Below are 53,177 nucleotides of genomic sequence, written 5' to 3' on the forward strand. Positions count from 1 at the left end.
CTCCACCGCTTTGCGGTCCCCCTCCCCCGTCCTCTGCGGGCCGGGTGAGGATCTGACTCCAGACGTCATGGCGCCACCGCCGGAGCGACGGTCGTCGTCGCCTGAGCCGCGCGGGCCTTCTCCAGCGCGCGCCACTTGGCGACGTTGCGGGTATGCTCCTCGTAGGTCTTGGCGAACACGTGGCCGCCGGTGCCGTCGGCGACGAAGAACAGCTCGTCGGTCTTGGGCGGATCCAGCACCGCGGCCAGGGACGCGCGGCCCGGGTTGGCGATCGGCGTCGGCGGCAGGCCGTCGACGAGGTAGGTGTTGTACGGCGTCGCCGTGGCCAGCTCCGAGGCGCGGATGCCGCGGCCCAGCGGCCGACCCCGGGTGAGGCCGTAGATGATGGTCGGATCGCTCTCCAGCCGCATGCCGCGGCGCAGGCGGTTGACGAAGACGGCGGCGACGCGCGGCCGCTCGCTGGCGACGCCGGTCTCCTTCTCGACGACGGAGGCCAGGGTCACAGCCTCCTCCGGCGTGTCGAACGGCAGGCCCGGCTGACGCTTGGCCCACAGTTGGGCGAGCAGCGCCTCCTGGGCGTCCATCATCCGTTTGAGGACCACCGCCCGGTCGTCGCCCCGCTCGATCTGGTAGGTCTCGGGCAGCACCGAGCCTTCCGGCGGGGCGGAGACGACGCCCTCCAGCACCGGGTTGGCGTTGAGGATGGCGACCACGGTCTCGCTGGTCACGCCTTCCGGGATGGTGACGAAGCGGCGGACGACACGGCCGTTGCGGATGTCGTCCAGCACCCGGCGCAGCGAGGCTCTGGAGGCCACGCGGTATTCGCCGGCCTTCAGCTCGCCGGCCGCGCCGGTCACCTGGGCGGCGGCGGTGAAGATGGCCGAGGAGCCGATCACGCCGGAGGTCTCGAGGGTGTTGGCGATCTCGCGCACGCCCGCCCCGCGGCGCAGGATGACGATGGTCTCGTCCCCCTGCCGCGCCCCGGGGCCGGGGCCATAGTAGGTCCAGAGCCCCCAGGCGAGCACCAGCCCGAGCACCGCCGCGGCGGTCACCGCGGCGCTCGTCCCCACGATCGCCAGTCGCCGGAAGGGGGTCAGCCCCGCCTTTCGCTTGTAGAACCGGCGGCGGCTCACGATACGCGTCGGAAGACCACCGAGGCGTTGGTCCCCCCGAAGCCGAAGCTGTTGGAGAGGGCCACCTCGATCGCCATCGGCTTGGCCTTGTGCGGAACCAGGTCCAGCGGCGTCTCGACGGACGGATTGTCGAGGTTGATGGTCGGCGGGGCGATCTGGTCGCGGATGGCCAGCGCCGTGAAGGCCGCCTCGATGGCCCCGGCGGCGCCCAGCAGGTGGCCGGTGGCCGACTTGGTGGAGCTCATCGAGGCCTTGCCGGCCGCCTGGCCGAGCAGCCGCTCGACGGCGCCCAGCTCGATCTCGTCGCCGAGCGGCGTCGAGGTGCCGTGGGCGTTGATGTAGTCGATGTCGGCCGGATCGATCTTGGCGTCGGCGATCGCCGCCTTCATGGCCCGGAAGCCGCCGTCGCCGTTCTCGGCCGGCGCGGTGATGTGGTAGGCGTCGCCGGCCAGGCCGTAGCCGACCACTTCGCAGTAGATCTTGGCCCCGCGCGCCTTGGCGTGCTCCAGCTCCTCGAGCACCAGAACGCCGGCGCCCTCGCCCATCACGAAGCCGTCGCGGTCCTTGTCGTAGGGGCGCGAGGCCTTGGTCGGGTCGTCGTTGAAGTTGGTGCTCATCGCCCGGCAGGCGATGAAGCCGGCGATGCCGACCGGGCAGATGGCCGCCTCGGCCCCGCCGGCGATCATCACGTCGGCGTCGCCGTACTTGATCAGGCGGGCGGCGTCGCCGACCGCATGGGCGCCGGTGGCGCAGGCGGTGACGACGGAATGGTTCGGCCCCTTGAAGCCGTAGCGGATCGAGACCTGGCCGCTGGCCAGGTTGATCAGCGCCGAGGGGATGAAGAAGGGCGACACCCGGCGGGGGCCCTTCTCGTGCAGTTCGACGCTGGTCGCCTCGATGGTGGCCAGCCCGCCGATGCCGGAGCCCAGCATGACGCCGGTGCGCTCGCGCTCGGTCTCGTCCTCGGGCGTCCACTCGGCGTCGCGGACGGCTTCGTCGGCGGCGGCCATGGCGTAGAGGATGAAATCGTCGACCCGCCGGCGGTCCTTGGCCGACAGGGTCTGGTCGGGATCGAAGCTGCCGGCCACGTCCGGCCCGCCGCCGCCCCGGCCGTCCACCCTGGGCACCTCGCCGGCCACGCGGCAGGCGTAATCGGTCGCATCGAAGGTGGTGATGTTCCCGATGCCGGACTTGCCGGCCAGGAGCTCTTTCCAGACGTGCTCGCGGCCCTGGCCCAGGGGCGTGATCAGGCCGATCCCGGTGACGACGACGCGACGCATCCTACCTCCATACGAGAACCGCCGCGGCTCAAGGTTGCTCGAGCGACGCGGCGGCCCTTTAGATCGGCATATCGCCTAAGGTGTTTCGCCTCAGGCGCCCAGGCGTTCCTGGATGAACTTCACGGCATCGCCAACCGTCTGGATGTGCTCGGCCGCATCGTCCGGAATCTCGATGTCGAATTCTTCCTCGAACGCCATCACGAGTTCCACATTGTCCAGGGAGTCGGCGCCCAGGTCGTCGATGAACGAAGCCTTCTCCGTGACCTTTTCAGGATCGGCGTCAAGGTGTTCGATGACGATCTTGCGAACGCGCTCGAGGATGTCGGACATCAGGTTCAGTCCCTCTTGGTTCAGTCGTTTGCATCCGCGACCCGAAGCGTAAAGTCAACTGTCGGCGGACAAAGCCAAAAATGGTCGGGCGCGGCCCTACCACGTTCCTCAGATCATCGCCATGCCGCCGTTTACGTGCAGGGTCTGGCCCGTCACGTAGGCGGCCTGGTCGCTGGCGAGATAGACGCAGGCGGCGGCGATCTCCTCGCCGGTTCCTAGCCGCCCGGCCGGCACTTTGGCCAGCACGGTCGACCTCTGCTGTTCGTTCAACGCGTCGGTCATCGGGCTCTCGATGAAGCCTGGGGCGACGCAGTTGACGGTGATGTTGCGGCTGGCGACCTCCTGGGCGAGCGCCTTGGAGAAGCCGATCATGCCGGCCTTAGAGGCGGCGTAATTGGTCTGGCCGGGGTTGCCCATCACGCCCACCACCGAGGTGATGCCGATGATCCGGCCGCTCCGGCGGCGCATCATCCCCTTCACGGCCGCGCGGGCGAGGCGGAAGTAGCTCTCCAGGTTCACCCGGATGACGGCGTCCCAGTCCTCGTCCTTCATCCGCAGGATCAGGCCGTCGCGGGTGATGCCGGCGTTGGCCACCAGGATGTCCAGCGGATTGCCGGCGGCGGCCTCGGCGGCGTCCACCAGGCCGTCGACGGCCGCGGCGTCCGAAAGGTTCGCGGTCACGGTGGAGACCCGCTCCCCGAGCTTGCCGGCCACCTCGGCCAGCACCGCCTCGCGGGTGCCGGAGAGGACGACGTGGGCGCCCCGGGCGTGCAGGCCGGCGGCGATCGCGCCGCCGATCCCGCCGGTGGCGCCGGTGACCAGCGCGGTCTTGCCGGAAAGGTCGAACATGCCGGGCCCTCCTAGAGGCTCTTGGCGAAGGCTTCGAGGTCGGCGGGCGTGTTCAGCGGGCTCGCCTCGGCGTCCGGGGCGATCCGCTTGGCCATGCCGGAGAGCACCTTGCCGGCGCCCGCCTCGGCGAAACGGCTGACGCCGCCGTCGGTCGCAAGCCAGGTGACGCTCTCGCGCCAGCGGACGCGGCCGGTCACCTGCTCGACCAGCAGGCGGCGGATCTCTTCGGGATCCAGCGTCGGGCGGGCGGTGACGTTGGCCACCACCGGCGCCTTGGGCTGGACGATGCGGGCCTCGGCCAGGGCGGCGGCCATCTCGTCGGCGGCCGGCTGCATCAGCGGACAGTGGAAGGGCGCCGAGACGTTCAGCGGGATGGCCCGGGCGCCCAGCGCCTTGGCCTCCTCGATCGCCTTGTCCACGGCCGCCTTGGCGCCGGAGATGACGACGTTGCCCTGGTTGTTGTCGTTGGCGACGACGCAGACGCCCAGCGCAGAGCCGGCGGCGGCGGCCTTCTCGGCCAGCTCCACGTCGGTCTTGGGCCCGATCAGCGAGGCCATGGCCCCCTCGCCGACCGGCACGGCCCGCTGCATCGCCTGGCCGCGCAGCTTCAGGAGCCGGGCGGTGTCGGAGAGGCTGAGCGCGCCGGCGGCGGCCAGCGCCGAGTATTCGCCGAGGCTGTGGCCGGCCACGAAGGCGGCCTTCTCGACCCCGATGCCGAACTCCCGCTCCAGCGTCCGCATGACCGCCAGGCTGACGGCCATCAGGGCCGGCTGGGCGTTCTCGGTCAGGGTCAGCTGGTCCTCGGGCCCCTCGCGCATCAGCTTGGAGAGCTTCTGGCCGAGCGCGTCGTCGACTTCCTCGAACACCTCGCGGGCGGGCGCGAAGGCTTCGACCAGCTCGGCGCCCATGCCGACGGCCTGGCTGCCCTGGCCGGGGAAGAGGAAGGCGAGGCTCATGCGGGGGCCCTTTCCGTCAAGCGCTGGCGGTGATTCCGCGGCGGCGAGGGTTAGGGGATATGGCCGCCCCCCGCAAGCCGACGGGAGACTGGCGCACCCGACCCGCCTGCGCCTAAACTGGGCCGAACCTTGAGGAAACGACCATGAAGAACGCCCTGATCGCCGGCCTCGTCGCCTCGGCCCTGGCGCTTCCCGCCGCCGCCGCCCTCAAGCCGGGCGAGAAGGCCCCCGACTTCACCGCCCAGGCCTATCAGGCCGGCAAGCCCGTCAGCTTCTCGCTGGCCGAGGCGCGCAAGAAGGGCCCGGTGGTGGTCTACTTCTTCCCCGCCGCCGAGACCGCCGGCTGCAACCTGGAGGCCCGGCTGTTCGCCGAGGCCACGGACGAGTTCAAGGCCAACGGCGCGACCGTCATCGGCGTGACCGCCGGCAACATCGACAAGCTGGCCGCCTTCTCCGCCGACACCGAGAAGTGCTCGGGCAAGTTCCCGGTCGCCGCCGACCCTGAGGCCAAGATCGCCAAGCAGTACGACGCGACCCTGGCCGTGCGCCCGGGTTGGTCCAGCCGCACCTCTTACGTGATCTCCCCCGCCGGCGAAGTCCTACTGGCCTACGACAACCTCTCCCCCAACGACCACGTCACCCAGACGATGTCGGCGGTGAAGGCGTACAAGGCGAAGAAGTGAGCTTCGAGACGCTCCCGCACGGGAGCTTTCCACACGAAGACCACGAAGGGCACGAAGGGCGCGAAGAGACGGCGTAGCCGTGACCAAGCCGGCCACGTTCGCCATCTTGATCAAGACGACAGAACTCCCTGGGCGCCCTTGTGGTCTTCGTGCCCTTCGTGCCCTTCGTGTTGAAAATGCCCCTTCGGGGCTTCAGCCCAGCCGCCTTCTGAACAGCGCGAACAGCCGCTCCCAGTGCCGTTCGGCCGAGGCCTTCTCGTAGACGGGACGCTGGGGGAAGGCGAAGCCGTGTTCGGTCTTCGGGTAGACCTCGACCTCGGCGTGGATCGGCAGGGCGGCGAGCGCGGTCTTCAGCGCCTCCACCGTCTCCATGGGCGCCCAACGGTCGGTCTCGGCGCAGGCGAAATAGAGCTCGGCCTTGGCCTTGCCCGCCATCCGGTGCGGGCTGTCTGGCCGGTCCGTGACGAGGAAGGTGCCGTAGATGGAGGCCGCGGCGGCGACGCGGTTCGGGAACCGGGCCGCGGCGTTGATCGAGAACTGGCCGCTCATGCAGTAGCCGACGCAGCCCATGGCTCCCGAGCTGGCCGCCGGCTGGGTCGCGGCGTGGGCGATCAGCGCCTCGGCGTCGCGCATCACCATCTCGATGGAGAGGCTCTCCATCAGCTCGAACATCCGCCGCCGCTCGGGCGCGTTCGGGTCCGGCGGCAGGCGGCCCAGCTCCATGACGCCGGCCCGGTAGTAGAGGTTGGGCAGCATCACATAGTAGCCGACCGTGGCCAGCCTGCGGGCCATGTCGCGCAGCTCCTCGCGGATGCCGGGGGCGTCCATGAAGAACAGGATCACCGGGAACGGCCCGCCCCGTTCGGGATGGCAGATGAAGGTGCTCGTCGCGCCGTCGGGCGTTTGGATGTCGACCTGGCTCTCGATCATGCGGCGAAGCTTATGCGCCGCCAAAGCCTAGTGGTAGGTGGACTCGCGCCGGCAGCTGGAGACGAAGACGATCTGGTCCTCGCCCGTAGCGATTTCGCGGATCCAGCAGCGGTCCTCATGGACCGCGATGACGATGAAGCGGGCGGCGGGCTCGTCGGGAGAGGTGACGGTGTCGCCTTCGCGCAGCGTCTCGTCCGGCCAAGCATACATGAGGCGTCCCCCGGTCACGTCTGGTCAGGAGCGAACGCCGGTCGTGGAGTTTGGTTCCGGGCAGCGCCGGGCGGCCTCTGCGACATCCGGGCGCAGGGCTGCGGCGGAGGAACGCGTCAGGCTCGCTCTTCGATCCCGTCCTCGGCGGCCAGCGCCTGGGCTTCGGCCTCGCGGTGGCGCTGAATGGCGTCGCTGAACGCCGCCGCGAGGATCCCGGTCGGCATGGCGATGACCCCGATGCTGGTGAGGGCGGTGATCGCCGCCAGGATGCGCCCCAGCGGCGTGACCGGGAAGACGTCGCCGTAGCCGATGGTCGTCAGGGTCGCCACCGACCACCACAGCGCGCGGGGGATGGAGCCGAACTTGTCCGGCTGGATGGCGCCTTCGATGAAGTAGAGCAGAGTGGAGGAGACCACCATCACCACCAGCCCGGCATAGAGGCTGAGCAGCAGTTCGGCCCGGCGGGAGTGGACGGCCTGGGTGATGTGGGCCCAGGCGCGGCTCATCCGCCCGAGCTTGGCCAGCCGCAGGATCCGCATCAGCCGCCAGGCCCTGAGCAGGAGCATCCCCTGGCCGGTGGGGGTGAAGGAGGAGACCGCGGCGAGAAGGTCGATGATCGCTGTCGGCGAGACGACGAACTTCAGACGTCCCCGCCAGCCGGGTCCGAACTCGGGATCCTCAACGCACACCCACAATCGCGCGAGGTACTCGGCGATGAACACCGCGCCGAGCGCCAGCTCCAGCTGCGCGAACAGCCGTCCGTAGTCGTCCGTGAGGGTGGGCTCGGTCTCCAGGATGGCGAGGGCGACCGCCAGAAGGATCAGCAGGACCAGGGCGATGTTCAGGCGCGACAGGCCCTGGCGCGGCCGCGCCTTCGGATCCAGCTGCCGATAGAGCCTGGCCCTCAGACCGGGCCGCCGTTGGGCCGTCATGATCCCCCTGGCGGGCGCTGCTGGCCCGCCCCTCCCCGACTCCAGGGCCCCAACCTCTCACGGCGGATCGGGACTTGTCGATGGAGCCGGCCGCCGTAGCATCGGCGCAGGCGGGAGGATCGCGATGGCCCTGGACATCCTGCAGCGCATGCGGGGCCTGGCGGCCTCACAGGGCGGGTATTTCTATCCCTGGAAGTCGAGGATCGCGGCGGGGAACGGCGAGGACGCCTATGCAGCGCTCGTAGAGGCCTGCCTCCAGCCCGATGCGACGGTGCTGGAGGCCGGCTGCGGCCACGGGCCCGACATCGGCCGCTTCGCGCCGAAGGTCGCCCGGTACGTCGCCTACGACGCCGCCGCCGAGTTCGTCGAGATCGCCCGGCGGGCCAGCGCCGAACAGGGCCTGTCGAACGTCGAGCTGGTGGTCGCCAACTCGGCGCCGCGGCACAACGCAGGGCGGGCGCGGCTGCCGGTCGCCGACGCGTCCGTCGACCTGATCGTCTCGCGGCGCGGGCCGACCAACTTCATACTGGACGCCCGCCGGGTCGTGCGCCCGGGCGGCGCGCTCATCCAGGTCAACCCGGTGGATCCGGAGGCGGCCTGGTTTGCGGCCCTGCCCGCCGCCCTGCCCCTGCCCGGCCGCTTCCGCGAGGCCGGCGGGTTCGAGACGATCGCCGGGCGCATCGCCGACCGGCTGGCCGAGGGCGGGCTCGCCCTCCACAGCGCCTGGACCTTCGACGTTCCCGAGGTGATCGCCACACCGCAGGACCTCTACGCCTTCCTGACCTGGCTGACCGACGATCCGCCGCCGGCCCAGACCGTCCGGGCCGATCTCGAGCGGCTGTTCCGGGACTTCGCCGGTCCAGAGGGACTGGAGCTTCGCCACCGGCGCTACCTCTGGAAGGCGGTGGTGGACTGACGCCGGCGCGGGATCGGCGAGTCCGGGCGGCGGTTGACGAAGATGTCGAGGGCCAGGCGCGGCCGGATCAGCGCCAGGGCCAGCCAGACGGCGAGGACGCCCGCATAGCGGGCGGCGTCCTGCGCCTTCTCCAGCGGCGACTTCGGCCAGCAGACGAACCCATCGGCGACGGCGGCGGCGGCGTGCATTGCGATCTCCTCGAAAAGCTGAGGAGTTCGTCCTAGGCGCCGGCTCCGACAGTTTCGGTCGCAAGCTCCACCTTGTGGGCGCGGGCGGCCAGGGCGACTTGTTCGGCCATCATCTGCCGGAGCCGCGCGGGCCCGAGGATCTCGACCTTGTCGCCCCAGGTGAACAGGTGCCAGGCGAGCTCCAGCATGCCGCTCGCCCGGAAGCGGACGATGACCGAGCCGTCGGCCTGCGGCTCCAGCGACTGGTTGGCGTGGAAGCGCCAGCCCAGCGCGTCCTCGGCCCCGTGCGGCCGCACCCGCAGCACCACGTCCTCGACGGCGTCGTGGTAGATGCCGAAGCTCTCGTCGGCGAAGTCCTGCAGCGAGAAGCTCTCGGGCCGGGAGCCGGGCCGGTCCGTGACCTCGATGTCGTGCACCCGATCGAGCCGCCAGGTGCGCGGCGCCCCGCCCGCCCCTTCGGCCGCCACCAGGTAGTTGGAGCGGCCGAACAGCAGGCCGAAGGGCGTCACCTCGCGCACCCGCCCCGGCGCGCTGCCGCCCTCGTAGCGGAAGCGCAGGGTCTTCAGCGACTTGATCGCCTCGCGAACGGCGCCCAGCACCTCGCCGTCCTCGAACGGCCGCGGACCGGCCTGGACGGCGATGGTCTCGGCCTGCAGCAGGGCCTCCAGGTCAGGGGCCAGGCGCCGGCGCGTGGGCGCGCGGGTGGCCGAGAGGATCTTCTGCTCCAAGGACTGGAGCGCCGCGGCGCGGGCGTGGGCGCCCGAGCTCTCCAGGTTGTCGGCGGCGGTGCGCAGGGCGACCAGCTCATCGGCCGTCGGGGCCTGGAAGAGCCCGTCCAGCCCCGAGGGGATGCGGAACCGCTTGGTGGGCGGGTCCTCCACCTCCTCCAGCTGCGGGAACACCTCGCGCACGGCGTCGCGCATCCGCTCCACGGTGCGGCGGCCGACGCCGAGCCGCTCGGCCAGTTCGTCGAGGGTCAGCCCCTCGGCGGTGCCGGCCAGCAGCCGGGCCATCTGCAGGAGGCGCGAGGCCTTTTCGTGCCGCATTCGTTCTCGTGCGTCCGATTCTGTCGTTTCGGTGGATCAAACCTCAGGAAAGCCGCTCCGGCAACCCGAGGTCAGACGATGAACCGCAGCTTCCGCCCCCGCCGCCGCAAGTCCCCCCTCCCCGTCTCCGCGCCGCTCCGCACGCCCCTGCCCGGCGCCGTGGTCACCGCCGTGCTCCGCTTCTCGGACATCCTCGTGGACCAGGGCGGCGGCCGCACGCTGATGCGCCTCTCCGACGACCGCCTCGCCGACCCGGAGGTCCGCAGCTGGCTCGGCGAGGCGGCCGCCCGCGCCGCCGGGGTCTCGGTGCTCTACGACGACCGCGAGGAGGAGATCGTCCGCGTGTTCGAGGCCCCGCCGGAACTGATGAAGCTGGCGGCTTGAAGATGCTCCCCCACAGGGGGAGCTGTCCCGAAGGGACTGAGGGGGTTCAAGTCCGCTGACTCGGTGCGTGCGAACCCCCTCCACCGCTTCGCGGTCCCCCTCCCCCTGCGGGGGAGGATCTTGGCGCCGCTGATCAACCTTCCGGTTGAATGAACGGCGATCTTTCGGCACGCTCTCGGCATGGCTCGGATCGCCTTCACCCGCCACCTGGAGGCCGTCGGCCCGTGCGACCCGGTGGAGTACGCGGGCGCAACGGTCGGCGAGCTCATCCAGGCGGTCGCCGCCGACTACCCGCGGCTGAAGGGCTACGTGCTCGACGAGCACGGCCGGGTGCGCAAACACATCGCCATCTTCGTCGACGGGGCCTTGAGGCCGCGCCAGAGCGCGCTGTCGCTGCCGGTCGGCGAAACCAGCGAGGTCTACGTCTTCCAGGCCCTGTCGGGCGGCTGAGGGGGGAAAGCGATGTCGGACCGGCTGCTGGTTTCCACGCGCAAGGGCCTGATCGAGGTTCGGCGGAACGGCGGCGGCTGGGGGCACGCCAAGGCCCACTTCCTGGGCTCTCCGGTCAGCGCGGCGCTGAAGGATGCGCGCGACGGGACGCTCTACGCCGCCCTCGACCTCGGCCACTTCGGGGTCAAGCTGCACCGCTCCGACGACGACGGGGCGAGCTGGACCGAGGTCGCCGTCCCCTCCTACGAGGGCGTCGGCGAGGGTGAGGACGCCCCCAGCCTGAAGCTGATCTGGTGCCTGGAGCCCGGCGGGGCCGACCAGCCCGGCGTCCTCTGGGCCGGCACCCTGCCCGGCGGCCTGTTCCGCAGCGAGGACCGCGGCGAGAGCTGGACCCTGATCCGCAGCCTCTGGGACGATCCGCGCCGGGAGCAGTGGTTCGGCGGCGGCTACGATCAGCCGGGCATCCACTCGATCAGCGTCGACCCGCGCAACTCCAGCGCCGTCTCGGTGGCGGTCTCCTGCGACGGGGTGTGGGAGACGCGCGACGGCGGGCAGACCTGGACGCTCGGCGGCCAGGGCATGCGGGCCAAATACCTGCCGCCCGAGCAGGCGGGCGATCCCACCACCCAGGACCCGCACCGGATGGTCCGCTGCAAGGCCGCGCCGGACAGCTACTGGGTGCAGCACCACAACGGCGTCTTCCGGTCCCGGTCGGGCATCGACGGGTGGGAGGAGCTGAAGGTCCCGCCCTCCAGCTTCGGCTTCGCGGTCGCCGTGCACCCGGACGATCCGGACTGCGCCTGGTTCGTGCCGGCGGTGAAGGACGAGTTCCGCTATCCCGTCGACCAGAAGCTGGTGGTCACCCGCACGCGCGACGGCGGCCAGAGCTTCGAGGTTCTCAGCGAAGGCCTGCCGCAGGACGCGAGCTACGATCTCGTCTACCGCCACGGTCTGGAAATCGACGCCACCGGCGAGCGCCTGGCCATGGGCTCGACGACCGGCGGGCTGTGGGTCACCGAGAACGGCGGCGAGGCCTGGAGCGGCCTTCCCGCCCGCCTGCCGCCGATCTACGCTGTCCGCTTCGCTTAAGATCGGAGCCGCCATGGACGACGCCGCCCCCCGCACGGTCCGGGCCGTGCCCCTGCCGCCCGTCGGCCACGAAGCGCTGCACCGCGGGATCGACGAGGTCCCCTTCGTGCAGGTCGGCGAGGGCAACTCGCTGCAGCTGCTGCAGGTGGACCTGGGCCAGGGCCTCTGGGTCGTGCGCACCCGCTTCCAGCCCGGCCACCAGATCCAGACCCACTACCACACCGGCTCGGTGTTCGCGGTCACCGAGCAGGGCCGCTGGTTCTATTCGGAATACCCGGACGTCGTGAACAGCCCCGGCTCCTACCTCTACGAGCCGGCCGGGTCGCTGCACACCCTGACGATCCCCAAGGACCAGCAGGGCGTCACCCAGGTGTGGTTCGCCATCTACGGCGCCAACGTGAACGTCGACGCCGCCGGCCAGGTGCTGAGCGTCACCGACGCCCACACCATCCTGGCGGCCTACCGCGGCCTCTGCGCCGCGCAGGGCCTCTCGTCCGAGGGCGTGATCGTCCGCGGCGCCTGAGGTAGGATGGCGGACCTCAGAAGGAGGCTCGCCATGTTCCGGACCCTCTCCATCGCGGCCGCCTGCGCCGCCCTCGTCCTGCCCGCCGCCGCCCTCGCCCACCACGGCTGGAGCTCCTACGACTCCAGCAAGGTCATCAAGCACACCGCGCCGCTCACCGACGTCGTCTGGGGCAACCCGCACGGCAGCGCCAAGGTGTCCTACCAGGGCAGGACCTGGGACGTGGTGCTCGCGCCCGTCCTGCGGATGCAGAACCGCGGCCTGACCCGCGAGATGCTGGCCCCCGGCAAGCGCGTGACCCTCGAGGGCTATCCGCGCTCCGACGGCGCCGCGGAGATGCGGATCGAGCGCATCACCGTCGACGGCAAGACGGTGGAGCTGCGCTGAGCTCCTACCGCCCGACCTTGCCTTTGCGGCGGTTTTCCCCTATTTGCCCGCGCTTTCCTGGAAGGCGGTCTGACGCGGAGCCTTAAAGGGTCGGGAGTTCATCCCGCACCGCCGCGCCCAGAGCCATCGTTTCCGGCGGACCTTCCGCCGCCGGACGCGCCGCCTTCCGCCACCGGAAGAAGGACGCCATGGCGCTATACGAACACGTCGTCATCACGCGGCAGGATATCTCGCCGCAACAGGCCGAAGCCCTCAACGACACCCTCAAGTCGCTCATCGAAGAACAAGGCGGCGCCGTCGCCAAGATCGAGTACTGGGGCCTTCGCAACCTCACCTATCGCATCAAGAAGAACCGCAAGGGCCACTACTCCCTGCTCGCCATCGACGCTCCGGCGCCGGCGGTGAAGGAGATGGAGCGCCAGCTGTCCATCAACGAGGACGTGCTGCGCTACCTGACCGTGCGGGTCGACGAGCTCGACCTGGAGCTCTCCCCCATCCTGGCGCGCCGCGACCGCGATCGCGAACGTCCGCGTGAGGACTTCGGCGGCGGCGATCGCCCCGACCGCGGGGACCGTCCGTTCACGCCCGAGGGAGGCCGTCAATGACCGACGAAACCACCGCCGCTGCGCCGGCCCCCGGCGCGCCCGCCGCCGGCGCCCGCCGCCCGTTCTTCCGCCGCCGGAAGGTCTGCCCCTTCTCGGGCGCCAACGCGCCGAAGATCGACTACAAGGACGTCAAGCTGCTGCAGCGCTACGTCTCCGAACGCGGCAAGATCGTGCCTTCGCGGATCACCGCCGTGTCGGCCAAGAAGCAGCGCGAACTGGCCAAGGCCATCAAGCGCGCCCGCTTCCTGGCCCTGCTCCCCTACGTCGTGAAGTAAGGAGGACCACCCGATGAAAGTGATCCTCCTGGAGCGCGTGGAAGGCTGGGGCGGCCTCGGCGACATCGTCACCGTGAAAGACGGCTACGCCCGCAACTTCCTGCTGCCGCGCCAAAAGGCCCTGCGCGCCAACGAAGCCAACATGAAGGTCTTCGAGGCCCAGCGCGCCGAGATCGAGGCCCGCAACGCCAAGGCCCGGGAAACCGCGGCCAAGGCCGGCGAGAAGCTCGACGGCACGAGCTACATCCTGATCCGTCAGGCGGGCGAGAGCGGTCAGCTCTACGGCTCGGTCTCGGGTCGTGACGTGGCCGACGTGGTCAACGCCGAAGGCGGCAAGGTCGACCGCGCCATGGTCGTGCTCGACAAGCCGATCAAGACGCTGGGCCTGCACGAGGTGAAGATCCGCCTCCACGCCGAGGTGGTCGTCACCGTGACGCTCAACATCGCCCGCAGTCAGGACGAGGCCGAGCGCCAGGCGCGCGGCGAGAACGTCATCGCCAGCCAGTTCGAGGAAGAGCGCCTGGCGGCCGACCAGGCCGCCGCCGAACTCCTCGAAGGCGGCGCGGGCCAGCAACAGGCCGAGTACGGCGCGGAAGCCTAAGGCTCTCCGAGCTGTCGACGATCAGACGGCGCGGGTCGCAAGGCCCGCGCCGTTTTCTTTGGCGCGCCTATGCGCCCGGCTGGGGCACGACGCGCAGGTAGGGCTTCAGCGCCGTCCAGCCGCCGGGGAAGCGCTCCTTGGCCTCCTCGTCGGAAACGGAGGGGACGATGATGCAGTCCTCGCCCTGCTTCCAGTTCACCGGCGTCGCCACCTTGTGCTGGGCGGTGAGCTGGCAGGAGTCCAACAGCCGGAGCACCTCGTCGAAGTTGCGGCCGGTGCTCATCGGGTAGGACAGCGTCGCCTTGATCTGCTTGTCCGGGCCGATGACGTAGACGGTCCGGACCGTGGCGTTGGTCGCGGCCGTCCGGCCCGCGGCGGTGTCGCCCGCGTCGGCGGGCAGCATGTCGTAGAGCTTGGCCACCTTGAGGTCGCGGTCGCCGATCAGGGGATAGTTGGGGGTGTGGCCGGTGCACTCGCCGATGTCGGCCAGCCAGCGGCTGTGGTCCTCCACCGGATCGACCGAGAGGCCGATCACATTGGCGTTCCGCCGGGCGAACTCGGGCTCCAGCTTGGCCAGGTAGCCCAGCTCGGTCGTGCAGACCGGGGTGAAGTCCTTGGGATGGGAGAAGAGCACGCCCCAGGACGAGCCGAGCCAGTCGTGGAAGCGGATCCGCCCCTGGGTGGTCTCGGCTTCGAAATCCGGGGCCGTGTCCCCGATGCGCAGAGTCATGACGCCCTCCGAAGAGTTTGCGGCGCCCGCCCCGACCTGCGGACTGTAGCACCGGCCCGGCTGCGGGTGGAGCCGGGCCGGTTCCGACTTTTCGTTCGGTCGATTGCAGTTAGGCTGTGGGGCATGAACGAGACCCACACCGGCCGCTGCCTGTGCGGCGCCGTCCGCTTCGAGGCGAAGGGGCCGGCCAAGTGGACGGGCTACTGCCACTGCGAGAGCTGCCGCAGGCACACGGGCGCGCCGGTCGCGGCCTTCGCGGGGTTCGAGAAGGACCAGGTGAGCTTCACCCGCGGTCGTCCCAGCCGCTTCGATTCCTCCCCAGGCGTGCTACGCGGCTTTTGCGCGCAGTGCGGCTCGACGCTTACCTATGAGGGAGATCGCTGGCCGACCGAGATCCACATCCACGTGGGGGCCTTCGACGCGCCGGAATCCTTTCCGCCACAAGGACATGCGTTCCCGGAGGAGCGGCTCGCCTGGCTTCACATCGAAGGCGCGCCGCCGCTAGCTTGAGCATGTCGTCCACAGACGATTCGGAAACCTGGGGATGAGGGCGCCCTGACGCAGAGCGTCTCCCGCAGGCTTCGGCTATCGGTGAACGCATGGCTATCGTACCGGCTCTCGACCTTCGCACCGCCCACAACGACTCCCAGATCCTGCACGCCCCGGCCAACGTCGAGGCCGAGCAGGCGCTGCTCGGGATCCTGCTCTACGACAACGCCGCCTTCGAGCGGATCGGCGACCAGCTGCAGTCGCGCCACTTCTTCGAGCCGTTCCACGCGCGGCTCTACTCCTCCATCGAGACCCATATCCGGAAGGGCCAGCTGGCCGAGCCGATCCTGCTGGCCGAGCAGTTCGCCCGCGACCCCAGCTTCGAGGAGCTGGGCGGGGTGCGCTACCTCGCGGACCTGGTCGATCGCGCCCCGGCGGCGGCCAACGCGTTCGACTACGCCCGGGTGATCTACGACGCGGCGCTGCGCCGCGACCTGATCCGCATCGGCGGCGAGATCGCGGTGACGGCCCAGACGGCCGACCCGGACCTGTCGGCCAAGGACCAGATCGAGCACGCCGAACAGGCGCTGTACGCGCTGGCCGAAAGCGGCGGACAGAGCCAGGGCTTCGTGCCCTTCGCCGACGCGCTGCGCGGGGCCGTGGCCATGGCCGCCGAGGCGCACGGCCGGGCCGGCGGGCTGGCGGGCCTCTCCACCGGCCTCATCGACCTCGACCGGAAGCTGGGCGGCCTGCACCCGTCGGACCTGCTGATCATCGCCGCCCGCCCGTCGATGGGTAAGACGGCGCTGGCGACCAACATCGCCTTCAGCGTGGCCAAGAACTACGCCTGGGAGCCGCAGCCCGACGGCTCGCGCAAGACCGTCTCCGGCGGCGTCGTGGCCCTCTTCCAGCTGGAAATGAGCCCCGAGCAGCTGGCCATGCGTATGCTGGCCGAACAGTCGGGCGTCTCCGGCGACCGGCTCCGCAAAGGCGAGATCGACGCCGTGGAATTCGGGCGGATCCGCGACGCCGCCCTCGAGATCCAGGACGCACCGCTGTACATCGACGCCACCGGCGGCATCTCCATCGCCAAGCTGGCGGCCCGGGCGCGGCGCCTGAAGCGCTCGGTGGGCCTGGACCTGATCATCGTCGACTACCTGCAGCTGGTCACCGCCGGCGAAGGGACCAAGAGCGACAACCGCGTGCAGGAAGTCAGCTTCATCACCATGAGCCTGAAGGCCCTGGCCAAGGAGCTGCATGTGCCGGTGATCGCGCTGTCGCAGCTCTCCCGCCAGGTGGAGAACCGCGAGGACAAGAAGCCCCAGCTGTCCGACCTGCGCGAATCCGGCTCGATCGAGCAGGACGCCGACTGCGTGATGTTCGTCTACCGGGAGAGCTACTACCTCGGCCGCGCCGAGCCGCGGGAGAACACCGAAGAGCACTTCAAGTGGCAGGAGCAGATGGACCAGGTCCGCGGCATCGCCGAGATCATCATCGGCAAGCAGCGTCACGGTCCGATCGGCACCGTGAAGCTGGCCTTCAACGAAGACCTGACCAAGTTCGGCAACCTCGCCCGGGACGGCCGCTATCACGACGACGACTGAGATCGTGACCGCCGTCGCCTCGCCGCGCGCGGCGGTCTATGGGGGCGCCATGCCCGCCCCGACTCGCGCGCGCCTGACCATCGACCTGGATGCGCTGGCGGCCAACTACCGGACCCTGTGCAGGACCGCCGAAGGCGCCGAGGTGGCCGCGGTGGTCAAGTCCGACGGCTACGGCCTGGGCGCGGCGCCGGTCGCGCGCCGGCTGCTGCGGGAAGGCGCGCGCAGCTTCTTCGTCGCCCGGATCGAGGAGGGCGAGGCCCTGCGCGCGGCCGTGGGCGGGCGTGAGGCGGACATCTACGTCCTCGACGGCCTGACCGCGGGCGCGGGTCCGCGGCTCGCCGCCGCGCGCCTGACGCCGGTGCTGAACACCGTTCCCCAGGTGGAGGCGGCCGTCGCCTTCGCGGCAGGCTCGGGACGTCCCCTGCCCTGTGCGCTGCACGTGGACACCGGCATGAACCGGCAGGGGCTGACGGTGGACGAGGCCGGGGCGATCGCCGGCGCGCCCGGCCGCCTCGCCCGCCTCGACGTCGGCCTGGTCATGAGCCACCTCGGCAGCGCCCACGACGCCGCCGATCCGCGCAACGGTGAGCAGCTGGCGCGATTCCGGGACGTGCGGGCGCTGTTCCCGGAGGCGCGGGCCAGCTTCGCCAACTCCGGCGGGACGTTCCTGGGGCCGGACTACCGGTTCGACATGGTCAGGCCCGGCATCAGCCTCTACGGCGGCGGACCGGAGGAGCGGCCGGATGCGGCCATCGTGGCCGTCGCCCGGCTCGAGGCGCCGGTGCTCGACCTGCGCCGGATCGCGGCGGGCGAGCACCTGGGGTACGGCTCGGGCCTCGTGATGCCGCGCCCGACGCGGGTGGCGATCCTCGGGGCCGGCTACAGCGACGGGGTGATCCGCGCCGCGCGCCACGGCGGCTACGCCTGGCTGGCGGGCGCCCGCCGCAGGCTGCTGGCGGTGACCATGGACCTGACCATCGTCGAGCTCGACGAGGCGGCCGTGCAGGTCGGCGAGATGGCCGAGCTGCTCGGCCCCAACGCCCTGCTGGACGATCTCGCCCAGGCGGCAGGGACCGTGGCCCACGAAGTGCTCGTGCGCCTCAGCCTGCGGGCCGAGCGGGCGTATCTGGGAGAATGAGGTGACTGGTTGCGCCGGCAGGCGCTACCTGTCACCCCGCGCCGCGAGTGGTGACGGGTAGGCCGCTGCGCGGCCAACCCGTCACCGGCGACGCTGTCAGTCCGCGCTCGCGAGCTTCTCGAGACGGCCCGCGTCGATCGCGGCCACGGCGGACTTCAGCTCGTCCATGGTGACGCCGTCGCCCTCTGCCTGGACCATGAAGCGCTCGCCGATCATGACGCTGTAGGAGCCGTGGCGGCTGTTGCTGTCGTACTCCTCCATGGTCATGCGGCCGTCGACCTTGCCGACCTTCTCGTAGCGGCCGTTCTCCTCGGAGGTGGACTCCACGTTGAAGGCGCCGCCGAGCGCGGCCAGCGCGCCCATCGCGCCCAGGTCGGTGACCGCGACGGTCATGCGGGACTCGCCCTTGGTGTAGGTCGCGGTGGCCGAGGAGCCCTCGATGCCCCCGACGCCGCCGCTGCCCGTGGACAGCTCGGTCCGCGTGAAGCCGGCCACGACCCCCGGCAGATAGGCCTTGAAGACGGCCGGATCGGCCGCGCCGCCCTCCGCCCGGCCTTCGGCGGCCGCCTCCATCTGCGCCGCGGCCCGCTCCATCTTCTTGGCGGCCGACTCTAGCTCGCCGAGGTTGACGGTGGTGTCGCCGATGCGGACCTCGCCGCCGGCGCCGCCGCCCGCGAACGGGCCGGGCGCGCCGAGCCGCATGATCGGGCCGGTGATCGCCGCCACGATGATCGACAGCACGATGCCGGCGATGATGATCACGGCGATGTAGGGGACCGACTTGTCCTCCGGCGACTTCATCAGACGGGGCAGGCCCTTGTAGAGCAGGAACAGGCTGTAGAGCCCCAGCAGGCCGAGGATGGCCAGCGGCGGATAGATGCTGAACACGCCCGCCAGCCAGGCGGCGGTGCTGGAATAGGCGGCGACCTTCAGCGCCTGGATCTGGTTCTTCTGGCCGCCGAAGGTCGGCGCCAGGGCGTCGATGAGCAGGGCCAGCACGAACACCGAGACCAGCGACAGCACGTACTGGACGACGGCGGAGGCCAGCGCCGAGCCGATCGACGGCTTGAAGACCGCGATCCCCGGAATGCCGACGCCGAAGACCACCATCCCGATCAGCCCGCAGACCACCGGAACCGCCGCCAGCGGCAGGATGTAGCTCTTGTAAAGCGAGCCGACGCTCGCCGGCTCGGTCTCGATGACGTCCCAGGTCGGCGACGGCCGCAGCAGGATGTCCTTCACCCGCTGGATCAGATTCGATTGGGACGAACCCGGCTCAACTACACTCATGACGCCTCCCGACTCCCCCAAGTGGGTCGCGACCAAGGGTATCCCATGGCGTCCGCCGAGCAAACGGGACTACGCCGCACAGACGGGGCTTGCCCCGGCGGGTAGACTTGGCGGGAGTCGAATCAGGAGCGTTCATGGCCCGCGACGGCGCCGTCTATGCCTGCCAGTCCTGCGGGTCCGTCCAGACCAAGTGGGCCGGCCAGTGCGCGGGCTGCGGGGCCTGGAACAGCCTGGTCGAGGAGATCCAGAGCCGCCCGCCCGGCGCGCTGGCGCCGGCCAAGTCGTCGGCCCGCGGCCGGGGCCTGGCGTTCGAGGGTCTGGAGCAGCACACCCCCGCCCCGCCCCGCATCGCCACGGGCGTCGAGGAGTTCGATCGGGTCTGCGGCGGCGGCGTCGTGCCCGGCTCGGCCATCCTGCTGGGCGGCGATCCCGGCGTCGGCAAGTCCACCCTGCTGCTGCAGGTCGCCGCGTCGGCGGCGATGCGGGGCGCGGCCTGCGCCTATATCTCCGGCGAGGAGGCGATCGAGCAGGTGCGCTCGCGGGCCCATCGCATGGGCCTGGCCGCCGCGCCGGTGAAGCTGGCCGCCGAGACGGCGCTGCGCGAGATCCTCGAGGGGCTGAAGAAGGAGCGCTTCGACCTCGTCATCATCGACTCCATCCAGACCATGTGGAGCGACGCCCACGAGGCCGGGCCCGGCTCGGTCACCCAGGTCCGGGCCGCCGCCGGCGAGCTGGTGCGGCTCGCCAAGAAGCGCGGCGTGGCGGTGATCCTGGTCGGCCACGTCACCAAGGACGGCGCCATCGCCGGCCCGCGCGTCGTGGAGCACATGGTCGACGCCGTCCTCTCCTTCGAGGGCGAGCGGGGCTATCCATTCCGCATCCTGCGCGGGGCCAAGAACCGGTTCGGGGCCACCGACGAGATCGGCGTCTTCGAGATGGGCGACGTGGGCCTGACGGAGGTGCGAAACCCCTCGGCCCTGTTCCTCAACACGGCCGGCGAGCGGGCGGCCGGAGCGGCGGTGTTCGCCGGCATCGAGGGCTCGCGGCCGGTGCTGGTGGAGGTGCAGGCGCTGGTCGCCCCGTCCGCCTACGGAACACCCCGGCGCGCCGTGGTCGGCTGGGATTCCGGGCGCTTGGCGATGGTTCTTGCGGTGCTGGAAGCGCGCTGCGGCCTTGGTTTCGGCGACCGGGACGTCTATCTGAACGTCGCCGGGGGCCTAAGGATATCCGAACCGGCGGCGGACCTGGCGGCGGCGGCGGCCCTGGCCTCCTCGGCCCTGGACCGGGCGCTGCCGCAGGATTGCGTGGTGTTCGGCGAGATCAGCCTGTCGGGCGACGTGCGGCCGGTCAGCCGGATGGAAAGCCGCCTGAAGGAAGCCGCCAAGCTTGGCTTTCGCCGCGCATTCGCGCCGAAGGACGCCGAGGGCGGCGCCGGCCTGGCGGTGACGGGCGCCGCACGGCTGGCCGACGCCATCCAGCGGATCGGCGACGGCGACTGGGATTAGGACGCGTACATGACCCTCTTCGACGTCATCGCCCTGGCCGTCCTGGCGGTGTCGGCCATCGTCGGCTTCGTGCGCGGCGGCGTGCGCGAGATGATCAACGTCGTCTCCCTCATCGCCGCGGCGATGGTGGCCGTGTTCGGGCTGCGCGTCTCCGGCCCGATCATGCGGGAGGTGATGGCCCCGGACTGGACAGGAAATGTCGCAGCCGTGGTGATCGTCTTCGTGGTCACCTATATCGCGCTGCGTGTCGGCGGCTCTTTCCTGGCCCGGAGACTCCACGCCACCCAGGCGCTCGGGGCCCTGGACCGCGCAGTCGGCACAGGTTTTGGCCTGCTTCGCGCGCTGGTCGTCCTGGGAGCCTTCGCCCTCGTGTTCAACGCGGCAACACCGCCGGAGAGAGTGCCGCAGTGGATCAGCGGTGCGGCGCTTTACCCCTTGACCTCGGCGGCGGGAGAGGTGCTGAAAGCCTTCGCGCCCAAGGGTTTGGACATGGCCGGCCAGCTGAAGCCGGCGATCGAGGACGCCGTCCGGGACGGCGCGAGCGACCCGGACGACGGCGGCGATGACGCCCTGGCCCGCAAGGGGCGCGGCGATGTGGTGGAGAAGACCCGATGAACTCGGTTAGCGACCGCTGGTCCCCGGCGCCGCGCGACCCGCTGGACGACACCCTCCGGCTGGAGTGCGGCGTCTACGGCGTCTTCGACGTCCCCGAAGCTGCGGCGATCACCGCGCTGGGCCTCCATGCCCTGCAGCACCGCGGGCAGGAGGCCTGCGGCATCGCCACCTTCGACGGGCAGCGCTTCCATACCGAGCGGCACATGGGCCATGTGGGCGACGCCTTCACCGGGGCGGACCTGGTGCAGCGCCTGCCGGGCACCGCCGCCATCGGCCACACCCGCTACTCCACCTCCGGCGGCAGCTTCATCCGCAACGTCCAGCCGATGTTCGCCGACCTGGCGGCCGGCGGCGTGGCGATCGCCCACAACGGCAACCTGACCAACGCGCTGACCCTGCGCGAGCAGCTGGTCGAGGAAGGCGCGATCTTCCAGTCGACCTCGGACTCCGAGGTCATCCTCCACCTCATCGCCCGCTCCCGTAAGGGCAAGATCATCGACCGCTTCATCGACGCCCTGTCGCGGATCGAGGGCGGCTATGCGCTGGTGGCGCTGACCAACAAGAAGCTGATCGGGGTGCGCGACCCGCTCGGCATCCGCCCGCTGGTGCTGGGCGAGTTCCAGGGCCGCTACGTGCTGGCCTCCGAGACCTGCGCGCTGGACATCATCGGCGCGACCTTCGTGCGCGACGTCGAGCACGGCGAGATGGTGGTCATCGACCAGGACGGCCTGAAGAGCCTGCGCCCCTTCCCGGCCCAGCGCGCCCGCCCCTGCATCTTCGAGTACGTCTACTTCGCCCGCCCGGACTCGGTGGTGAACGGCCGCTCGGTCTACGAGGTGCGCAAGCGCATGGGCCGCCGGCTGGCCCAGGAGACGCCCGCCGACGTCGACGTCGTGGTGCCGGTGCCGGACTCCGGCGTGCCCGCCGCGCTCGGCTTCGCCCAGGAGGCCGGCCTTCCCTACGAGCTGGGCATCATCCGCAACCACTATGTGGGCCGCACCTTCATCGAGCCGACGCAGGGGCTGCGCGAGCTCGGCGTGCGCATGAAGCTCTCCCCCAACCGCTCGGTGCTGGCCGGCAAGCGGGTGATGCTGATCGACGACTCCATCGTCCGCGGCACCAACTCGGTGCGGGTGGTCCGCATGGTCCGCGAGGCGGGCGCCGCCGAGGTGCACCTGCGTTCGGCCTCGCCGCCGCTGATGTACCCGGACTTCTACGGCATCGACATGCCGGACCGCGACAAGCTGCTGGCGGCCAACAAGAGCCTGGAAGAAATCCGCGAGTTCATCGGCGTGGAGACCATGGGCTTCCTGTCGGTGGAGGGCCTCTACTGGGCCATGAACAGCGCCCCGCGCGACCCGGTGAACCCGCAGTTCACCGACCACTACTTCACCGGCGACTACCCCACCCGACTGCTCGACCGCGAGATCGCCGAGGGCCGCAACGAACAGGCCGAGCGCCAGCTGTCGTTCCTGGTCGGGGCGTGAGCTGCGAAGAACGGTTCAGCCGGCGAACGACACACTCGGGAATGAGCAATCGACGTCATCCCGGACGGCCCGCAAGGCCGATCCGGGACCCAGATGCTGAGTCTGTCGCTCCTGGGTCCCGACTCTGCGGCCCGCAAGGGCGGGCTTCCGGCCGAGACGAGGGATTGGGCGACGCCGCTCGCCTGGACCAGGCGTGGGGGGGATCTGGGCCGCCGTGAAGTCCATCCTCGCCCGCGTTTCCATCGACTGGTACCTGCTGGCCATCGTCGGCATGGTCGGGCTCGCCTCGCTGCTGCCCGCGCGCGGCGAGGTGGCCGACTGGGTGGGCCTGGCCACCAAGGCCGGCATCGCCCTCGTCTTCTTCCTGCACGGCGCCAAACTGTCCCGCGAGGCGGTGATCGCCGGCATGGTCCACTGGCGGCTGCACCTGGTGGTGATGGCCATCACCTTCGTGGTCTTCCCGATCGCCGGCGTCGGACTGGCCGCCCTGCCCGCCTGGATCACGCCGCCGGCGCTGACCGCGGGGCTGGTCTATCTGGCCTGCCTGCCCTCCACCATCCAGTCGGCGATCGGCTTCACCGCCATCGCCCGCGGCAATGTCGCGGCCGCGGTCTGCGGGGCCTCGGCCTCGAACCTGCTGGGCGTCGTGGTCACGCCGCTGCTTGTGGGCGCCCTGCTGAGCGCCGAGGGCGGCGTCTCCTTCGCCTCGGTCGAAGCCATCCTCTGGCAGATCCTCGCGCCATTCGTGCTCGGCCAGATCGTCCACCCGTTCGTCGGCGGCTTCATGAAACGCTACGCCAAGCCGCTGCAGCTGGTGGACCGCGGCTCCATCCTGCTGGTGGTCTACAACGCCTTCTCCGGCGCGGTCGTCGCCGGGATCTGGAGCCAGGTGTCGATCCCGGACCTGGCCCGGCTGACGCTGATCTGCCTGGTGCTGCTGGCCGCCTCGCTGGTCCTGTGCGTCTGGCTCGCACGGGCCCGCGGCTTCTCGGTCGAGGACGAGGCGACCATCGTGTTCGGCGGATCCAACAAGAGCCTGGCCGCCGGGGTGCCGATGGCCGGGGCCCTGTTCCCGGCGGCCACAATGGGCTTCGTCCTGCTGCCCGTGATGCTCTATCACCAGTTCCAGCTGATGGCCTGCGCCGTCATCGCCCAGCGCTACGCCAAGAGAGCCCCGTCCGCATGACTGAAAAGACCCTGGAGGGCCGCATCGCCCTCGTCACCGGCGCCAGCCGCGGCATCGGCCGCGCCGCCGCGATCGCGCTCGCCGACGCCGGCGCCCACGTCGTCGCCGTGGCCCGCACGCAAGGCGGCCTCGAAGACCTGGACGATGAGCTGAAGGCCCGCACCGGCCAGGGCGCGACGCTGGTCCCCCTCGACATCGCCGAAGGCGACGGCCTGGACCAGCTGGGGTTGGCCATCCACCAGCGGTTCGGGCGGCTGGACATCCTGGTGCACGCCGCCGCCATCCTCGGCGGCATCAGCCCGGTCAGCCATGTGGACCCCAAGAACTGGGACCGGGTCGTCGCGATCAACCTGACGGCCAGCTACCGGCTGATCCGCTCCACCGAACGGCTGCTGCGGCAGTCGCAGAAGCCGCGGGCCATCTTCCTGACCAGCGGCCGGGTCGCGCGTCCCAAGGCCTTCTGGGGTCCCTACGGGGCGACCAAGGCGGCCCTGGAGCACCTGGTCCGCACCTGGGCGGACGAGCTGGAGAACACCCCCATCCGGGCCGCGCTGGTCGATCCGGGCGCCATGCGCACCAAGATGCGCGCCGAGGCCATGCCCGGCGAGGACCCGCTCACCCTGCCCGAACCGGCCGAGATCGGGCCGCTTATCGTGGAGCTCGCGGACGCCGACCTGGGCCTGCCCCACCAGACGGTCGATTTCCAGGCCTGGAAGGCTTCGCACCGGGTGCTTTCGGCCTGAAGCCGCCGGTCTTGGCGGCGGCCCGGGCCTTGCCGCCCAGCACGCGGTCCGCCGTCCCGCCGGACTTGGCCTTCGGCTTGGGCTTGCCGCCGGTCAGCTTGGTCCGGGCGGCCTTGGCCCCCGCGGCGGTCGCCCAGGACGGCGCCGGCCGGCCCTCGCTCTCGTCGGCGAACGGGTTCTTGCCCGACTTCACCGTCAGCCGGATCGGCACGCCGGGCAGGTCGAAGCTCTCGCGCATCGAGTTGATCAGGTAGCGCCGATAGCTGTCCGGCAGCTGGTCGGCCCGGCTGGCGAACATCACGAAGGTCGGCGGCCGGGCCTTGGTCTGGGCCACGTACTTGGGCTTGATCCGGCGCCCGTTCACCGCCGGCGGCGGATGGCGCTGGATGGCCATGTGCAGCCAGTCGTTCAGGTCGCGCGTCTTGACCTTGGTCGACCAGTCGGCGTGCGTCTTGAAGACGGCCGGCATCAGACGCTCCAGGCCGCGGCCGGTCTCGGCCGACAGCGCGACGACGGGCGCGCCCCGCACCTGCGGCAGCAGCCGACCCGTCTCCTCGATGAACTCCTTCAGCTTCGCCTGCGGCTCCTCCACGAGGTCCCACTTGGCCAGCACGAAGACGAGCCCCCGCCCCTCGCGCTCGACCAGGTCGGCGATCTGGAGGTCCTGGATCTCGAGAGGGTGGGTGGCGTCCATCACCAGGATGACCACCTCGGCGAAGGTGATGGCCCGGATGCTGTCCTGGGTGGAGAGCTTCTCGAGCTTCTCCTGCACCTTGGCCTTGCGGCGCAGCCCGGCGGTGTCGACCAGCCGCACCGGCCGGCCCTCCCAGGTCCAGTCGACCGGGATGGCGTCCCGGGTGATGCCGGCTTCCGGGCCGGTCAGCAGCCGGTCCTCGCCGATCAGCTTGTTGACCAGGGTGGACTTGCCCGCGTTCGGGCGGCCGACGATGGCGATCCGCACCGGCTTGTCGCCGAGCTCGTCCTCCTCGTCCCCGTCGTCGGCGGGCGCCAGGGCCGCCAGGGCGGCGTAGAGCTCGCCCATCCCCTCGCCGTGCTCGGCCGACAGCTCCACGGGCTCGCCGAGGCCCAGGCCGAAGGCCTCGAGCGCGCCGGCCTCCCCGGCCTTGCCCTCGGCCTTGTTGGCGACCAGGACCACAGGCTTGTCATGCTTGCGCAGGATCTCGGCGAACACCTCGTCGAGCGGGGTCACCCCCTCGCGGGCGTCGATGACGAACAGGGCCACGTCGGCTTCTGCGATCGCCCGCTCGGTCTGGGCGCGCATCCGCGCCTCCAGGCTCTCGTCGGTGACGTCCTCGAAGCCGGCTGTGTCGATCAGCTCCAGGTCGATGTCGCCGATCCGGCCCATGCCGAAGCGGCGGTCGCGGGTCACCCCCGGGCGGTCGTCGACGATGGCCAGCTTGCGCCCGGCCAGCCGGTTGAACAGCGTGGACTTGCCGACGTTCGGGCGGCCGACGATGGCGAGTTTTATGGGCATGGCTCTCTCAGTATCCTGCGTGTCTTAACGCAGGGCGATGAGCTCCGCCTCGTCGGTGACCACATAGACCGTGCCGCCGGCGGCGATCGGGGCCAGCATGGCCGGCGAGCCGATGTTCATGGAGTGCTCCACGGCGCCGGTCTTGGGGTTCAGCGCCACCAGCCGCCCGCCGCTCGAGACCAGCACCAGCCGGTTCGAAGCCAGCAGCGGGCTCGACCAGATCGGCCGCACGTTGCCGCGCCGCTCGAAGAAGCCGAAGAAGCCGCCGCCGCCGGCGTCCTGCTCGATCCCCTCGTTGAGGTTGCGGATCCAGTAGACCTGGCCGGAGTCGCGGTTCACGCAGATCACCTCGCCGGCCTTCGAGACGACGTAGACCACGTCGCCCGCCGGCCAGGGGGTGGTGATGCCGGTCACCGGAAGCGTCCAGCGGGCGGTGCCGGTGCGCAGGTCCACGGCGGCGAAAACGCCCGAGTGGCTCACCGCGTAGACGTCGCCCTGATAGATCACCGGGCGGCCGGGGATGTCCCGAATCTCGGAGAGGGCCGTGGTGCGGCTGGCGCGCGACAGCGCCTCGGCCCACAGGTCGTTGCCATTGGCGACGCGCAGGGCCACCAGCTCGCCCGAGCCGAAGGCCGCCACGACGGTGTCGCCGGACACCGCGGGGCTGGAGGCGGCGAGGATGCGGGCCGGCTCGGTGAGGGCCTGATAGGTCCAGCTCGGCTCGCCGGTGGCGGCATCGAAGGTCAGCAGGGTGTTGTCGATGGAGACGGCCATCACCCGTCCGCCGGCGATGGTCGGGGCGCCGTGCACCGGCTGTTCGGTCTCGCGCCGCCAGCCGACCGCGCCGGTGGCGGCGTCGAGTTGGACGACCAGCCGGTAGCCCGAGGTCACGTAGACCTTGCCGTCGGCGTAGGCCAGGCCGCCGCCGAAGGCCTCGCGGTCGCGGCGGTTGGTGGAGCGCAGCTCGGTGCGCCAGATCTCGCGGCCGCTCTGGGCGTCCCGGGCCGAGACGTTGGCCGTGCCGTCCATGACGAACACCTTGCCGTCGGCCACGATCGGCGGCGCGGTGACGTGCTTGCCGCGCTCGGAGCCTTCGCCGAAGCGCTGGCGCCAGGCGACGGAGAGCCCCTGCCCGGCGTCCACGTGCTCGACCGCCTGCTCGGGCGCGCCGCCCGGCAGCGGCCAGTCGGCCCTGGGCGTCGGCGCCGGCAGGTTGAAGTCCTGGCCGGCGATCGCCTCGGTCACTTCCACGCCGCTCTCTGCGCCGACGATCGGGATGCGCTCGCCTTCCGAGGCGACTTCCTGGGGCTCGTCGTCGCCGCCGCCGAACGGGTTGAGCCGGCTCACCGTCGAGCAGCCGGCGACGGTCAGCGAGGCCGCCAGGACGGCGATCAGGGACGTGCGGCGAAATAGGATCATTGGGTCCGGGGGGCTTGCTGTTGCGGCGCGGCCGGCGCGGTCGGGGCGCGCGGCGCGAGTTGGGGGTCAGGCAGGGCGGCGGCGGCCTTCAGCGTCTCGGGCAGGGCCTTGGCCGTGCCGGAGTCGATCAGCTCAACCGCGCCCTCGGCGCGCTGGCGGACGCCCTCGGGCGCGTCCAGCAGGTCCTTCAGGGCCGAGAAATCCTTGCGGGCGCCCTGCAGGTCGCCGGCCGAGAGCTTGGCGAACGCCAGGGCTTCCTCGGCCAGGATGCGATAGGGACGGTCCTCTTCGCTCAGCGGCTCGAGCCTTTCCTGAAGCTGGGCCAGGGGCGCCGAATCCATGAGCGCGAAGGCGGATTTGAGGCGCGCGGCGTCCCCGAGCAGTTCATCGGGCGCGGCGGCGGCCGCCTGGTCGAACAGCTTCACCGCCTCGTCCCGCTTGCCCTCGGTCATGCGGATGCCGCCCTGCTGCAGCAGCGCCAGCGCCTTGTAGGCGCGCGACGGCGAATCGGCGACCTCGCCGAACAGGCGGTCGGCCTCCTCGGTGCGGCCCTGCTGGAGCGCCTCCATCGCCGCAGCGTACTGCTCTGAGGCGCCGGCGGCCGCGCGCTGGCGGTACTCCTGCAGGCCCCAGACGCCGAACGCGATCAGCAGGGCGGCCGCCAGGGCGCCGAGCACCCAAGGCAGGGCCTTGAACGCAAGCGCCTTGTAACGGTCGGAGCGAAGCTGCTCCTCGACCTCCTCGAATAGATCGACCACGTGTGGGGAACTCCGCGCTCAGGCGACCTTGATGTGCGGCGCGAACCTATAGCGCTCGCCGCGCGCCCGCAACGGCGCCGGCCGAAGCCACGCCGACGCAGCCCCGCGCGCCCGTTAACCGTGCCGGCTTACGACGGCTGAACCGAGGCGGGCGCAATTCCTCCCGTGCAAGCCATGGGCGGACCTCAGATGAGCGTAAACGACACCACCACCTACCTCACCAGCCCCGGCCGGACCCAACGGCTGGCCCTGATCATGGCCCTGGGGCTCCTGGCCAGCAATCTCTTCGCCATGCGGTCCGCCGAGACGCTGGCCCCGATGATCGTGGCGCTGAGCTGCGTACTGGCGCCGATCGCCGCGCTCACGGGCCTGCTGCCCCGGCGAGCGCTGGTTCCGCCGGTGATCATCGAGGCCAACGTCGTCTACCGCCCGCTGCCTGAGCGGTGGGTGCGGATGTGGATGCTGGCGGCCCCGGCCTGCTGGTTGCTGGCCGCGCCGCTGGCCATCGCCGTGCACGAGAACGGGGTCTTCGTCGCCGTGGGCGTGGCCCTGGTGGTGCTGATCGTGGCGCTCGAGCTCCTGGCCCGGGTGCGCCTGGAGGGCGTCAGCTTCTCGGTGGACGAAGGCGGGGTCTACTGCGCCTCCACCATGCGCCGCCCCGTGCCGTGGACGGCGATCCGCGGCGTGCGTCCGGTGGGCCGCGGCGACTCGGGGGCGCTGGTGATCGAGACCGGCCGGCCCCGGGACTACGTGCAGGCCTGGCTGGCGGTGCTGGCGCCCTCGCGGCAGGTGCGGCTCAGCCTGGCCGACCTGACGCCGGAGGAGCGCCGTCTCATCGTCGAGCGGGTGCTGCGCCGGCTGGAGCGCAGCCGCAAGGGTCAGCCGGCCTTCGCGAAATAGATCTCGGCCGGGCCGGGGAAGCGGCGGGCGCGGACGTCCTCGGCGTAGGCGCCGACCGCCTTGCCGATCTCGGCCCGCAGGTCGCCGTAGCGGCGGACGAACTTCGGCGTCCAGTCGAACAGCCCGAGCATGTCGTCGGTGACCAGGATCTGGCCGTCGCAGCCGGCCGAGGCGCCGATGCCGATGGTCGGGATCTCGACGGCCTGGGTGATCTCCCGCGCCAGTCCCTCGGCGACGCCCTCGACCACCACGGCGAAGGCGCCGGCCTCGGCGGTGGCCTTGGCCTCGTCCAGGATTCGCTTGCGCTCGGCCGCGCCGCGGCCCTTGGCCTTGAAGCCGCCGTCGACGTTGATCGCCTGGGGCCTCAGGCCCACGTGGCCCATCACCGGCACGCCGCGCTGGACCATGTAGGCGATGGTGTCGGCGACCGTCGGGCCGGCCTCGACCTTCACCGCCTGGCAGCCGGTCTCCTTCAGGATCCGCACGGCGTTGGCGTAGGCGGTCTCGGCCGAGCCCTCGTAGGAGCCGAACGGCATGTCCACCACGACCATGGCCTTGCGCGCGCCGCGCATCACCGCCTGGCCGTGCAGGATCATCATCTCCATCGTCACGCCGACGGTGTTGGGCAGGCCGTGCACCACCATGCCGAGCGAGTCCCCGACCAGCAGCAGGTCGCAGTGATCGTCGAGGATCTCGGCGACCGGCGTGGTGTAGGCCGTCAGGCAGACGATGGGCGTTCCGCCCTTGCGGGCGGCGATGTCGGGCGCGGTGACCCGCTTCACCGTTTCCTGGCGCTGGGCGGACATGGGGCTTTAGATCTCCTCGATCATGCGGGTGATCACGAAGGCGACGGCCAGACCCGCAAGGCCGGCGGCCAGCCAGACCACGTTGCCGGCGCCGGACAGCGCGTTCATCCAGTCGGACTCCGCCGCCACCTGGCTGACGCCGGCGCTCAGCAGCCGCGCCGGCCCCTCGGCCGCGCTCTGCAGATCCTCTGCGAAATTGCTCATCACCAGCTGGCTGGCCCCGATCACGCCGCCGACGACGCCGGCGACGCCGATCAGCACCCGGCGCGTGGCCCAGCCGCGGTCGAGCCGCCGCTCGACGCGGGCGGCGAAGGGTTCGGAATCGCTGAACGCGGGCGCATCGGCGAACAGCCGCTCAAGCCGGCGCTCGAACTCGACCTCAGCCATTGCCGCGCCTCCCTTCCAGAGCCGCGCCGTCATGCGGCGCCAGTCGCGCTCTGAGCTTCTCCAGACCACGTTTGACATGGGATTTGACCGTTCCAAGCGGCAGGTTCAAGGCTTCGGCCGCCTCGCTGTGGGAAACGCCGGCGCCGAAACAGAGCGAGACGCACAGCCGTTCGGCCGGCGCCAGCCCCTTCAGCCCTTCGTCCAGGTCGATCAGCCCGGCCGCCTCGCCCTCCCCCGCGCGCGCCGGGTCGGCGTCGGCGGCGCCCTCGGCCAGGATGGCCAGCAGCCGCCGTTCCTTCTGCAGCCGCCGCAGATAGCCCCGCGCCGCGATCCGCTTCACCCAGCCGGCGAACGTCCCCTCCCCGCGGAATTCGGTGATCCGCTCGAAGGCGGCGAGGAAGGCGTCCTGGGCGGCGTCGTCGGCCTCGGCGGGCGCTGCGCCCATACGGCGCAGCAGGCCGCGCACCGCCGATCCGTGGCGGCGGACCAGCTCGCCGAACGCCCGGCGGTCGCCGGCGGCGGCGTGGCCGGCCAGCTCGACGTCGTGCAGGCTGGCGTACCTGATCTGTTGGAGGCCCGGCATGGGCGTCATCCCCCGTCCCAGGCCCGCCTAGCTCTTCTTCCGACCGACCGCCCAGAGCACGATGAACGCCAGGCCGATAAAGCCCGGGATGGCCGCGACGCCCAGCATGACGTGGGTGGCGTCCGGCTCGTTGAAGCCGATGAAATAGCCCATCAGGGCGATGCCGAAGCCGACGGCGAGCCAGACGATGCCCTGGCGCAGGTCCTGGTCCGGATGCCGGTAGGGGCCCGCGCGGCTCTCCTTCACCGGCTGGGTCATGGCCTGCACGATCTCCGGCGGGATCGGCTCGCCGCGCTCGACGGCGGCCCGCAGGGTCTCCTGCAGCTTCTGCCGCTCGAGGCTGCGGAAGTAGCGGGGGACGATCACGATCGCCGCGATCATCGCAAATAGCCCCAGGGGGACGAGAATTCCTCCGTCCATCAGTCAGTTCTCCTCTCGATGCTGCGGAGCCCTCATCCGAGCCCCTTCTGATAGCAAGAGACTTGGCCGTCGGCTTCCAGATGCGCGCGCAGGCATGAAATCTTCGTCATGAGTCCGCGCCTTAGGGCCAGAGGCGGCCCGGCCTCAGGCGCCAGGGAACCTTGGCCTTGGTTGAGCGCTGATGACGTCGGTCGGGAAGGCGACGCCGCGGCGGCGCAGCCTCTGCTACGGAGTCGCCTCCCGACCGAACCAGCCCCGTCCTCGCCTTCCATGAACTCACCCGGTTACGACGCCATTCCCGCCGACGCCCTGGTCTCGACCGGCGTCCCCGGGCTCGACGATGTGCTGGCCGGCGGCTTCGCCGACACCTCGCTCCACCTGATCGAGGGCGCGCCCGGCACCGGCAAGACCACCCTGGCCATGCAGTTCCTGCTCGACGGCCAGGCCAGGGGCGAGCGCGGTCTCTACATCACCCTGTCGGAGACCCGCGCGGAGCTGATCCGCAGCGCCCTCACCCACGGCTGGACCCTCGACGGCCTGGAGATCTTCGAGCTGGTCCCGCCCGAACTGACGCTCGACCCGAAGCAGGGCCAGACGGTGCTCTACGCCTCCGACCTCGAGCTCGGCGAGACCGTCGACATGGTGCTCAGGGAGATCGAGCGTGTGCGGCCCAGGCGGGTGGTGTTCGACAGCGTCGCCGAGATCCGGCTGCTGTCGCTGAGCCCGCTGCGCTACCGCCGCCAGATCCTGGCGCTGAAGCACTTCCTGGCCAAGCTGCAGTGCACCGCCCTGTTCCTCGACGACCTGACGCAGGAGGTCGAGGAGACCAGCCTGCACAGCCTGGCGCACGGCGTCATCCGGCTGCACCAGGCGGCGCTGCAGTTCGGCGGCGACCGCCGGCGGCTGCGCGTGTTCAAGATGCGCGGCCGCGAGTTCAAGGGCGGCTACCACGACTTCGTCATCCGCAAGGGCGGGCTGGTGGTCTTCCCCCGGCTGATCGCCTCCGAACACCACCGGGACTACTCCGACGCCGAGCCCGTCGGCAGCGGCCTGGCGGAACTGGACGCGCTGCTCGGCGGGGGCGTCGACAGGGGCACCAGCACGCTGATCATGGGTCCCTCCGGGTCGGGCAAGTCCTCCATCGCCGTGCAGTACGCCTGCACGGCCGCGGCCCGCGGCGAGAAGGTGCTGATCATCGCCTTCGACGAGACCCGCCGGGTGTTCCTGAAGCGCGTGCGGGGCATGGGCTTCGACCTGACCGGCCCGCTCGAGTCCGGGCAGATCGTCCTGGAGCATGTGGACCCGGCCGAGCTGTCGCCGGGCGAGCTCAGCGGCATGATCCGCGGGGCCGTCGACGCCGGCGTCGGGATGGTCATCCTGGACTCCCTCACCGGCTTCCAGAACGCGATGCCGGACGAGGTCTACCTGACCCTGCAGATGCACGAGCTGCTGACCTATCTGGGCCAGCAGGGCGTCGTGACCATATTGGTGCTCGCCCAGCACGGGCTTGTCGGACCCATGCAGACGAGCGTCGACCTCACCTACATCAGCGACACGGTCCTGCTGCTGCGCTTCTTCGAGGCCGAGGGGGAGATCCGGCGCGCCCTGTCGGTGATGAAGAAGCGGACGGGCGACTACGAGCCGACCATCCGCGAGTTCGCCATCGGGCAGACGGGCGTGCGCGTCGGCCCGGCGCTCAGCCAGTTCCACGGGGTGCTCACCGGCGTTCCGTCCTTCTCCGGACCGGGCTCGAGGCTGCTTCAGCCAGATGACCGGCGCTAGGTTCGGGCCGCATCCGATCTTCGTCCTGGCTCCCGTCGGCCGCGACGGCGAGGTGATCGCCGGCATCCTGCGCGACGCGGGGCTGCCCGCGCGGCTGGTGAGCGCCTTCGGCGGAGACGATGGCCCCAGGTATGAGGACGGCGCCGGCCTGATCGTCACCGAGGAGGCGTTCGAGCGGCTGGACCCCACCCCGCTGTACGATTGGCTTCAGGGCCAACCGCCCTGGTCCGACTACCCGATCGTCCTGCTGCGGCTGCGCGACGCGCCGGTGACGCCGCGCACGACGACCTTCATCGAGAGCCTGGGCAAGGTCACCATCCTGGAGCGGCCGCTGCACCCGATCACCGTGGTCGCGGCCGCGCGCTCGGCCCTGCGGGCCCGCCACCGCCAATGGGAGGCCGAGGCCTTCCTCGTGGAACGGGTGCGCGCGGCCGAAACGCTGCGCGAGAGCGAGGCGCGGTTCCGCGCGGTCTCCGACAGCGCTCCGGTGCTGATCTGGATGTCCGACGCCCGGGCCGGCTTTCTCTACGCCAACCGCCGCCACGAGGAGATGTTCGGCCAGCCCGCGGAGTCCTTCCTGGGCCAGGCCTGGCGGCGCGTGCTGCACCCGGACGACGCCGACCGCGTCGCCGACGAGTTCCTGCGGGCGGCGGTGGAGAACATCGAGCTTCGGACCGAGTTCCGGGTGCTCGACGCCCAGGGCCATGTGCGCTGGCTGCGGTGCGAGGCGACGCCGCGCAGCCGCGAGGAGCCGATCGGCCACGTCGGCTCCGGCGTCGACGTCACCGACACCCGGCTGGCGGCCGACCAGCTGGAGCGCCTGGTGGAGGCGCGTACCGCCGAACTGGCCGCCGCCAACCGCCGCCTCGTCGCCGAGATGGCCGAACGCGAGGCCATGGAGACCAAGCTGCGCCACGCCCAGCGGCTGGAGGCGGTGGGCCAGCTGACCGCCGGCGTCGCCCACGACTTCAACAACCTGCTGACCGTGGTCCTGGGCGGCATCGGCTTCCTGGAGCGCACCGCCGGCGCGAGCGAACGCCGGCGGCTGGAGATGATGCGGGTGGCCGCCGAGCGGGGGGCGAAGCTGACGGCCCAGCTCCTCGCCTTCTCGCGCCGCCAGAAGCTGGAGCCGAAGCCGGTCAACCTCAACGAGGCGGTCCAGGGCCTGCGGGACCTCCTGCAGAGCACGATCGGGGGCGGCCACCGGCTGGAGATCGAACTTGCGCCCGAACTCTGGCCGGCGCTGGTGGACCCGACCCAGATCGAGATGGTCATCCTCAACCTGGCCATCAACGCGCGCGACGCCATGGAGGTGGGGGGCAGCCTGACCGTCCAGACCGCCAACGTGGTGCTGGACGCCGCGCGTGAGCGGCCGGAGGAGCCGGAGCCGGGCGAATACGTCATGGTCTGCGTGCGCGACACCGGCTCGGGCATCCCGCCCCAGGTGCTGGAGCGCGTGTTCGACCCCTTCTTCACCACCAAACCCGTGGGACGCGGCTCGGGCCTGGGGCTCAGCCAGGTGCTCGGCTTCGCGGTCCAGTCCGGCGGCGGGGTGAAGATCGAGACGGAGGTCGGCAAGGGGACGGCCGTGCAAGTCTTCCTCCCCCGGGCCCGGGCTGCGGCGACGGCGGCCCCGCGCCCGTCCCTACTGGCCGACGGGCTGCTGGCCTCGCGCAAAGGCGGGGTCGTGCTGCTGGTGGACGACGACGAGATGGTCCGCGAGAGCACCGTCCAGATGCTCCAGCAGCTGGGGTTCAAGGTCCTGGAGGCCGGCAGCGGCGCCGCGGCGCTGGAGATCATCGAGAGCCGGACCCGGCTGGACCTGATGCTGGTCGACTTCGCGATGCCCGGCATGAACGGCGCCGAGGTCGCCCGCGCGGTCGCGGCCCGGCGGCCCGGTCTGCCGGTCCTGTTCGTCACCGGCTACGCAGACCTGTCGTCGCTGAGCGAGGTGGACGAGGCGCGGATCCTGCCCAAGCCGTTCGACGCCGAGGAGCTGGCCCGGCGGCTCTCGTCGGCCCTGGCCGCGACGCCGGCCTGACGCCCCAGAAACCTCACCGCGAGTCGAGCATTTCTCCACGGCGAAGCATCTGAACCACCGGCGCCATATGGATCGGCGTTACTTTCTGGCCAGGCTGAGGGGCGCGGCCGCCTCGGCTCCGATCGTCCTTCCAGACCTCGGCGACCCCGCCCAGGTCGCCCGGCGCGCCGCCGAGCTCCTGTCGCACGTCAACGGCCGCGTAGTCCGTCCCGAGGACGTCGAGCTCGCGCCCTATCGCCCTGATCCGCAGCAGGCCGACCGGGCCAAGGCCGGCTGACGATCGTCAGCTAGGCAAGCGGCCGCGCCTCGTAGATGTGGACGTCCATCTCGCCGGCCTTCGCGCGGTCGGCGGCCACGGTCCAGCCGCGGTCCTGCAGCCACGCGCGGAAGCCCTTCGCCGTCGGCCGGCCCGGCTCGCCCAGGACCAGCGCGCCGCCGGGCGCGAGGCGGCGGCGGGCGAAGGCCTCGATGTGGGGCCACTGGCTGACCTCGTAGAGCACGTCGGCGCCGACGATCAGGTCGAACGGACCGGGCAGGTCCTCGCCGCGCCAGTCGCAGCGGGCGACGTGGCAGCGGTCGGCCCACGGCAGGGTGTTGAGGCGGGCGAACAGCAGGGCGGCGGTGTCGATGTCGCCCAGGGTGACGCGGGCGCCCAGCATGGCCATGGCGGCGCCGGCCATCCCCATGCCGCAGCCCAGGTCCAGGGCCCGCACCCCGGCCAGCGGTCGGTCCGCGGCCCGCCGCGCCAGATGCTCGGAAACCGCGATCCCGCTCTCCCACACCGCCGCCCAGTACGGCACGTGCAGCTCGCGCCGGGGCGCGACGCCCTGCTCGCGCAGCGTCTCCAGGCGGCAGACCTCGTCGAGCACCGCGTTCGGGTCGGCGATGCGGGTGAAGCTCAGCGGAAAGCCGGCGATGTCCAGGGTCTCTTCGGCGATGTCGAACTCGCGCCGGATGCGGGCCAGCAGGCGCGTGCGCGCATCGTCGGGCATCGTCGAGGTGGGCGCGGCCATGCCCCTCAACCGCCGGCCATCTCGAGGATCTTGCTCCAGTCCTCGTCGCTGACCGGCGCGACCGACAGGCGGCTCTGGCGCAGGATGGCGAGGCCCGCGAGCGCCGGCTCGGCCTTCAGCTGGGCCAGGGTGACAGGCTGCTTCAACGGCCGCACGGCCGCCAGCTCCACCGCCACGAACCTGCCGGCCTCGTCGCTGGGATCGGGGAAGGCCTCGCGTACCACCTTGGCGATCCCGACCACGGCCTTGGCGTCGCCCGAGTGGTAGACCAGCACCTCGTCGCCCTCCCGCATCCCCTTCAGGTGCAGGGCGGCGGCGTTGTTGCGCACCCCGTCCCAGACGGTGCGCCCGTCCCGCTCCAGGTCGGCGTAGCTGTAGGTGTCGGGCTCGGATTTCACGAGCCAGTGCGATGCGGCCATGGCGCCTTTCCCGCGGTGTTCGCCCTGTTTCCTAGACGAGGCGGGGCGTCTTCTCCAGCGCCGCCGACACCCTGGCTGCGGAGGAACCAACCCGCCTGCGCACCCATTGGCAAGGACATCGCGCGGAGCGGCCGATGCACGGGACAACAAACGCCGGCCAGCGGCCAGGCGGCGTCGCGGGCCCCCCAAGACCCGAGGAGCTGGCCTACCGACTGCACCAGCAATCCGTCCTCGCCGAGTTCGGGCGCCAGGCGCTCGAAGCCTCGACCCTCGACGAGCTGTTGAACGCCGCGGTGCGGTGGTGCGCCGAGGGCATGCACGCGCGGTTCTGCAAGGCCCTGGAATTCCTGCCCGCCCGGAACAACCTCCTGCTTCGCGCCGGCGTCGGCTGGCGGCCCGGCTTTGTCGGCCACGAGCTGCTGGGCCTGGACACGCCGGCCGGGTTCGCCTTCCGCACGGGCGGGCCCATCGTCTCCGAGCAGTTCGCCGACGAGGAGAGGTTCCGCCCGTCTCGGCTGATGGTGGAGCATGGCGTCAAGCGCGTGGTGATCGTGCCGGTGCCGCTCGGCGCCGGACGCCGCTGGGGCGCGCTCGGCGCCGACAGCGCCGACGACAGCGGCCGCTGGGACGAGGCCGACGTCGAGTTCATGATCGGCATGGCGCAGCTGCTCGGCGTCGCGATCGAGCGGCTGGAGGCCAAACGCGAGGTCGAAGGCGGCCGCGCCCTGCTTACGACCATCGTCGACACCGTCGACCAGATCATCTGGGCCGCCCGCCCGGACGGCTACCACGACTTCTTCAACCAGCGTTGGTACGAGTTCACCGGCGCCGAGCCGGGCTCGACCCAGGGTGACACCTGGGCGCAGATGTTCCATCCCGACGACCGGGCGCGGACCTTCGAGCGCTGGCGACACAGCCTGGAGACCGGCGAGCCCTACGAGATCGAGTACCGGCTGCGGCACCGCTCCGGCGCCTACCGATGGGTGCTCGGCCGGGCGCATCCGGTGCGGAACGAGGCCGGCGAGATCGTCCGCTGGTTCGGCACCTGCACCGACATCCAGACGCAGAAGGAGTACGGCGAGCGCTTCCGGCTGCTGTACCAGGCGCAGCGCACCGCCCACCTCGTGCTCGCCCCGGATTTCACGATCGAGGAAGCCTCGCCGTCCTACCTCGAGGCCACCATGACCCGCCGCGAGGACCTCGTCGGCAGGCCGCTGTTCGAGGCCTTCCCGGACAATCCGGACGATCCGGAGGCCACCGGGGTGCGCAACCTTCGAGCTTCGCTGGAGCGGGTGCTCGCCAGGCGCGCCGCGGATAGGATGCCGGTGCAGAAGTACGACATCCGCCGCCCGAACGGCGAGTTCGAGGTCCGCTGGTGGGCGCCGCTGAACACGCCCGTCTTCGGCCCGGACGGGGAAGTCCGCCACATCATCCACCAGGTCGAGGACGTGACCGGCGAGATGCTGGAGCGCCAAAGGGCGGCCGAAGCCGTCGCCGGAGAGACGCGCCTGCGCCTCCTGGCCGACGCCATTCCGGGGCTGGTCTTCGAGTTCGACACGGAAGGCCGGAACACCTACGTCAACCGGCAGTACCGCGACTATACGGGCCTGCCCCCGGAGAGCCTGCTCGGCGACGGCTGGCGCCAGGTGCTTCATCCCGAGGACTCCGAGGCCGTCGGGAAGGCCTGGAGCGAGGCGGTGCACGCCGCGCGGCCCATGCAGGTCGAGTGCCGGATCCGCGGGGCCGACGGCGCCTGGCGCTGGTTCATGCTGCGGGCCGCGCCGCTGCAGGACCGCGAAGGCCGCGTTCACAGGGCCATCGGCGTCTGCACCGACATCGACGCCGCGCGCCGCGCCCGGGACGCCCTCGCCGAAAGCGAGGAGCAGTTCCGCAGCATGGCCGACTCCCTGCCGCAGCTGGCCTGGATGGCCGACGCGAAGGGGTGGATCTATTGGTACAATCGGCGCTGGTACGAATACACGGGCGCCACGCTCGAGGAGATGCAGGGCTGGGGCTGGACCAAGGTCCATCACCCCGAGCACGTGGACCGGGTCGTCGAGCGCATTCAGCAGGCCTGGGACACCGGCGAGCCATGGGAGGACGTCTTCCCGCTGCGCGGCGCCGACGGCCGCTACCGCTGGTTCCTCTCGCGCGCCGAGCCGCTGAGGGACGCCGAGGGCCGGGTGATCCGCTGGTTCGGGACCAACACCGACATCACCGAGAAGCAGAGGCTGGAGGATCTCCAGACCACGTTGATCCAGGAGATCAGCCACCGCGTGAAGAACAGCCTGGCGCTGGTCTCGAGCCTGCTCGCCCTGCAGGCGAGGACGCTGGAGGGCGCGCCCCGCAAGGCCCTGGAGGAGGCCGCGACGCGCGTGCACGCCATCGCCGGCGTGCACGATCAGCTGTGGCGGCAGGCGGACGCCCGCGAGGTCGATCTCGGCCCCTTCATCGAGAACCTGGCCGCGGCGGTCGCCGCCACCTCGCCGCAGCACCGGACGAGCGTGGACGCCGAGCCGGCCGCCATATCGGCCGACCTCGCCGCGCCCGTCGGCCTGCTCCTCAACGAGCTGCTCACCAACGCCTACAAGTACGCCTATCCCGAAGGCGCCGCCGGCGAGGTGCGGGTCCGCGGCGCGCTCGCCGGAGACGGCCGCTACCGCCTGGAGGTCGCCGACTTCGGCCGCGGCCTGCCGCCGGACTTCGACATCGCCAGCGCCTCGCGCAGCCTCGGCATGCGGGTGATCACCAGCATGGCCGCCCAGCTCGACGGCCGGATCGAGGCGGCGTCGGCCTCGCCGGGCGCCAGGTTCACCCTCACCTTCCCGCTCAAGCGGGCCTGACGCGGCGCCTCTAGGGCGTTCCTCGAGCCCTCGCGGCGCCAGGCCGCGCGCCCGTCCACCGCCTGAACGCGCGGGAGAAGGCCGCCGGCTCCGAAAATCCCGTCAGGTACGCCGCCTCGCTCACCGAGACCTTCTGCTCGGCCAGAAATGCCACGGCGAGCCGATGACGCAGGTCGTCGAGGACCCGCGCGTAGCTCGTCCCCTCCGCCTTCAAGCGGCGGTAGAGGGTCTTCGGGCTCATGCCCAGCTGGCGCGCGACGCTGTCCAGCCCGACCTGCCCGGTGTGGAGGACGCGGGCCAGCGCGCGCTCGACCTCGGCTCGGGCGGTTCTCGCCTCCTCGAGGCTGGCCAGCAGCGCCTCCGCACGCTCGCTCAGCAGGCCGAAGACGTAGCGGTTGGCGGTCGGCACCTTCTGCGACAGGACCGCCTCGGGCAGGCGCACGGCGTGACGTCCCGCCCCGAAGACGATCGGCGCCCCCAGGATCCTCTCGAACTCGGCCGCGTAGCTGGGGGCCTCCTGCAGACAGTGGATGAGCATCCCGTCGGCCGCGCGGCCCATCACCCTGCGGGCCCCGCAGAAGTTCTGAGCCAGCAGGATCTGCTCCAGGTAGGGATGACCGACGAAGGCCGGATTGGTGGAGACCAGCCAGATCCCGTCCGGCTCTTCGGAGAGCCGGCCCAGCGGCAGCGACGAGCCTGCCCCGCCATCGATCATCAGCCGCCCGTAGCGGCCCATCTGCTCGAAGACGTCGGCGACCGTCTCCGAGGCCATGGTGATCAGCGCCACGATGGTGACGTCCTCGGGCCGCACGGCCTCGCCGAAGTGGAGCGCCAGGGCCGGCTCGCGCGTGAGGTCTATCCCGGCCTCGATCAGGGCGACGTAGCGGGCGAGCGGGACGCGGCCGTCCTGGTCGGAGAGGTCCACGCCGGCCAGGCCGGACCGCTCGACGAGCGATCGCCGGTCAGCCCCGCGCGAGACCGCGAAGTCGAGGAAGGCTCGCGGGTATCCCGCCGACACCGTCGGCTCAGCCATGGAGGTCTCCGCCTGTCCGCCGCGGTCAAGACTCTGACCGTAAAGGTCATGTGCCTCAGGCCCTCCGTCCAGTAGTCAAGGCTGACGAGGATCTGGGGAGCGGACGTGACGCTGCGCTGGAAACAGGCGATCAGCCTCGGCCAGATCGCCGCGGCCATGCTCGTGTCGCTGGCCGTGGCGTTCGGGGACTGGCCGGTCTTCGGCCTTCCCCGGCCCCCGCCGGCAGGCGACGCCGAGCGGCTGGCGCTGGCCCTCCTGTGGATGCTGGTCCCGGCGCTTTGCCTGCTGCAGGGGCTGGGCGCGGCGTCCGCCTATCGGCTGGGCCGCGCCGACGCCGTCGACGGGCAGCGGGAGGGCGTCGGCCGCCTGCTCGAAATCGTCCTGCGCTACAACACCAACACCCTGGAGCAGGGCTTTCTCGCCCTCGTCGCCTGGTGCGGCCTGGCGCTCACCCTGCCCGCCGACCAGCTCGGGCTCGTCCCCAGGCTTGCGCTGCTGTTCGCGGCCGGGCGCATCCTGTTCTTCTGGGGATATCTGATCGCCCCGCCGCTGCGGGTGTTCGGCATGGGCCTGACCGCCTATCCCACCTACGGGGCGCTGCTCTGGCTCCTCTGGCGAGCTGTGCAGGGCGCATGAGTGAGGCCGTGCCGATCTGGGTCGCCGCCGCGGGGCTCGCCCTCCTGGCGCTCGACCGGCTGATGCTCCGCCTGGAGGCCAGGGGCCTCGTCTACTGGCGCCGCACGCGCCGCAAGCGTTCCGCTGGCGCAAACGTGGTCGCCCCGCTCTCCGGCATGTTCGACCCGGCCGCCAACTACCTGACCGAGGCCCGCGACGCCCAGATCGTGGAGGAGGACGGCCTCGGGGACGGATCTCTCAAGCGCCCGCCTGTCGAGCGGGGGCCCGACGGGAGGCCCGTGATCCGCCGCCCAGCCCGTCCGCCGGACTGCTGAACCTCAGTCGGCGGGCAGGAGGTCCGGGTTCCAGGCCACCTCCCAGAGGTGCCCGTCCGGGTCTCGGAAGTAGCCGGCGTAACCGCCCCAGAAGGTCTCCTGGGCAGGCTTGAGGATCGAGGCCCCGGCGGCGCTGGCCTGGGCCATCACCTCGTCCACCTCCTCCTTGCGCGCCACGTTGTGGCCGATGCTGAAGGCGGTGGGGCTGGGCGGCGTCAGGGGCAGGCCGGTGTCGTGGGCGAGGTCCGCCTGGGCCCAGATCGCGAGCTTGAGGCCGCCCGAGAGATCGAAGAAGGCCACCGCCCCGTGCTCGAACTCGCGCCCGACGATCCCCTCCGTCGGAAGGCCGAGGCCGTCGCGGTAGAAGGCGAGCGAGCGTTCCAGGTCGGCGACGCCGAGGGTGAGGACGGTGATCCGGGGCTTCATCGAGTTCTTCCGGGAATTCGGCCGAGGCCCTGTCAGACTAGCACGAAGCCAAGTTCACGACCGCGCGTCTGGCCGGCGCGGCTCCCCCCCCTCAGACGATGCCGCCGTTGGCGAACACGGTCTGGCCGTTGATCCAGGCGCCGTCGGCGCTGCAGAGCCCTGAGATGACCGCGGCGATGTCGGCCGGCTCGCCGAGCCGCTTGTGCGGCGTCCGCGCCGCGAAGCCGGCGATCTGTTCCGGCGTCTTGCCGCCGGTGAACAGGGTCGTGTTCACCACCCCGGGCGCGACCGCGTTCACCGAGATCCCGCGCCCCTTGAGCTCCTTGGCGAGGATGCTGGCGAAAAGCTCCTGCGCGCCTTTGGTGGCCGCGTAGGGGCCGTAGGTGGGGCTGCGAAGCTGGCTGATGCTCGACGCCAGCGCGATGATCCGGCCGCCATCGCGCACACGCCGCGCCGCCTCGCGCAGCACGAAGAAGCTGCCCTTCTGGTTGACGTCGACCATCCGGACGAAGTCGGCGTCGGTCATGTCCCGGAAGGGCGCCAACCGCATGACGCCGGCGTTGCTCACCACCACGTCGAGGCCGCCGAACGCGCGCTCGGCTTCGTCGAACAGGCGGCGCACGGCGGTCGGGTCGCTGACGTCGGCCTGCACCCACACCGCGCGGCCCCCCGCCGCCTCGATCTCCCGCACCACGCCGGCGGCGAGGTCGCCGTTCACGAGGCAATTGACCACGACGGCGTACCCGTCACGGGCAAGGCGCCTGGCCGTTGCGGCCCCGATCCCCCTCGATGAGCCGGTCACCAGCGCGACCTTGCCGCTCGATGCGGGGGCCTGACCGCTCGTTCGGCCCTGGGCGGCCGCGGCGAAAGCAGGGGCCAAGGCCGCGGCCGTCAGCACCGTCCGTCGCGCGAGATCGTTCTGCCGAGCCATGGTGTTCCCTTCCTGGTGTTGGGGCTGTCGTCCTGACAAGGCATAGCGCGAGGCCCCGGGCGGACGCTTGCTCGGTCGGGCGCAAAACTTGCCGGATTCTGCAGCCTGGCTGATCCTCGTCCGGCGCCGTGCTACGATCGCCCCGTTGCAGGAGGGATCGCGTGGACCCGCTCAAGCAGGCCGTCCGGGCCTATGCCGCCGGACATGCGAACAGTGACGGTTTGGCGCTCACGCCCGTCCCGGGCCTGCGGATGATGTGCGTCCCCTCCCCGAGCGGCGACCTCCACTCGGTCTACCGGCCGTTGGTTTGCCTGGTCCTGCAGGGCGCCAAGCGCATGATCGTCGGTCGGGAGGAGCGGATCTTCTCCGCCGGACAGTCCGTGATCGTGAGCGCCGACATGCCGGTGGTCGGACGGATCGTGCAGGCGAGCCCGAGCGAGCCCTACCTGGCGATCGCGGTGGAGCTGGAGATGACGGTGCTGCGGGAGATCGCCGCGCACTTGGGCGGCGTCCGGGTGACGCGTCCGTCGGCGATGCAGACGCTGTTCGCCAGCGACACCGAGGCTGCGGTCCTGGATTGCGCAGCCCGGCTCATGCGGCTGCTGGACCATCCCGAGGCGACGCCGCTCCTGCGCCCGGGCATCGTGCGCGAGCTTCACTATTGGCTGCTCGCCGGCAGCCACGGTGCGGACCTACGCGCCCTTGCCGACCCGAGCAGCCATGCGGCGCGGCTCGGCGCGGCGATCGCCATCCTGCGAGCCGAGTACCGATCGCGCATCTCCGTCGAGCGGCTCGCCGAGGCGGCGGCGATGAGCCTCACCGCCTTCCACAAGCACTTCAAGCACCTCACCTCGCTGACGCCGGGGCAGTATCAGAAGCGGCTGCGGCTCGTGGAGGCGCGGCGGCTCATGCTCGACGAGGGCCTCCTCGCCGGCAACGCGGCGTTCGAGGTCGGCTACGAGAGCGTCTCGCAGTTCACGCGGGAGTATCGCCGCATGTTCGACGCGCCGCCGAAGCGCGACGCCCTGCGCGTCCGCGGCCGATCCCGGCCGCCCGAACGCGAAAAGCACCAAGTCGGTGACCTGGCTCCGGCCTGATCAGTCGGATCGCGGCCGGCCCCCTACTCCCACTCGATGGTGCCGGGCGGCTTGGAAGTGACGTCGTAGACCACCCGGTTGATGCCCTTGACCTCGTTGATGATCCGGGTGGCGGTGCGGCCGAGCACCTCCCAGGGGAACTCGAAGAAGTCCGCGGTCATGCCGTCGGTCGAGGTGACGGCGCGCAGGGCGCAGACTTCGTCGTAGGTGCGGGCGTCGCCCATCACGCCGACGGTGCGCACCGGAAGCAGGACGGCGAAGGCCTGCCAGATGGAATCGTAGAGGCCGGCCTTACGGATCTCGTCCAGGTAGATGGCGTCGGCCTTCTGCAGCACGGCCACCTTCTCCGGCGTCACCTCGCCGGGGATGCGGATGGCGAGGCCCGGGCCCGGGAACGGATGGCGGCCGACGAACTCCGGCGGCAGGCCGAGCTCGACGCCAAGGGCGCGGACCTCGTCCTTGAACAGCTCGCGCAGGGGCTCGACCAGCTTCAGCTTCATGAAGTCCGGCAGGCCGCCGACGTTGTGGTGGCTCTTGATCACAGCCGAAGGGCCGCCGCGGGCTGAGACGCTTTCGATCACGTCGGGATAGAGGGTGCCCTGGGCGAGGAAGGCCGCGCCCTCGATCTTGGCGGCCTCGCGGTCGAAGATCTCGATGAACAGCCGCCCGATCGTCTTGCGCTTGGTCTCCGGGTCGGTGACGCCGGCGAGGCCGCCGAGGAATTCCTTCGACGCATCAACGTGGATCAGCGGAATGTTGTAGTGGTTCCTGAACAGGGTGACGACCTGTTCGGCCTCGTTGTGGCGCAGCAGGCCGGTGTCCACGAAGACGCAGGTCAGCTGGTCGCCGATGGCCTCGTGGATCAGCACCGCGGCCACCGAGGAGTCGACGCCGCCGGAGAGGCCGCAGATCACCTTGCCGTCGCCCACCTGCTCGCGGATCCGGGCGATGGCCTCGTCGCGGAAGGCGGACATGGTCCAGTCGCCCTTCAGGCCGGCGATCTTGTGGGTGAAGTTGCGCAGCATCAGCGCGCCGCGGGGCGAGTGGTGCACCTCCGGGTGGAACTGGATGCCGTAGAACCGCCGGCCCTCGTCGGCGATCACCGCGAAGGGGCTGCCTTCGGAGCTGGCCACCACCTCGAAGCCCAGCGGGATGGCGGTGATCTTGTCGCCGTGGCTCATCCAGACCGGCTCGCGGTGGCCGACGCCGCCGATGCCGTCCAGCAGCGGCGATTCCCGCTCGATCAGGATGTCCGCCCGGCCGAACTCGCGCTCGTGGCCGCTGGCGACCGCGCCGCCCAGCTGGGCCGACATGGTCATCTCGCCGTAGCAGATGCCGAGCACCGGCACGCCGAGCTCGAAGACCTTCTGCGGCGCCCGGGGGCTCTCGTCCTCGTGGGCGCTGGCCGGGCCGCCGGAGAGGATCACCGCCTTGGGCGCGAAGTCGTCGAGGATGGTCTCGACCTTGTCGTAGGGGTGGATCTCGCAATAGACGCCGCTCTCGCGGACCCGGCGGGCGATCAGCTGGGTCACCTGGCTGCCGAAGTCGACGATCAGGACGCGTTCGTGGGCGGTTTCGGTCATGGGCGCCTGTTAGCGGGGTTTTGCGGGAAGGTCATCGGGCGCGCTCCAGCACCGCGACGAAAAAGCCGTCTGTCGCCGAAGTCCTGGGCGACAGGCGCAGGTAGCCCTCGGGGGTGAGCCAACTGGTCAGGGCCGGGTCGGCCGTTGCCGGGCGGACCTCGAAGCCCTCGTGGCGCTGGAGGAAGGCGGCGATGCGGTCCTCGTCCTCCTCCGGCAGCACCGAGCAGGTGACGTAGACGATCCGGCCGCCGGGCTTCACGAACCGGGCGCCGTCGTCCAGCACCGAATCCTGCTCGGCGATGCGCCGGGCCAGAGCCTCGGGCGTCAGCCGCCACTTGGTGTCGGGGTGACGTCGCCAGGAGCCCGTGCCCGTGCAGGGAGCGTCCAGGAAGACGACGTCCATCTTGCCGTCGAGACCCTTCAGCGGCTCGGGGTTCACCGGCGTTCGGACCTGCAGGTTGCGCACCCCGGCCCGCTCTCCCCGGCGGACGGTGTCGGCCAGGCGCCGGGCGTCGGCGTCGTAGGCGTAGATCTGGCCGGTGGAGGCCATGGCTGCGGCGATGGCCAGGGTCTTGCCCCCGCCGCCGGCGCACAGGTCCAGCACCTGCTTGCGGGCCACCTCGCCGGCGCAGGCGGCGGCGATCTGGGAGCCCAGGTCCTGCACCTCGAACCAGCCCTTGGAGAAGGCGGGGATGGTCTCCACCGCGCTCGTGCGCTCGCTGGCCTCCGGCGCGGCGATGCGCAGGGCGGTCGGCAGCACGCCGGTGGGCTCGGCGTGCAGCGGCTTCAGCACCTTCAGCGCCCGCTCGGGATCGCTCTTGAGGGTGTTGACCCGCAGGTCCACGGGCGCGCGCTCGGCCAGCGCCGCCCCCTCCTCCGCCCTCGCCTCGTCGAAGACACGGGCGAACGACGCGTCCAGCCAGTCGGGATAGTCGCCGCGGACCGGCGCCGGCGCGTCGGTCAGGCTGACGGGCTCGGCAAGGCGCGCCTTCTCGTCCTCGGTCAGTGCGCCGGGTCCGTGCGGCTCCTCGCCCGTCGCGGCCTCGATGCGCTCGACGGGCCAGCGCCAGTCATAGACCAGCGCGCCGAGCACGGCCGCGCGCGGGCTGTCCGCGCCCATCCGCCAGGCGAGGGAGCGGCGGCGGCGCAGCGCGTCGAGGACCAGCCCCGAGACGAAGGCCCGGTCCTTGGCGCCGGCGAAGCGGGAGGCCTCGCCCCACGCCTTCAGGGCCAGCCGCACGGGCCGGCGGCGGGACTCCACCTCGTCCAGAACCTCGATCGCCGCGGCTATCCGCCCGCCGTCGCGCACCGCGCCTCGCTACACAAAGAGGGCCGCCGTCACCATGAAGAGGCCGATCATCGCCACCGCCCAGACGAGCGTCCGGACCCGGGGGATCCCGGAGGCGTAGAGCGGCACGTACAGGGCGCGGCCGGCCACGTAGAGCCCCGCCCCCCAGAGCGTCAGGCTGGAGAGCCTGTCCGCCGCCACCGCCGCCAGCACCGCCGCGGCGAAGAAGGGGAAGGTCTCCATGAAGTTGCGGAACGCCCGGTCGAGACGGGCGGCGACGCCGGTGATCGGCATCGGCTCGTCCCTGGGGCCCGCGGCCCAGGCCAGGTTCTGCTGGCGCCGGGCGGCGATGGCCGCCCAGACCAGCTGAACGATCCCCACGACGATCGCCAAGCCCAGAAGCTGGAGCTCGGCGGCCATCACATGGGGCTCGGGTAGTTGGGCGCCTCGCGGGTGATCATCACGTCGTGGACATGGCTCTCGCGCAGGCCCGCGCCGGTGATGCGGATGAACCGCGCCCGCTGGCGGAACTCGGCCAGGCTGCCGGCGCCCACATAGCCCATGGCGGCCCGCAGCCCCCCGACCATCTGGTGCAGGATGGGCGCGATCGGGCCCTTGTAGGGCACCTGCCCTTCAATCCCCTCAGGAACCAGCTTCAACGCGCTGACTTCCTTCTGGAAATAGCGGTCGGCCGAGCCCTGGTTCATGGCCCCGAGGGAGCCCATGCCGCGGTAGGATTTGTAGCTGCGGCCCTGGTAGAGGAAGACCTCGCCCGGGCTTTCGTCCACGCCGGCGAACACCGAACCCATCATCGCCACGCTCGCCCCGGCGGCCAGCGCCTTGGCCAGATCGCCCGAGTACTTGATCCCGCCGTCCGCGATGACCGGGACGTCGGAGTCGCCGGCGGCCCGCACCGCGTCCAGGATGGCCGTCAGCTGCGGCACGCCGACGCCGGCCACGACGCGGGTGGTGCAGATGGAGCCCGGCCCGATGCCGACCTTCACCGCGTCCGCCCCGGCGTCGATCAGCGCCTTGGCCCCGTCGTAGGTGGCGACGTTGCCGGCGACGATCTGCACCCGGTTGGTCTCGCGCTTGATGCGGCCGACCGCCTTGGAGACCTCGGCGTTGTGGCCGTGAGCGGTGTCGATCACCACCACGTCGACGCCGGCGTCCACCAGGGCCATGGACCGCTCGTAACCCGCATCGCCGACCGTGGAGGCCGCGCCGACCAGCAGCCGGCCGTGCACGTCCTTGGCCGCGTCCGGGTGGGCCTGGGCCTTCTCCATGTCCTTGACGGTGATCAGGCCGACGGCGCGGTACTCGTCGTCGACGACGATCAGCCGCTCCATCTTGTTGCGGCGGAGCAGGTCGCGGGCCTCGGCCTGGCTGACGCCCTCGCGGACGGTGACCAGATTCTCGGTGGTCATCAGCGCCTTGGCCGGCACGTCGTCGCGGGCCTCGAAGCGCATGTCGCGGTTGGTGAGGATGCCCACCAGCCTGCCGGTCCCCGGCTCGACCACCGGGAAGCCGGAGATCCGGCGCCGGGCCTTGATCTCGCGGACCTCGCGCAGCGGCGTGTCGGGGTGGATGGTCAGCGGATTGATGACCATCCCGCTCTCGTAGCGCTTGACCTCGCGGACCTGGTCGGCCTGCTCCTCCACCGTCAGGTTTCGGTGCAGGACGCCGAGGCCGCCGGACTGGGCCATGGCGATGGCCAGCCGGCTTTCGGTGACCGTGTCCATGGCTGAGGACACGACCGGGATGTTGAGCTTGATCTCTCGCGTGAGCCGGGTCGAGACGTCCACCTGGGTCGGCATGACCTCGGACGGACCGGGTTCGAGCAAAACATCGTCGAAGGTGAGCCCTTCGCGAATCTCCATAGAGACACTCCGTTTTGCGGGCGCGGTCTGCCTGCATCGCGCGGGCGAGTCAACGCCCAGCGACGTCTGGCCGCAAAGTGATTGGCCCTTCCCCAACGGCGCCGGAGTAGCGTTCGGCGAACAGACAATCCGGCTTGGGAGAGGAAGCGCCATGTACGACCTGGTGATCCGGGGCGGGACCATCGTCGACGGGACCGGCGCGCCGGCCTTCGTCGGCGACATCGCCATCGCCGCCGACAAGATCCTCGAAGTGGGCGCCGTCGCGGGCCGCGGCCGTCGCGAGATCGACGCGCGCGGGCTGCTCGTCACGCCCGGCTGGGTCGACATCCACACCCACTACGACGGCCAGGCCACCTGGGACCCGCTGCTCGCGCCCTCCAGCTGGCACGGGGTGACCACCGCGATCATGGGCAACTGCGGGGTCGGCTTCGCCCCGGTGCGTCCCGGGGCTGAGGGGTTCCTCATCGAGCTGATGGAAGGGGTGGAGGACATCCCCGGCTCCGCCCTGGCCGAGGGGATCGACTGGAAGTGGGAGAGCTTCCCCGAGTACCTGGACGCGCTGGGGGCCAAGCCGAGAGCCATCGACATCGGGGCGCACGTGCCGCACGGCGCAGTCCGCGCCTACGTGCTGGGCGACAGGTGCAACACCGATTACGAGCCCGACGCCGACGAGATCGCGCAGATGGCGGCGCTGGTGCGCGAGGGCGTGGAGGCCGGCGCCCTTGGCTTCTCCACCTCGCGCACCCTGCTGCACAAGGACAAGCACGGGGTGCACGTGCCCGGCACCTTCGCCGGCTCGGACGAGATGCTGGCGCTGGGCCTGTCGATGAAGGGCCTGAAGCACGGCGTCTTCGAGATGGTCTCCGACCACCTCGGCGAGGACGACGAGTGGACGTGGGTGAAGGGTTTCGCCCACCAGACCGGGCTGCCGGTGACGCTGGTCGCCACCTCGGCCGGGGCCTACGAGGGCGACCGGATGTACAACATCGCCGAGGAGGCGCGGCGGCAGGGCATGGACATTCGCCCGCAGATCGCCGGGCGTCCCACCGGCATCCTGCACGGGCTGACCTCCAGCTTCCACGTGTTCATCGGCCATCCGACCTACCGCCGCCTGCTCGCCGACCTGCCGCTCGAGGGCAAGCTGGAGGCGATGCGCCGGCCCGAGGTCCGGGCGGCGCTGCTGTCCGAGGAAACCGAGCTCAAGGGCCTGGCCACGGCCTTCGGCGCGGAGGGGCTGCTGTGGCGCGTCTTCCCGCTGGGCGAGCGGCCCGACTACGAGCCCGACCGCGAGCAAAGCGTCGCGGGCCTGGCCGAGGCGGCCGGCGTCGCGCCCACGGAGATGATGTACGACCTCCTGATGCGCGACGGCGGGCGCGAGCTCTTCTACCAGCCGCTTGGCGGCTACATGAGCTACAACTTCGACTTCTTCCGGCGGAACATGCAGCACCCCAACGTGCTGTTCGGCCTCTCCGACGGCGGCGCCCACTGCGGCGTCATCGCCGATGCGGGCATGCCCACCTTCATCCTCACCCACTGGGCGCGGGACCGGACCAAGGGCGAGCAGTTCCCGCTGGAGTTCCTGGTGCGGAAGCTGACCAGCGACACCGCCCGCGCCTACGGCCTGCACGACCGCGGGCAGCTGCGGCCCGGACAGCTGGCGGACCTGAACGTCATCGACTTCGCGGCCCTGAGGCTTCACCGGCCCGAGGCGGTGCAGGACCTGCCGGCCGGCGGCCAGCGGCTCGTCCAGCGCGTCGAGGGCTACCGCTACACGGTGAAGTCCGGCGAGGTGACGTTCGAGGACGGGCGGTTCACCGGCGCCCTGCCCGGCGGCCTGATCCGCGGCGGACGGGAGGCCGTCATTCTCGGCGAAGCGGAGATGAGTCCCGCCTAGCCCCTCCCCTTGAAGCCCGTCGCGGCCAGGTAAACCTCCGAGCTCTCGGCCCGGCTGGCCTTGGGCTTGAGGTTCCGGACGTCGGTGAAGTGCTGCTTCAGCAGCGCCGTCACCTCGCCCATCTCGCCGCCCTGGAAGGCCTTGGTGACGAAGGCGCCGCCGGGCTTCAGCACCTCGATGGCGAAGTCGGCGGCGGCCTCGATCAAGGCGACGATCCGCAGGTGGTCGGTCTTGCGGTGACCGACGGTGTTGGGGGCCATGTCCGACAGCACCACATCGGGCGCCCCGCCCAGCAACTCGATCAGCTTCGGCCCGCAGGCCGGGTCGGTGAAGTCCATCTCGAGCAGCTGGGCCGGCGGCAGCGGGTCGACCGGCAGCAGGTCGACGCCGACGATGTCGGTCACCCCGCGCTCGATGGCCAGCTGGGTCCAGCCGCCGGGCGCGGCGCCCAGGTCGACGATCCGGGCGCCGGGCCTGAGGAGCTTCAGGCGGTCGTCGATCTCGGCCAGCTTGAAGGCGGCGCGCGAGCGGTAGCCCTTGGCGCGGGCCTTGGCAGCGAAGGGGTCGTTGATCTGGCGCTCGAGCCAGGCCTGGGACGAGGGCGTGCGCTGCTTGGCGCTCTTCAGGCGGGCGGGCGTGGCGCGCGCCTCGTCGCCGCCGCGGGTCGGCGGCCGCACCATCCGCTTGCGGGGAGGCTCGCTCATGCGTGGGCCCGGCGTCTGCGCCGCCGGCGGCGGCCGGCGCCCTGGCTCATCAGCGACAGCAGGATGCCTTCGCGCAGCCCCCGATCGGCGACCCGCACCCGCGAACAGGGCCAGAGCTCCTGCACCGCCTGGAGGATGGCCGCCCCGGCCAGCACCAGGTCCGCCCGGTCCGGACCGATGCAGGGCTGGTCCGCCCGCTCCCGCGGCGAGAGGTTCAGCAGGCGCAGGGCGGCGGCGTCGCAGTCCTCGCGGCTCATCCAGATGCCGTCGACGCGCGAGCGATCGTAGCGGCGCAGGTTGAGGTGCAGCCCGGCCAGGCTGGTGATCGCGCCGGAGGTGCCGATCAGGTGGGCGCGGTCGGCCTCGAACAGGGGCCGCATGGAATCGGCCCGTTCGAAGGCGGCGATCTCGACCTTCACGGTGTCGACCATGGCCCGGAACCAGGCCTGAGTCGCCTGCTCGCCCTCCGGGTAGCGTTCGGCGAGGGTGACGACGCCGATGGGGATGGAGAGCCAGGCCTTGATCGGCAGCCGGCCGGGCGCGAAGCGGCCCGGCGGGTCGTCGAGGCCGCCGCCCTTCAGGTCGACCCAGGAGAGCTCGGTGGAGCCGCCGCCGACGTCCACCACCAGGGCGGCCTCGGACTTGCGGTCGAGCAGGTTGAGGCAGCCGGCGACCGAGAGCTGGGCCTCCTCGTGCGGGGTGATCACCTGCAGGCGAAGGCCGGTCTCGTGGGCGACCCTTGCGATGAACTCCGCGCCGTTGGCGGCCGAGCGGCAGGCCTGAGTGGCGATGGCCTTGAGCTTCACCACCCGGCGGCGGCGCACCTTCTCGGCCGAGACCTTCAGGGCCTGCAGCGCCCGCTCCATGGCGTGTTCCGACAGCCGGCCGGTCTGGGAGAGGCCCTCCCCGAGCCGAACGATTCGCGAATAGGCCTCGACCACCCGGAAGCCGGAAGCCGCGGGCGTTGCGATCAGCAGTCGGCAGTTGTTGGTCCCGAGGTCCAGTGCGGCGTAGCAGGGCGCTTCGCCCGCACTCCTCTCCCCAGCGCGCCGCAAGGCGCCGGGCGCGCTCGGCGCCTCGTCCATGGACAGCATCCGTCCTTCGCAGGCGCAACCATGATCGGGCGCCTGATTTCGATTGTGACCATACCAGGGCGTTCAGCCGCTTAGAAGCGGCGCGGATCGTCACGCCGGGCGCCGACTTCCCGTCCCGGGGCGTGCTCGGGAAATGAAGGCTCGCCCGGCAGGCGCGTTCACTTCTCGGTTAGATAATGGGTGTTAACTTCTCCCCATGGAGGCTCGCAGCGCCAAGTTCGCGATCGGCCAAGTGGTCCGGCACCGGGTGTACGCTTTCCGGGGCGTGATCTTCGACGTCGATCCCGAGTTCGCCGAGACCGAGGAGTACTGGCTCTCGATCCCGGCCCACATCCGGCCGCACAAGGACCAGCCGTTCTATCACCTGCTGGCCGAGAACGATCAGAACTCCTACGTGGCCTACGTCTCGGAGCAGAACCTGCTGCCCGACGAGACGGGCGAACCGGTCGGCCACCCGCAGACCTCGCTGCTCTTCGAAAGCTTCCGCGAGGGCCACTACACCCTGCGCCCGCGCATCAGCCACTGAGGACCGCCATCACTGGTTGCGCCGCAGGCGCTACCTGCCACTCGCTCCAAGTTCCGACAGTGACTGTGGATGGCCCGCGGCCGCCCTTTTTGGACACGAAGGGCACGAAGACCACGAAGATCACGAAGGGCCGAGCGTTCGTGCCCGGCAAAGCTGAGCGCGATCTTCTCTTCGTGCTCTTCGTGCCCTTTGTGGTCTTCGTGTTAAACGGTCCGAGGGGCGTCACCGGTCTCGGCGGATGCAGGAGGGTGACAGGTAGGGCCGCTGTGCGACCCAACCCGTCACCGGAAGCGGCATGAATCTGCCGCGGATGCGCGGCTCTGAGAGCAAAAACGCACGGAACTTTCGCGC

General features: G+C 71.1%; 58 protein-coding genes. 28 read left to right on the plus strand and 30 right to left on the minus strand.

From position 1 onward, the window contains the following. Positions 1-65: 65 nt before the first annotated feature. The 5 genes from mltG to fabD all read right to left on the minus strand — a co-directional run bounded on the left by mltG (position 66) and on the right by fabD (position 4,548). A complete protein-coding gene (gene mltG / locus ACFSC0_RS17545) occupies positions 66-1,133 on the minus strand; it encodes an endolytic transglycosylase MltG (RefSeq protein ID WP_377282161.1) in 1,068 nt (355 codons plus the stop codon). Then, complete coding sequence (gene fabF / locus ACFSC0_RS17550) at positions 1,130-2,413, minus strand: beta-ketoacyl-ACP synthase II (protein WP_377282162.1); 1,284 nt, start codon at positions 2,411-2,413, stop codon at positions 1,130-1,132. Before fabF ends, mltG begins: the two co-directional genes overlap by 4 nt. 90 nt (positions 2,414-2,503) lie before the next feature. After that, positions 2,504-2,743 (minus strand): acyl carrier protein, encoded by a 240-nt coding sequence (locus tag ACFSC0_RS17555; protein ID WP_293318447.1) that lies wholly within the window; start codon positions 2,741-2,743, stop codon positions 2,504-2,506. Positions 2,744-2,851: 108 nt separating this feature from the next. Further along, the gene (gene fabG / locus ACFSC0_RS17560; protein ID WP_377282163.1) at positions 2,852-3,592 is read right to left on the minus strand and encodes a 3-oxoacyl-[acyl-carrier-protein] reductase; all 741 of its coding nucleotides are present in this window, start codon (positions 3,590-3,592) and stop codon (positions 2,852-2,854) included. An 11-nt stretch (positions 3,593-3,603) separates the two neighbouring features. Next, a complete protein-coding gene (gene fabD / locus ACFSC0_RS17565) occupies positions 3,604-4,548 on the minus strand; it encodes an ACP S-malonyltransferase (protein ID WP_377282164.1) in 945 nt (314 codons plus the stop codon). 143 nt (positions 4,549-4,691) lie between these two features. Between fabD and ACFSC0_RS17570 the strand changes: the two genes are divergently transcribed. After that, positions 4,692-5,231, plus strand: coding sequence for a peroxiredoxin (locus ACFSC0_RS17570; protein WP_377282165.1), 540 nt, complete (start codon positions 4,692-4,694; stop codon positions 5,229-5,231). Between the two features lie 192 nt (positions 5,232-5,423). Here the strand turns inward: ACFSC0_RS17570 and ACFSC0_RS17575 are convergent, their stop codons facing one another. From ACFSC0_RS17575 to ACFSC0_RS17585, 3 genes are all read right to left on the minus strand, one after another. After that, positions 5,424-6,161 (minus strand): dienelactone hydrolase family protein, encoded by a 738-nt coding sequence (locus ACFSC0_RS17575; protein WP_377282166.1) that lies wholly within the window; start codon positions 6,159-6,161, stop codon positions 5,424-5,426. Between the two features lie 27 nt (positions 6,162-6,188). Beyond that, complete coding sequence (locus ACFSC0_RS17580) at positions 6,189-6,371, minus strand: hypothetical protein (protein ID WP_377282167.1); 183 nt, start codon at positions 6,369-6,371, stop codon at positions 6,189-6,191. A gap of 116 nt (positions 6,372-6,487) precedes the next feature. Then, positions 6,488-7,303 (minus strand): ion transporter, encoded by an 816-nt coding sequence (locus tag ACFSC0_RS17585; protein WP_377282168.1) that lies wholly within the window; start codon positions 7,301-7,303, stop codon positions 6,488-6,490. A gap of 124 nt (positions 7,304-7,427) precedes the next feature. Between ACFSC0_RS17585 and ACFSC0_RS17590 the strand changes: the two genes are divergently transcribed. Next, positions 7,428-8,219: a class I SAM-dependent methyltransferase gene (locus ACFSC0_RS17590; protein ID WP_377282169.1), complete on the plus strand. Its 792-nt coding sequence runs from the start codon at positions 7,428-7,430 to the stop codon at positions 8,217-8,219. On the opposite strand, the gene ACFSC0_RS17595 is transcribed toward ACFSC0_RS17590, so the two are convergent. Together ACFSC0_RS17595 and ACFSC0_RS17600 are read right to left on the minus strand one after the other, a co-directional pair. Continuing rightward, positions 8,192-8,407: a hypothetical protein gene (locus ACFSC0_RS17595; RefSeq protein WP_377282170.1), complete on the minus strand. Its 216-nt coding sequence runs from the start codon at positions 8,405-8,407 to the stop codon at positions 8,192-8,194. The two genes, ACFSC0_RS17590 and ACFSC0_RS17595, sit on opposite strands and share 28 nt — an antisense overlap. 32 nt (positions 8,408-8,439) lie before the next feature. Further along, on the minus strand, positions 8,440-9,453 hold the full coding sequence (locus ACFSC0_RS17600) for a helix-turn-helix transcriptional regulator (RefSeq protein ID WP_377282171.1): 1,014 nt from the start codon (positions 9,451-9,453) through the stop codon (positions 8,440-8,442). A 78-nt stretch (positions 9,454-9,531) separates the two neighbouring features. On the opposite strand from ACFSC0_RS17600, the gene ACFSC0_RS17605 reads away from it, so the two are divergent. From ACFSC0_RS17605 to rplI, 8 genes are all read left to right on the plus strand, one after another. Then, complete coding sequence (locus ACFSC0_RS17605) at positions 9,532-9,837, plus strand: hypothetical protein (protein WP_377282172.1); 306 nt, start codon at positions 9,532-9,534, stop codon at positions 9,835-9,837. Between the two features lie 180 nt (positions 9,838-10,017). Further along, the gene (locus tag ACFSC0_RS17610; RefSeq protein ID WP_377282173.1) at positions 10,018-10,287 is read left to right on the plus strand and encodes a MoaD/ThiS family protein; all 270 of its coding nucleotides are present in this window, start codon (positions 10,018-10,020) and stop codon (positions 10,285-10,287) included. A gap of 12 nt (positions 10,288-10,299) precedes the next feature. Then, positions 10,300-11,376, plus strand: coding sequence for a WD40/YVTN/BNR-like repeat-containing protein (locus ACFSC0_RS17615; RefSeq protein ID WP_377282174.1), 1,077 nt, complete (start codon positions 10,300-10,302; stop codon positions 11,374-11,376). A 13-nt stretch (positions 11,377-11,389) separates the two neighbouring features. Next, entirely contained in the window at positions 11,390-11,899 is a 510-nt protein-coding gene (locus ACFSC0_RS17620) for a 2,4'-dihydroxyacetophenone dioxygenase family protein (RefSeq protein WP_377282175.1), read from the plus strand. Between the two features lie 33 nt (positions 11,900-11,932). Next, positions 11,933-12,286, plus strand: a complete 354-nt coding sequence (locus tag ACFSC0_RS17625) for a DUF6152 family protein (protein ID WP_377282176.1) — start codon at positions 11,933-11,935, stop codon at positions 12,284-12,286. A 188-nt stretch (positions 12,287-12,474) separates the two neighbouring features. Continuing rightward, positions 12,475-12,891 (plus strand): 30S ribosomal protein S6, encoded by a 417-nt coding sequence (gene rpsF, locus ACFSC0_RS17630; protein WP_377282177.1) that lies wholly within the window; start codon positions 12,475-12,477, stop codon positions 12,889-12,891. Beyond that, positions 12,888-13,166, plus strand: a complete 279-nt coding sequence (rpsR, locus tag ACFSC0_RS17635) for a 30S ribosomal protein S18 (protein WP_377282178.1) — start codon at positions 12,888-12,890, stop codon at positions 13,164-13,166. The genes rpsF and rpsR overlap by 4 nt, the downstream gene beginning before the upstream one ends. A 13-nt stretch (positions 13,167-13,179) precedes the next feature. After that, positions 13,180-13,767, plus strand: coding sequence for a 50S ribosomal protein L9 (gene rplI / locus ACFSC0_RS17640; RefSeq protein WP_377282179.1), 588 nt, complete (start codon positions 13,180-13,182; stop codon positions 13,765-13,767). A 67-nt stretch (positions 13,768-13,834) separates the two neighbouring features. On the opposite strand, the gene ACFSC0_RS17645 is transcribed toward rplI, so the two are convergent. Beyond that, positions 13,835-14,497 carry a peroxiredoxin gene (locus ACFSC0_RS17645; protein ID WP_377282180.1) on the minus strand — a complete coding sequence of 221 codons (663 nt, stop codon included), beginning with the start codon at positions 14,495-14,497 and terminating at the stop codon, positions 13,835-13,837. Between the two features lie 123 nt (positions 14,498-14,620). On the opposite strand from ACFSC0_RS17645, the gene ACFSC0_RS17650 reads away from it, so the two are divergent. The 3 genes from ACFSC0_RS17650 (at position 14,621) to alr (ending at position 17,728) form a co-directional block, all read left to right on the plus strand. Beyond that, positions 14,621-15,007, plus strand: a complete 387-nt coding sequence (locus ACFSC0_RS17650) for a GFA family protein (RefSeq protein ID WP_377282181.1) — start codon at positions 14,621-14,623, stop codon at positions 15,005-15,007. Between the two features lie 89 nt (positions 15,008-15,096). Beyond that, entirely contained in the window at positions 15,097-16,590 is a 1,494-nt protein-coding gene (locus ACFSC0_RS17655) for a replicative DNA helicase (protein WP_377282182.1), read from the plus strand. Positions 16,591-16,639: 49 nt separating this feature from the next. Beyond that, positions 16,640-17,728, plus strand: a complete 1,089-nt coding sequence (gene alr / locus ACFSC0_RS17660; protein WP_377282183.1) for an alanine racemase — start codon at positions 16,640-16,642, stop codon at positions 17,726-17,728. A gap of 96 nt (positions 17,729-17,824) precedes the next feature. Here the strand turns inward: alr and ACFSC0_RS17665 are convergent, their stop codons facing one another. Further along, entirely contained in the window at positions 17,825-19,018 is a 1,194-nt protein-coding gene (locus tag ACFSC0_RS17665) for a Yip1 family protein (protein WP_377282184.1), read from the minus strand. 134 nt (positions 19,019-19,152) lie between these two features. On the opposite strand from ACFSC0_RS17665, the gene radA reads away from it, so the two are divergent. The 5 genes from radA (at position 19,153) to ACFSC0_RS17690 (ending at position 24,554) form a co-directional block, all read left to right on the plus strand. Continuing rightward, on the plus strand, positions 19,153-20,523 hold the full coding sequence (gene radA / locus ACFSC0_RS17670) for a DNA repair protein RadA (protein ID WP_377282185.1): 1,371 nt from the start codon (positions 19,153-19,155) through the stop codon (positions 20,521-20,523). A 9-nt stretch (positions 20,524-20,532) separates the two neighbouring features. Continuing rightward, a complete protein-coding gene (locus ACFSC0_RS17675) occupies positions 20,533-21,138 on the plus strand; it encodes a CvpA family protein (RefSeq protein WP_377282186.1) in 606 nt (201 codons plus the stop codon). After that, positions 21,135-22,625: an amidophosphoribosyltransferase gene (gene purF / locus ACFSC0_RS17680; protein ID WP_377282187.1), complete on the plus strand. Its 1,491-nt coding sequence runs from the start codon at positions 21,135-21,137 to the stop codon at positions 22,623-22,625. Before ACFSC0_RS17675 ends, purF begins: the two co-directional genes overlap by 4 nt. 214 nt (positions 22,626-22,839) lie before the next feature. Beyond that, positions 22,840-23,811, plus strand: a complete 972-nt coding sequence (locus ACFSC0_RS17685) for a bile acid:sodium symporter family protein (protein WP_377282188.1) — start codon at positions 22,840-22,842, stop codon at positions 23,809-23,811. Continuing rightward, complete coding sequence (locus ACFSC0_RS17690) at positions 23,808-24,554, plus strand: SDR family NAD(P)-dependent oxidoreductase (protein ID WP_377282189.1); 747 nt, start codon at positions 23,808-23,810, stop codon at positions 24,552-24,554. Before ACFSC0_RS17685 ends, ACFSC0_RS17690 begins: the two co-directional genes overlap by 4 nt. On the opposite strand, the gene der is transcribed toward ACFSC0_RS17690, so the two are convergent. The 3 genes from der to ACFSC0_RS17705 are packed head-to-tail and all read right to left on the minus strand — an operon-like array spanning position 24,460 to position 28,226. Then, the gene (der, locus tag ACFSC0_RS17695) at positions 24,460-26,049 is read right to left on the minus strand and encodes a ribosome biogenesis GTPase Der (RefSeq protein WP_377282190.1); all 1,590 of its coding nucleotides are present in this window, start codon (positions 26,047-26,049) and stop codon (positions 24,460-24,462) included. The genes ACFSC0_RS17690 and der overlap by 95 nt on opposite strands. Before the next feature lie 24 nt (positions 26,050-26,073). Continuing rightward, complete coding sequence (locus ACFSC0_RS17700) at positions 26,074-27,468, minus strand: PQQ-like beta-propeller repeat protein (protein ID WP_377282191.1); 1,395 nt, start codon at positions 27,466-27,468, stop codon at positions 26,074-26,076. After that, complete coding sequence (locus ACFSC0_RS17705) at positions 27,465-28,226, minus strand: tetratricopeptide repeat protein (protein WP_377282192.1); 762 nt, start codon at positions 28,224-28,226, stop codon at positions 27,465-27,467. Before ACFSC0_RS17705 ends, ACFSC0_RS17700 begins: the two co-directional genes overlap by 4 nt. Before the next feature lie 189 nt (positions 28,227-28,415). On the opposite strand from ACFSC0_RS17705, the gene ACFSC0_RS17710 reads away from it, so the two are divergent. Continuing rightward, positions 28,416-29,126 carry a hypothetical protein gene (locus tag ACFSC0_RS17710; protein WP_377282193.1) on the plus strand — a complete coding sequence of 237 codons (711 nt, stop codon included), beginning with the start codon at positions 28,416-28,418 and terminating at the stop codon, positions 29,124-29,126. On the opposite strand, the gene panB is transcribed toward ACFSC0_RS17710, so the two are convergent. From panB to ACFSC0_RS17730, 4 genes are read right to left on the minus strand one after another with little or no spacing between them, the layout of a single operon-like run. After that, complete coding sequence (gene panB, locus ACFSC0_RS17715) at positions 29,105-29,932, minus strand: 3-methyl-2-oxobutanoate hydroxymethyltransferase (RefSeq protein ID WP_377282194.1); 828 nt, start codon at positions 29,930-29,932, stop codon at positions 29,105-29,107. The genes ACFSC0_RS17710 and panB overlap by 22 nt on opposite strands. 6 nt (positions 29,933-29,938) lie before the next feature. After that, positions 29,939-30,319 (minus strand): hypothetical protein, encoded by a 381-nt coding sequence (locus tag ACFSC0_RS17720; protein WP_377282195.1) that lies wholly within the window; start codon positions 30,317-30,319, stop codon positions 29,939-29,941. Next, positions 30,312-30,902: an RNA polymerase sigma factor gene (locus tag ACFSC0_RS17725; RefSeq protein ID WP_377282196.1), complete on the minus strand. Its 591-nt coding sequence runs from the start codon at positions 30,900-30,902 to the stop codon at positions 30,312-30,314. Before ACFSC0_RS17725 ends, ACFSC0_RS17720 begins: the two co-directional genes overlap by 8 nt. A 27-nt stretch (positions 30,903-30,929) precedes the next feature. Continuing rightward, positions 30,930-31,322 carry a DUF6249 domain-containing protein gene (locus tag ACFSC0_RS17730; RefSeq protein ID WP_377282197.1) on the minus strand — a complete coding sequence of 131 codons (393 nt, stop codon included), beginning with the start codon at positions 31,320-31,322 and terminating at the stop codon, positions 30,930-30,932. A gap of 270 nt (positions 31,323-31,592) precedes the next feature. Between ACFSC0_RS17730 and ACFSC0_RS17735 the strand changes: the two genes are divergently transcribed. From ACFSC0_RS17735 to ACFSC0_RS17745, 3 genes are all read left to right on the plus strand, one after another. Then, the gene (locus ACFSC0_RS17735; protein ID WP_377282198.1) at positions 31,593-33,104 is read left to right on the plus strand and encodes an ATPase domain-containing protein; all 1,512 of its coding nucleotides are present in this window, start codon (positions 31,593-31,595) and stop codon (positions 33,102-33,104) included. After that, positions 33,091-35,145: a hybrid sensor histidine kinase/response regulator gene (locus ACFSC0_RS17740; RefSeq protein ID WP_377282199.1), complete on the plus strand. Its 2,055-nt coding sequence runs from the start codon at positions 33,091-33,093 to the stop codon at positions 35,143-35,145. Before ACFSC0_RS17735 ends, ACFSC0_RS17740 begins: the two co-directional genes overlap by 14 nt. Before the next feature lie 67 nt (positions 35,146-35,212). After that, the gene (locus ACFSC0_RS17745) at positions 35,213-35,422 is read left to right on the plus strand and encodes a hypothetical protein (RefSeq protein ID WP_377282200.1); all 210 of its coding nucleotides are present in this window, start codon (positions 35,213-35,215) and stop codon (positions 35,420-35,422) included. A gap of 10 nt (positions 35,423-35,432) precedes the next feature. Here ACFSC0_RS17745 and ACFSC0_RS17750 read toward each other — a convergent pair whose 3' ends face one another. Both ACFSC0_RS17750 and ACFSC0_RS17755 read right to left on the minus strand, forming a co-directional pair. Further along, complete coding sequence (locus ACFSC0_RS17750; RefSeq protein WP_377282201.1) at positions 35,433-36,158, minus strand: class I SAM-dependent methyltransferase; 726 nt, start codon at positions 36,156-36,158, stop codon at positions 35,433-35,435. Between the two features lie 5 nt (positions 36,159-36,163). Next, complete coding sequence (locus ACFSC0_RS17755; RefSeq protein ID WP_377282202.1) at positions 36,164-36,577, minus strand: EVE domain-containing protein; 414 nt, start codon at positions 36,575-36,577, stop codon at positions 36,164-36,166. A 134-nt stretch (positions 36,578-36,711) separates the two neighbouring features. Between ACFSC0_RS17755 and ACFSC0_RS17760 the strand changes: the two genes are divergently transcribed. Then, entirely contained in the window at positions 36,712-39,420 is a 2,709-nt protein-coding gene (locus ACFSC0_RS17760; protein ID WP_377282203.1) for a PAS domain-containing protein, read from the plus strand. 10 nt (positions 39,421-39,430) lie between these two features. Here ACFSC0_RS17760 and ACFSC0_RS17765 read toward each other — a convergent pair whose 3' ends face one another. Further along, positions 39,431-40,453, minus strand: coding sequence for an AraC family transcriptional regulator (locus tag ACFSC0_RS17765; protein ID WP_377282204.1), 1,023 nt, complete (start codon positions 40,451-40,453; stop codon positions 39,431-39,433). Between the two features lie 105 nt (positions 40,454-40,558). Between ACFSC0_RS17765 and ACFSC0_RS17770 the strand changes: the two genes are divergently transcribed. After that, a complete protein-coding gene (locus ACFSC0_RS17770) occupies positions 40,559-41,089 on the plus strand; it encodes an MAPEG family protein (protein WP_377282205.1) in 531 nt (176 codons plus the stop codon). Next, positions 41,086-41,403, plus strand: a complete 318-nt coding sequence (locus ACFSC0_RS17775) for a hypothetical protein (protein WP_377282206.1) — start codon at positions 41,086-41,088, stop codon at positions 41,401-41,403. Before ACFSC0_RS17770 ends, ACFSC0_RS17775 begins: the two co-directional genes overlap by 4 nt. Positions 41,404-41,406: 3 nt before the next feature. On the opposite strand, the gene ACFSC0_RS17780 is transcribed toward ACFSC0_RS17775, so the two are convergent. Together ACFSC0_RS17780 and ACFSC0_RS17785 are read right to left on the minus strand one after the other, a co-directional pair. Next, positions 41,407-41,829 (minus strand): VOC family protein, encoded by a 423-nt coding sequence (locus tag ACFSC0_RS17780; protein WP_377282207.1) that lies wholly within the window; start codon positions 41,827-41,829, stop codon positions 41,407-41,409. Between the two features lie 91 nt (positions 41,830-41,920). Further along, positions 41,921-42,760 (minus strand): SDR family oxidoreductase, encoded by an 840-nt coding sequence (locus ACFSC0_RS17785; RefSeq protein ID WP_377282208.1) that lies wholly within the window; start codon positions 42,758-42,760, stop codon positions 41,921-41,923. Positions 42,761-42,921: 161 nt separating this feature from the next. Here ACFSC0_RS17785 and ACFSC0_RS17790 point away from each other — a divergent pair, with 161 nt between their 5' ends. Then, complete coding sequence (locus tag ACFSC0_RS17790) at positions 42,922-43,857, plus strand: AraC family transcriptional regulator (RefSeq protein ID WP_377282209.1); 936 nt, start codon at positions 42,922-42,924, stop codon at positions 43,855-43,857. A 23-nt stretch (positions 43,858-43,880) separates the two neighbouring features. Here the strand turns inward: ACFSC0_RS17790 and guaA are convergent, their stop codons facing one another. The 4 genes from guaA to guaB are packed head-to-tail and all read right to left on the minus strand — an operon-like array spanning position 43,881 to position 48,608. Beyond that, positions 43,881-45,440 carry a glutamine-hydrolyzing GMP synthase gene (gene guaA / locus ACFSC0_RS17795; RefSeq protein WP_377282210.1) on the minus strand — a complete coding sequence of 520 codons (1,560 nt, stop codon included), beginning with the start codon at positions 45,438-45,440 and terminating at the stop codon, positions 43,881-43,883. Between the two features lie 31 nt (positions 45,441-45,471). Then, positions 45,472-46,749 (minus strand): RsmB/NOP family class I SAM-dependent RNA methyltransferase, encoded by a 1,278-nt coding sequence (locus tag ACFSC0_RS17800; RefSeq protein WP_377282211.1) that lies wholly within the window; start codon positions 46,747-46,749, stop codon positions 45,472-45,474. Between the two features lie 9 nt (positions 46,750-46,758). Beyond that, complete coding sequence (locus ACFSC0_RS17805; protein WP_377282212.1) at positions 46,759-47,148, minus strand: MAPEG family protein; 390 nt, start codon at positions 47,146-47,148, stop codon at positions 46,759-46,761. Further along, a complete protein-coding gene (gene guaB / locus ACFSC0_RS17810) occupies positions 47,148-48,608 on the minus strand; it encodes an IMP dehydrogenase (protein ID WP_377282213.1) in 1,461 nt (486 codons plus the stop codon). The genes ACFSC0_RS17805 and guaB overlap by 1 nt, the downstream gene beginning before the upstream one ends. 151 nt (positions 48,609-48,759) lie before the next feature. On the opposite strand from guaB, the gene ACFSC0_RS17815 reads away from it, so the two are divergent. Further along, positions 48,760-50,502 (plus strand): N-acyl-D-amino-acid deacylase family protein, encoded by a 1,743-nt coding sequence (locus ACFSC0_RS17815; RefSeq protein ID WP_377282214.1) that lies wholly within the window; start codon positions 48,760-48,762, stop codon positions 50,500-50,502. Here ACFSC0_RS17815 and ACFSC0_RS17820 read toward each other — a convergent pair. Next, positions 50,499-51,206, minus strand: a complete 708-nt coding sequence (locus ACFSC0_RS17820; protein ID WP_377282215.1) for an RlmE family RNA methyltransferase — start codon at positions 51,204-51,206, stop codon at positions 50,499-50,501. The two genes, ACFSC0_RS17815 and ACFSC0_RS17820, sit on opposite strands and share 4 nt — an antisense overlap. After that, positions 51,203-52,291, minus strand: a complete 1,089-nt coding sequence (locus ACFSC0_RS17825; RefSeq protein WP_377282216.1) for a Ppx/GppA phosphatase family protein — start codon at positions 52,289-52,291, stop codon at positions 51,203-51,205. Before ACFSC0_RS17825 ends, ACFSC0_RS17820 begins: the two co-directional genes overlap by 4 nt. Positions 52,292-52,496: 205 nt before the next feature. On the opposite strand from ACFSC0_RS17825, the gene hspQ reads away from it, so the two are divergent. Next, the gene (hspQ, locus tag ACFSC0_RS17830; protein WP_377282217.1) at positions 52,497-52,826 is read left to right on the plus strand and encodes a heat shock protein HspQ; all 330 of its coding nucleotides are present in this window, start codon (positions 52,497-52,499) and stop codon (positions 52,824-52,826) included. Positions 52,827-53,177: the final 351 nt, after the last annotated feature.

Source organism: Phenylobacterium terrae, from assembly GCF_042681205.1.
GTDB classification, from domain to species: domain Bacteria; phylum Pseudomonadota; class Alphaproteobacteria; order Caulobacterales; family Caulobacteraceae; genus Phenylobacterium; species Phenylobacterium terrae.

Coding starts and splice junctions, on each gene's coding strand:
- ACFSC0_RS17760 (WP_377282203.1), top strand. CDS start 36,712: ATGCACGGGACAACAAACGCCGGCCAGCGGCCAGGCGGCGTCGCGGGC.
- ACFSC0_RS17750 (WP_377282201.1), bottom strand. CDS start 36,158: ATGGCCGCGCCCACCTCGACGATGCCCGACGATGCGCGCACGCGCCTG.
- guaB (WP_377282213.1), bottom strand. CDS start 48,608: ATGGAGATTCGCGAAGGGCTCACCTTCGACGATGTTTTGCTCGAACCC.
- ACFSC0_RS17575 (WP_377282166.1), bottom strand. CDS start 6,161: ATGATCGAGAGCCAGGTCGACATCCAAACGCCCGACGGCGCGACGAGC.
- ACFSC0_RS17740 (WP_377282199.1), top strand. CDS start 33,091: ATGACCGGCGCTAGGTTCGGGCCGCATCCGATCTTCGTCCTGGCTCCC.
- fabF (WP_377282162.1), bottom strand. CDS start 2,413: ATGCGTCGCGTCGTCGTCACCGGGATCGGCCTGATCACGCCCCTGGGC.
- ACFSC0_RS17595 (WP_377282170.1), bottom strand. CDS start 8,407: ATGCACGCCGCCGCCGCCGTCGCCGATGGGTTCGTCTGCTGGCCGAAG.
- ACFSC0_RS17755 (WP_377282202.1), bottom strand. CDS start 36,577: ATGGCCGCATCGCACTGGCTCGTGAAATCCGAGCCCGACACCTACAGC.
- ACFSC0_RS17785 (WP_377282208.1), bottom strand. CDS start 42,760: ATGGCTCGGCAGAACGATCTCGCGCGACGGACGGTGCTGACGGCCGCG.
- ACFSC0_RS17820 (WP_377282215.1), bottom strand. CDS start 51,206: ATGAGCGAGCCTCCCCGCAAGCGGATGGTGCGGCCGCCGACCCGCGGC.
- ACFSC0_RS17780 (WP_377282207.1), bottom strand. CDS start 41,829: ATGAAGCCCCGGATCACCGTCCTCACCCTCGGCGTCGCCGACCTGGAA.
- ACFSC0_RS17815 (WP_377282214.1), top strand. CDS start 48,760: ATGTACGACCTGGTGATCCGGGGCGGGACCATCGTCGACGGGACCGGC.
- ACFSC0_RS17690 (WP_377282189.1), top strand. CDS start 23,808: ATGACTGAAAAGACCCTGGAGGGCCGCATCGCCCTCGTCACCGGCGCC.
- rpsF (WP_377282177.1), top strand. CDS start 12,475: ATGGCGCTATACGAACACGTCGTCATCACGCGGCAGGATATCTCGCCG.
- fabG (WP_377282163.1), bottom strand. CDS start 3,592: ATGTTCGACCTTTCCGGCAAGACCGCGCTGGTCACCGGCGCCACCGGC.
- ACFSC0_RS17620 (WP_377282175.1), top strand. CDS start 11,390: ATGGACGACGCCGCCCCCCGCACGGTCCGGGCCGTGCCCCTGCCGCCC.
- ACFSC0_RS17570 (WP_377282165.1), top strand. CDS start 4,692: ATGAAGAACGCCCTGATCGCCGGCCTCGTCGCCTCGGCCCTGGCGCTT.
- ACFSC0_RS17805 (WP_377282212.1), bottom strand. CDS start 47,148: ATGGCCGCCGAGCTCCAGCTTCTGGGCTTGGCGATCGTCGTGGGGATC.
- ACFSC0_RS17825 (WP_377282216.1), bottom strand. CDS start 52,291: ATGGACGAGGCGCCGAGCGCGCCCGGCGCCTTGCGGCGCGCTGGGGAG.
- ACFSC0_RS17700 (WP_377282191.1), bottom strand. CDS start 27,468: ATGATCCTATTTCGCCGCACGTCCCTGATCGCCGTCCTGGCGGCCTCG.
- ACFSC0_RS17650 (WP_377282181.1), top strand. CDS start 14,621: ATGAACGAGACCCACACCGGCCGCTGCCTGTGCGGCGCCGTCCGCTTC.
- ACFSC0_RS17645 (WP_377282180.1), bottom strand. CDS start 14,497: ATGACTCTGCGCATCGGGGACACGGCCCCGGATTTCGAAGCCGAGACC.
- panB (WP_377282194.1), bottom strand. CDS start 29,932: ATGTCCGCCCAGCGCCAGGAAACGGTGAAGCGGGTCACCGCGCCCGAC.
- ACFSC0_RS17600 (WP_377282171.1), bottom strand. CDS start 9,453: ATGCGGCACGAAAAGGCCTCGCGCCTCCTGCAGATGGCCCGGCTGCTG.
- ACFSC0_RS17555 (WP_293318447.1), bottom strand. CDS start 2,743: ATGTCCGACATCCTCGAGCGCGTTCGCAAGATCGTCATCGAACACCTT.
- ACFSC0_RS17605 (WP_377282172.1), top strand. CDS start 9,532: ATGAACCGCAGCTTCCGCCCCCGCCGCCGCAAGTCCCCCCTCCCCGTC.
- ACFSC0_RS17710 (WP_377282193.1), top strand. CDS start 28,416: ATGAGCGTAAACGACACCACCACCTACCTCACCAGCCCCGGCCGGACC.
- guaA (WP_377282210.1), bottom strand. CDS start 45,440: ATGACCGAAACCGCCCACGAACGCGTCCTGATCGTCGACTTCGGCAGC.
- ACFSC0_RS17745 (WP_377282200.1), top strand. CDS start 35,213: ATGGATCGGCGTTACTTTCTGGCCAGGCTGAGGGGCGCGGCCGCCTCG.
- radA (WP_377282185.1), top strand. CDS start 19,153: ATGGCCCGCGACGGCGCCGTCTATGCCTGCCAGTCCTGCGGGTCCGTC.
- ACFSC0_RS17735 (WP_377282198.1), top strand. CDS start 31,593: ATGAACTCACCCGGTTACGACGCCATTCCCGCCGACGCCCTGGTCTCG.
- hspQ (WP_377282217.1), top strand. CDS start 52,497: ATGGAGGCTCGCAGCGCCAAGTTCGCGATCGGCCAAGTGGTCCGGCAC.
- ACFSC0_RS17585 (WP_377282168.1), bottom strand. CDS start 7,303: ATGACGGCCCAACGGCGGCCCGGTCTGAGGGCCAGGCTCTATCGGCAG.
- ACFSC0_RS17590 (WP_377282169.1), top strand. CDS start 7,428: ATGGCCCTGGACATCCTGCAGCGCATGCGGGGCCTGGCGGCCTCACAG.
- ACFSC0_RS17655 (WP_377282182.1), top strand. CDS start 15,097: ATGGCTATCGTACCGGCTCTCGACCTTCGCACCGCCCACAACGACTCC.
- ACFSC0_RS17720 (WP_377282195.1), bottom strand. CDS start 30,319: ATGGCTGAGGTCGAGTTCGAGCGCCGGCTTGAGCGGCTGTTCGCCGAT.
- ACFSC0_RS17675 (WP_377282186.1), top strand. CDS start 20,533: ATGACCCTCTTCGACGTCATCGCCCTGGCCGTCCTGGCGGTGTCGGCC.
- ACFSC0_RS17665 (WP_377282184.1), bottom strand. CDS start 19,018: ATGAGTGTAGTTGAGCCGGGTTCGTCCCAATCGAATCTGATCCAGCGG.
- ACFSC0_RS17580 (WP_377282167.1), bottom strand. CDS start 6,371: ATGTATGCTTGGCCGGACGAGACGCTGCGCGAAGGCGACACCGTCACC.
- ACFSC0_RS17765 (WP_377282204.1), bottom strand. CDS start 40,453: ATGGCTGAGCCGACGGTGTCGGCGGGATACCCGCGAGCCTTCCTCGAC.
- ACFSC0_RS17730 (WP_377282197.1), bottom strand. CDS start 31,322: ATGGACGGAGGAATTCTCGTCCCCCTGGGGCTATTTGCGATGATCGCG.
- der (WP_377282190.1), bottom strand. CDS start 26,049: ATGCCCATAAAACTCGCCATCGTCGGCCGCCCGAACGTCGGCAAGTCC.
- ACFSC0_RS17615 (WP_377282174.1), top strand. CDS start 10,300: ATGTCGGACCGGCTGCTGGTTTCCACGCGCAAGGGCCTGATCGAGGTT.
- ACFSC0_RS17610 (WP_377282173.1), top strand. CDS start 10,018: ATGGCTCGGATCGCCTTCACCCGCCACCTGGAGGCCGTCGGCCCGTGC.
- purF (WP_377282187.1), top strand. CDS start 21,135: ATGAACTCGGTTAGCGACCGCTGGTCCCCGGCGCCGCGCGACCCGCTG.
- fabD (WP_377282164.1), bottom strand. CDS start 4,548: ATGAGCCTCGCCTTCCTCTTCCCCGGCCAGGGCAGCCAGGCCGTCGGC.
- ACFSC0_RS17775 (WP_377282206.1), top strand. CDS start 41,086: ATGAGTGAGGCCGTGCCGATCTGGGTCGCCGCCGCGGGGCTCGCCCTC.
- alr (WP_377282183.1), top strand. CDS start 16,640: ATGCCCGCCCCGACTCGCGCGCGCCTGACCATCGACCTGGATGCGCTG.
- rpsR (WP_377282178.1), top strand. CDS start 12,888: ATGACCGACGAAACCACCGCCGCTGCGCCGGCCCCCGGCGCGCCCGCC.
- ACFSC0_RS17725 (WP_377282196.1), bottom strand. CDS start 30,902: ATGCCGGGCCTCCAACAGATCAGGTACGCCAGCCTGCACGACGTCGAG.
- ACFSC0_RS17625 (WP_377282176.1), top strand. CDS start 11,933: ATGTTCCGGACCCTCTCCATCGCGGCCGCCTGCGCCGCCCTCGTCCTG.
- rplI (WP_377282179.1), top strand. CDS start 13,180: ATGAAAGTGATCCTCCTGGAGCGCGTGGAAGGCTGGGGCGGCCTCGGC.